This is a genomic window from Actinophytocola sp. NPDC049390 (assembly GCF_044466355.1).
Classification (GTDB): domain Bacteria; phylum Actinomycetota; class Actinomycetes; order Mycobacteriales; family Pseudonocardiaceae; genus Actinophytocola.
Genome location: NZ_JBITMQ010000028.1, coordinates 1 through 56,275 on the forward strand (window position 1 = coordinate 1; position 56,275 = coordinate 56,275).

Annotated in this window: 44 protein-coding genes and 1 pseudogene; 17 read left to right on the forward strand and 28 right to left on the reverse strand. The window is 70.8% G+C overall.

From position 1 onward, the window contains the following. On the reverse strand, window positions 1-191 hold a 191-nt coding region (locus ACIBVP_RS43905; RefSeq protein ID WP_396112504.1), incomplete at its 3' end, for a hypothetical protein. Window positions 192-306: 115 nt separating this feature from the next. Continuing rightward, window positions 307-531, reverse strand: coding sequence for a hypothetical protein (locus ACIBVP_RS43910; protein WP_396112505.1), 225 nt, complete (start codon window positions 529-531; stop codon window positions 307-309). A gap of 184 nt (window positions 532-715) precedes the next feature. Between ACIBVP_RS43910 and ACIBVP_RS43915 the strand changes: the two are divergent. Both ACIBVP_RS43915 and ACIBVP_RS43920 read left to right on the forward strand, forming a co-directional pair. After that, a pseudogene (locus tag ACIBVP_RS43915) lies at window positions 716-1,786 on the forward strand (transcription termination factor Rho, short form); the annotation flags it as partial. Window positions 1,787-2,160: 374 nt separating this feature from the next. Then, window positions 2,161-2,490, forward strand: a complete 330-nt coding sequence (locus ACIBVP_RS43920; RefSeq protein ID WP_396112506.1) for a hypothetical protein — start codon at window positions 2,161-2,163, stop codon at window positions 2,488-2,490. 39 nt (window positions 2,491-2,529) lie between these two features. Here the strand turns inward: ACIBVP_RS43920 and ACIBVP_RS43925 are convergent, their stop codons facing one another. Beyond that, window positions 2,530-2,697 (reverse strand): hypothetical protein, encoded by a 168-nt coding sequence (locus ACIBVP_RS43925; protein ID WP_396112507.1) that lies wholly within the window; start codon window positions 2,695-2,697, stop codon window positions 2,530-2,532. 68 nt (window positions 2,698-2,765) lie between these two features. After that, window positions 2,766-3,581, reverse strand: coding sequence for an SAM-dependent methyltransferase (locus ACIBVP_RS43930; protein ID WP_396112508.1), 816 nt, complete (start codon window positions 3,579-3,581; stop codon window positions 2,766-2,768). A 117-nt stretch (window positions 3,582-3,698) separates the two neighbouring features. Between ACIBVP_RS43930 and ACIBVP_RS43935 the strand changes: the two genes are divergently transcribed. From ACIBVP_RS43935 to ACIBVP_RS43945, 3 genes are read left to right on the forward strand one after another with little or no spacing between them, the layout of a single operon-like run. Next, complete coding sequence (locus ACIBVP_RS43935) at window positions 3,699-5,015, forward strand: cytochrome P450 (RefSeq protein ID WP_396112509.1); 1,317 nt, start codon at window positions 3,699-3,701, stop codon at window positions 5,013-5,015. Between the two features lie 10 nt (window positions 5,016-5,025). Beyond that, window positions 5,026-6,042 carry an alpha/beta hydrolase gene (locus ACIBVP_RS43940; RefSeq protein ID WP_396112510.1) on the forward strand — a complete coding sequence of 339 codons (1,017 nt, stop codon included), beginning with the start codon at window positions 5,026-5,028 and terminating at the stop codon, window positions 6,040-6,042. Next, on the forward strand, window positions 6,039-7,820 hold the full coding sequence (locus ACIBVP_RS43945) for an EAL domain-containing protein (RefSeq protein WP_396112511.1): 1,782 nt from the start codon (window positions 6,039-6,041) through the stop codon (window positions 7,818-7,820). The genes ACIBVP_RS43940 and ACIBVP_RS43945 overlap by 4 nt, the downstream gene beginning before the upstream one ends. A 69-nt stretch (window positions 7,821-7,889) precedes the next feature. Here the strand turns inward: ACIBVP_RS43945 and ACIBVP_RS43950 are convergent, their stop codons facing one another. Genes ACIBVP_RS43950 through ACIBVP_RS43970 form a run of 5 tightly spaced genes read right to left on the reverse strand, consistent with a single transcriptional unit; the run spans window position 7,890 to window position 15,222 of the window. Continuing rightward, window positions 7,890-9,296, reverse strand: coding sequence for an aminotransferase class V-fold PLP-dependent enzyme (locus ACIBVP_RS43950; RefSeq protein WP_396112512.1), 1,407 nt, complete (start codon window positions 9,294-9,296; stop codon window positions 7,890-7,892). Continuing rightward, the gene (locus ACIBVP_RS43955; RefSeq protein WP_396112513.1) at window positions 9,293-10,852 is read right to left on the reverse strand and encodes an ATP-binding cassette domain-containing protein; all 1,560 of its coding nucleotides are present in this window, start codon (window positions 10,850-10,852) and stop codon (window positions 9,293-9,295) included. Before ACIBVP_RS43955 ends, ACIBVP_RS43950 begins: the two co-directional genes overlap by 4 nt. A gap of 40 nt (window positions 10,853-10,892) precedes the next feature. Further along, on the reverse strand, window positions 10,893-11,630 hold the full coding sequence (locus ACIBVP_RS43960; RefSeq protein ID WP_396112514.1) for an SDR family NAD(P)-dependent oxidoreductase: 738 nt from the start codon (window positions 11,628-11,630) through the stop codon (window positions 10,893-10,895). Beyond that, window positions 11,627-13,495: an ABC transporter ATP-binding protein gene (locus tag ACIBVP_RS43965; protein ID WP_396112515.1), complete on the reverse strand. Its 1,869-nt coding sequence runs from the start codon at window positions 13,493-13,495 to the stop codon at window positions 11,627-11,629. Before ACIBVP_RS43965 ends, ACIBVP_RS43960 begins: the two co-directional genes overlap by 4 nt. Continuing rightward, complete coding sequence (locus ACIBVP_RS43970; RefSeq protein ID WP_396112516.1) at window positions 13,492-15,222, reverse strand: ABC transporter ATP-binding protein; 1,731 nt, start codon at window positions 15,220-15,222, stop codon at window positions 13,492-13,494. Before ACIBVP_RS43970 ends, ACIBVP_RS43965 begins: the two co-directional genes overlap by 4 nt. A gap of 91 nt (window positions 15,223-15,313) precedes the next feature. Here ACIBVP_RS43970 and ACIBVP_RS43975 point away from each other — a divergent pair, with 91 nt between their 5' ends. Next, entirely contained in the window at window positions 15,314-15,907 is a 594-nt protein-coding gene (locus tag ACIBVP_RS43975; RefSeq protein WP_396112517.1) for a TetR/AcrR family transcriptional regulator, read from the forward strand. A 62-nt stretch (window positions 15,908-15,969) separates the two neighbouring features. On the opposite strand, the gene ACIBVP_RS43980 is transcribed toward ACIBVP_RS43975, so the two are convergent. From ACIBVP_RS43980 to ACIBVP_RS43990, 3 genes are all read right to left on the reverse strand, one after another. After that, the gene (locus tag ACIBVP_RS43980; protein WP_396112518.1) at window positions 15,970-17,073 is read right to left on the reverse strand and encodes an L-histidine N(alpha)-methyltransferase; all 1,104 of its coding nucleotides are present in this window, start codon (window positions 17,071-17,073) and stop codon (window positions 15,970-15,972) included. A gap of 160 nt (window positions 17,074-17,233) precedes the next feature. Beyond that, window positions 17,234-18,868, reverse strand: a complete 1,635-nt coding sequence (gene mctP / locus ACIBVP_RS43985; protein ID WP_396112519.1) for a monocarboxylate uptake permease MctP — start codon at window positions 18,866-18,868, stop codon at window positions 17,234-17,236. Continuing rightward, entirely contained in the window at window positions 18,868-19,149 is a 282-nt protein-coding gene (locus ACIBVP_RS43990) for a DUF3311 domain-containing protein (RefSeq protein ID WP_396112520.1), read from the reverse strand. Before ACIBVP_RS43990 ends, mctP begins: the two co-directional genes overlap by 1 nt. Before the next feature lie 278 nt (window positions 19,150-19,427). Here ACIBVP_RS43990 and ACIBVP_RS43995 point away from each other — a divergent pair, with 278 nt between their 5' ends. From ACIBVP_RS43995 to ACIBVP_RS44025, 7 genes are all read left to right on the forward strand, one after another. Further along, window positions 19,428-23,018: a hypothetical protein gene (locus ACIBVP_RS43995; protein ID WP_396112521.1), complete on the forward strand. Its 3,591-nt coding sequence runs from the start codon at window positions 19,428-19,430 to the stop codon at window positions 23,016-23,018. 917 nt (window positions 23,019-23,935) lie between these two features. Next, complete coding sequence (locus ACIBVP_RS44000) at window positions 23,936-25,519, forward strand: ATP-binding protein (RefSeq protein WP_396112522.1); 1,584 nt, start codon at window positions 23,936-23,938, stop codon at window positions 25,517-25,519. Continuing rightward, on the forward strand, window positions 25,516-25,911 hold the full coding sequence (locus ACIBVP_RS44005) for a roadblock/LC7 domain-containing protein (RefSeq protein ID WP_396112523.1): 396 nt from the start codon (window positions 25,516-25,518) through the stop codon (window positions 25,909-25,911). Before ACIBVP_RS44000 ends, ACIBVP_RS44005 begins: the two co-directional genes overlap by 4 nt. A 14-nt stretch (window positions 25,912-25,925) precedes the next feature. Then, a complete protein-coding gene (locus tag ACIBVP_RS44010; protein ID WP_396112524.1) occupies window positions 25,926-26,270 on the forward strand; it encodes a DUF742 domain-containing protein in 345 nt (114 codons plus the stop codon). Next, window positions 26,251-26,865, forward strand: coding sequence for a GTP-binding protein (locus ACIBVP_RS44015; RefSeq protein WP_396112525.1), 615 nt, complete (start codon window positions 26,251-26,253; stop codon window positions 26,863-26,865). The genes ACIBVP_RS44010 and ACIBVP_RS44015 overlap by 20 nt, the downstream gene beginning before the upstream one ends. Beyond that, entirely contained in the window at window positions 26,865-28,103 is a 1,239-nt protein-coding gene (locus tag ACIBVP_RS44020; protein WP_396112526.1) for a cytochrome P450, read from the forward strand. Before ACIBVP_RS44015 ends, ACIBVP_RS44020 begins: the two co-directional genes overlap by 1 nt. Before the next feature lie 17 nt (window positions 28,104-28,120). Next, window positions 28,121-29,356 carry a cytochrome P450 gene (locus ACIBVP_RS44025; protein ID WP_396112527.1) on the forward strand — a complete coding sequence of 412 codons (1,236 nt, stop codon included), beginning with the start codon at window positions 28,121-28,123 and terminating at the stop codon, window positions 29,354-29,356. Window positions 29,357-29,407: 51 nt separating this feature from the next. Here ACIBVP_RS44025 and ACIBVP_RS44030 read toward each other — a convergent pair whose 3' ends face one another. Both ACIBVP_RS44030 and ACIBVP_RS44035 read right to left on the reverse strand, forming a co-directional pair. Continuing rightward, on the reverse strand, window positions 29,408-29,983 hold the full coding sequence (locus ACIBVP_RS44030) for a hypothetical protein (RefSeq protein WP_396112528.1): 576 nt from the start codon (window positions 29,981-29,983) through the stop codon (window positions 29,408-29,410). An 8-nt stretch (window positions 29,984-29,991) separates the two neighbouring features. Next, window positions 29,992-30,663: a hypothetical protein gene (locus ACIBVP_RS44035; RefSeq protein WP_396112529.1), complete on the reverse strand. Its 672-nt coding sequence runs from the start codon at window positions 30,661-30,663 to the stop codon at window positions 29,992-29,994. Between the two features lie 184 nt (window positions 30,664-30,847). Here ACIBVP_RS44035 and ACIBVP_RS44040 point away from each other — a divergent pair, with 184 nt between their 5' ends. Beyond that, a complete protein-coding gene (locus ACIBVP_RS44040) occupies window positions 30,848-33,808 on the forward strand; it encodes a BTAD domain-containing putative transcriptional regulator (RefSeq protein WP_396112530.1) in 2,961 nt (986 codons plus the stop codon). 191 nt (window positions 33,809-33,999) lie between these two features. Here the strand turns inward: ACIBVP_RS44040 and ACIBVP_RS44045 are convergent, their stop codons facing one another. The 4 genes from ACIBVP_RS44045 to ACIBVP_RS44060 all read right to left on the reverse strand — a co-directional run bounded on the left by ACIBVP_RS44045 (window position 34,000) and on the right by ACIBVP_RS44060 (window position 42,483). Next, a complete protein-coding gene (locus tag ACIBVP_RS44045; RefSeq protein ID WP_396112531.1) occupies window positions 34,000-36,144 on the reverse strand; it encodes an OmpL47-type beta-barrel domain-containing protein in 2,145 nt (714 codons plus the stop codon). A gap of 65 nt (window positions 36,145-36,209) precedes the next feature. Next, a complete protein-coding gene (locus ACIBVP_RS44050) occupies window positions 36,210-40,208 on the reverse strand; it encodes a ThuA domain-containing protein (protein ID WP_396112532.1) in 3,999 nt (1,332 codons plus the stop codon). A gap of 25 nt (window positions 40,209-40,233) precedes the next feature. Next, window positions 40,234-41,385 (reverse strand): multicopper oxidase domain-containing protein, encoded by a 1,152-nt coding sequence (locus ACIBVP_RS44055; protein WP_396112533.1) that lies wholly within the window; start codon window positions 41,383-41,385, stop codon window positions 40,234-40,236. A gap of 438 nt (window positions 41,386-41,823) precedes the next feature. Then, window positions 41,824-42,483 (reverse strand): TetR/AcrR family transcriptional regulator, encoded by a 660-nt coding sequence (locus tag ACIBVP_RS44060; protein WP_396112534.1) that lies wholly within the window; start codon window positions 42,481-42,483, stop codon window positions 41,824-41,826. Window positions 42,484-42,567: 84 nt separating this feature from the next. Between ACIBVP_RS44060 and ACIBVP_RS44065 the strand changes: the two genes are divergently transcribed. Continuing rightward, complete coding sequence (locus ACIBVP_RS44065) at window positions 42,568-43,422, forward strand: NAD(P)H-binding protein (RefSeq protein ID WP_396112535.1); 855 nt, start codon at window positions 42,568-42,570, stop codon at window positions 43,420-43,422. 503 nt (window positions 43,423-43,925) lie between these two features. Here the strand turns inward: ACIBVP_RS44065 and ptsP are convergent. Genes ptsP through ACIBVP_RS44100 form a run of 7 tightly spaced genes read right to left on the reverse strand, consistent with a single transcriptional unit; the run spans window position 43,926 to window position 50,487 of the window. Next, a complete protein-coding gene (gene ptsP / locus ACIBVP_RS44070; RefSeq protein ID WP_396112536.1) occupies window positions 43,926-45,548 on the reverse strand; it encodes a phosphoenolpyruvate--protein phosphotransferase in 1,623 nt (540 codons plus the stop codon). Next, window positions 45,541-45,807 carry an HPr family phosphocarrier protein gene (locus ACIBVP_RS44075; RefSeq protein WP_396112537.1) on the reverse strand — a complete coding sequence of 89 codons (267 nt, stop codon included), beginning with the start codon at window positions 45,805-45,807 and terminating at the stop codon, window positions 45,541-45,543. The genes ptsP and ACIBVP_RS44075 overlap by 8 nt, the downstream gene beginning before the upstream one ends. 31 nt (window positions 45,808-45,838) lie before the next feature. Further along, window positions 45,839-46,879: a zinc-dependent dehydrogenase gene (locus ACIBVP_RS44080; protein ID WP_396112538.1), complete on the reverse strand. Its 1,041-nt coding sequence runs from the start codon at window positions 46,877-46,879 to the stop codon at window positions 45,839-45,841. Window positions 46,880-46,882: 3 nt separating this feature from the next. After that, on the reverse strand, window positions 46,883-47,329 hold the full coding sequence (locus ACIBVP_RS44085) for a PTS sugar transporter subunit IIA (protein WP_396112539.1): 447 nt from the start codon (window positions 47,327-47,329) through the stop codon (window positions 46,883-46,885). Then, window positions 47,322-48,788: a PTS mannitol transporter subunit IICB gene (locus ACIBVP_RS44090; protein ID WP_396112540.1), complete on the reverse strand. Its 1,467-nt coding sequence runs from the start codon at window positions 48,786-48,788 to the stop codon at window positions 47,322-47,324. Before ACIBVP_RS44090 ends, ACIBVP_RS44085 begins: the two co-directional genes overlap by 8 nt. After that, entirely contained in the window at window positions 48,785-49,729 is a 945-nt protein-coding gene (pfkB, locus tag ACIBVP_RS44095) for a 1-phosphofructokinase (protein ID WP_396112541.1), read from the reverse strand. Before pfkB ends, ACIBVP_RS44090 begins: the two co-directional genes overlap by 4 nt. Then, the gene (locus tag ACIBVP_RS44100) at window positions 49,726-50,487 is read right to left on the reverse strand and encodes a DeoR/GlpR family DNA-binding transcription regulator (RefSeq protein WP_396112542.1); all 762 of its coding nucleotides are present in this window, start codon (window positions 50,485-50,487) and stop codon (window positions 49,726-49,728) included. Before ACIBVP_RS44100 ends, pfkB begins: the two co-directional genes overlap by 4 nt. A 264-nt stretch (window positions 50,488-50,751) precedes the next feature. Here ACIBVP_RS44100 and ACIBVP_RS44105 point away from each other — a divergent pair, with 264 nt between their 5' ends. Beyond that, window positions 50,752-51,309 carry a DUF742 domain-containing protein gene (locus tag ACIBVP_RS44105; protein WP_396112543.1) on the forward strand — a complete coding sequence of 186 codons (558 nt, stop codon included), beginning with the start codon at window positions 50,752-50,754 and terminating at the stop codon, window positions 51,307-51,309. Window positions 51,310-51,463: 154 nt separating this feature from the next. Here ACIBVP_RS44105 and ACIBVP_RS44110 read toward each other — a convergent pair whose 3' ends face one another. The 3 genes from ACIBVP_RS44110 to ACIBVP_RS44120 all read right to left on the reverse strand — a co-directional run bounded on the left by ACIBVP_RS44110 (window position 51,464) and on the right by ACIBVP_RS44120 (window position 54,434). Beyond that, complete coding sequence (locus ACIBVP_RS44110) at window positions 51,464-52,234, reverse strand: Fpg/Nei family DNA glycosylase (protein WP_396112544.1); 771 nt, start codon at window positions 52,232-52,234, stop codon at window positions 51,464-51,466. A gap of 42 nt (window positions 52,235-52,276) precedes the next feature. Further along, complete coding sequence (locus tag ACIBVP_RS44115) at window positions 52,277-53,398, reverse strand: Bcr/CflA family efflux MFS transporter (RefSeq protein ID WP_396112545.1); 1,122 nt, start codon at window positions 53,396-53,398, stop codon at window positions 52,277-52,279. A 178-nt stretch (window positions 53,399-53,576) separates the two neighbouring features. Then, a complete protein-coding gene (locus ACIBVP_RS44120) occupies window positions 53,577-54,434 on the reverse strand; it encodes a helix-turn-helix transcriptional regulator (RefSeq protein ID WP_396112546.1) in 858 nt (285 codons plus the stop codon). A gap of 106 nt (window positions 54,435-54,540) precedes the next feature. On the opposite strand from ACIBVP_RS44120, the gene ACIBVP_RS44125 reads away from it, so the two are divergent. After that, window positions 54,541-55,569 (forward strand): aldo/keto reductase, encoded by a 1,029-nt coding sequence (locus tag ACIBVP_RS44125; protein ID WP_396112547.1) that lies wholly within the window; start codon window positions 54,541-54,543, stop codon window positions 55,567-55,569. Window positions 55,570-56,275: the final 706 nt, after the last annotated feature.

The window sequence follows — 56,275 nt, forward strand, 5'->3', positions numbered from 1 at the left end:
ACGCCGCCGGTCATGAAGAACACGAACGAGGTGACGAGGTAGAGGACGCCGATCAGCTTGGGGTCGGTGGTCCGGAAGATCCCGAGGAGCGCAGCGCCTTTCCGGCCCCGCGCGGCGGCGCCGGCGCGGACGCGGATCGGGGCCGGCTGTACCTGGGGGTCACGACCTCCAGAAGGTTTCACCGCGGTCATGGCTGGGCTCCCACCGCTGGACTCGCCCTCGCCCGTCCCATGGTTCTCGCGTTGCCCGGGATCGGCAACTCCGCGGCGGGTGACCGGGAACAAACCGGTCACCCGCCGCGTTCGGTCACTTGGAGAGGGTCTCCAGTTCGGCCAGCGCGGCGGCCAGCCGGAAGTACTTGCTGTTCGCCAGGTCGCGCACGGTCTTGATGTTGAACGCGGCGGCCAGCTTCTCGGCGTCGCCCTCGCTGACACCCGAGATGGCGGCGACGGGCGAGTCCAGGATCTCGGTGACGCCGAGGTCCTCGTACGCCTTGTCGAGCTGCTTCGCGAGGTCTACGGAAACGGCCACTGTTTCGTGCTCCTTCGTCGGTGGGGACTGACGGGGGGAACCTTAGACGGTTGCGTCCCGGCCGGGCGTGGCGGTAGCCTCGGTGCACCGCTCGTGGTTGCGGACTCTTCCCCCACTGAGCCTCTTCTTTCCTTCTTCTTCCCACAGTCCTCGCGCGACTGTGCATTCACCTAAAGGATTTCCCATGTCTGTCAACGGAATACTCGACATCGTCGGGGACCGCGCGTTCGTGCGTGCCGACGGCTACCTGTCCGGTCCGGGGGACACGTCCGTCCCCATGGGACTGGTGCGCGCCAACGACCTGCGGCGCGGCGACACGGTCACCGGTGAGGTCCGGTCCGGCAAGCTCGCCACGGTCGAGAGCGTGAACGGGCAGCGACCGCGGTACGCACGTCCCGCGTTCGCCGACCTGACTCCCTTGTACCCCAACGAAAGACTCCGGTTGGAGACGGAGCCGCACGCGCTCACCGCGCGGGTGAGCGACCTCGTCATGCCGGTCGGCAAGGGGCAGCGCGCGTTGATCGTCGCGCCGCCGAAGGCGGGCAAGACCACGGTGCTGCAGGCGATCGCGCACGGCATCGCCAAGAACCACCCGGAATGCCACCTGATGATGGTGCTCGTCGGCGAACGTCCGGAGGAGGTCACCGACCTCGCCCGCGGCGTACCCGCGGAGGTGGCGGCGGCGACGTTCGACCTGCCGCCGCGCGAGCACACCGCACTGGCCGAACTCGCCATCGAACGAGCGAAACGGCTCGTCGAACACGGCCGCGACGTGGTCGTGCTGCTGGACTCCCTCACCCGGCTCGGCCGCGCGTACAACCTGGCGGCCCCCGCGACCGGCCGCATCCTGTCCGGCGGCATCGACGCCACCGCACTGACCCCGCCGAAGCGCTTCCTGGGCGCGGGCCGCAACATCGAGGGCGGCGGCTCCCTGACGATCTTCGCGACGGCCCTGGTCGAGACCGGTTCGGCGGGCGACTCGCTGATCTTCGAGGAGTTCAAGGGCACGAGCAACGCCGAACTGCGCCTGGACCGCCGCATCGCGGAACGCCGCGTGTTCCCCGCCGTCGACGTGCGCCAGTCCGGCACCCGCAAGGAGGAGCTGCTCCTCAGCCCATCCGAACTGGCCGCGACCCGCACACTCCGCCATGCCCTGAACACCCGCGACCCCGCCCAGGCCATAGACCTAATCCTGGACAACCTCCGCAAAACCCCAACAAACCCCCACTTCCTAACCACCCTCCCCCGCCGCTAACCCCGCGAGTCACGCGCAGGAACACCGCGAGTCGCGCGCCCAGACACCGCGAGTCGCGCGCCAAAACACCGCGAGTCGCGCGCTCGGGCATACCGAGTTCCCGGTTTCGTGCAGATCCTGGCCCGCATCAGGTCGCCGGAGGTGCACGAAACCGACAACTCACCCTGCGCGAGAGCGCGACTCGCCGTGTTCCTGCGCGCGACTCGCGGTGTTCCTGAGCGCGACTCGCTGTGTTCCTGAGCACGACTCGCGGTGTTCGCGCGCGCGACTCGCTGTGTTCCTGCGCGTGACTCGCGGTGAACCAGGGTGGGGTGGGGTTCGTTTATGTGGGTATGGCGCGGTTGTGGGTTGGGGTGGTTGCTGGTCTCGGGTTCTTGGTGGGGTGTGCTCAGGCGGAGCCGCCGCCTGAGCGGGTTTACACCGTCGAGGAGCTTGCCGAGACGATCGGGTGTGAGCCTCGGTTCCAGGGGAAGACCAGCGACTTCCGGCAGGCGGCGTGTTCGACCGACGCGACCCGGTACATGCTGCTCGACTTCACCACCGAGGAGAAGAAGCAGGCCTGGCTCGACATGGCGCTGCTGTACGGCGCCACGTACCTCGTCGGCGAGAAATGGGCCCTCACCAGCATCGAGGTCGCCGACATGGAGCGGCTGCGCGGGGAGATCGGGGGGACGCTCCAGGGCGACCCCACCATGCGCCACTAGCACGGCGCGCCCGGACAGCCCGGGCGCGCCGCGACTGCCCTACTGCGTTACGACCAGCACGGCCGCGGGGCGGCCCATGCCCTCGTCGTCGTCACCATCGTCGTCGTCCTCCTCGCTGTCGTTGCACGCGGCCAGCAGCGGCAGCGCGGCCAGCGCGCCGATGACCGCCAGCATGCGGAGCGAACGGCGAGTGGGGTCGTGCGCCATCGGGAAAATCCCTTCGGTTGGCGGTATGTCCGGTTCCCGTTGTACCGCACATCGCATGGGCCTGCTTGTCACGACTTCCGGGCGACGCCCGCGAAGGACAGCTCGTTCATCTCCGGGTCGTCGGAGATGTCGCCCGCACCGCCGGGGCGCCACGTGCCCGTCGGCACGAGGCCCGGTTCCACCAGCGCGAAGTCACCGAACAACGTCGAGATCTCCGTGCGGGTGCGGGGGAACACCTGCCCGGCGCCCCGGCTCTCCCGCACGACACCGGCCACGGCGTGGATCTTGTCGCCCTGGATGTCGTCGGTCATGTGCGTGAGCGCGAGGTAGCTGCCGGGCGCCAGCGCCGACCGGTACCGCGAGACCAGCGTCGCCGGGTCGGCGTCGTCCGGGATCCAGTGCAGTACCAGCAGGAACAGCAGGCCGACGGGCTGGTCGAAGTCGATCAGCGAACGGGTGACCGGGTGGGTCAGGATGCCCTCCGGTTCGCGCATGTCCGCCTCGACCATGCCGGCACGGTCGTTGCCCGTCAGCATCAACTCGCTGTGCGCGACGGCGATCGGGTCCTTGTCGACGTACACGACACGGCAGTCGGGGTGTTCCTGCTGCGCGATCTCGTGCACGTTGCCGACCGTCGGGATGCCGGAACCGATGTCGAGGAACTGGCGGATGCCCTCGCCGATCATGAACCGGACCGCGCGGGCGAGGAACGCGCGGTTGAGCCTGGCGGCGGCCCTGATGCCGGGCACGGCGCGTTCGACCTGGTCGGCCATGGCGCGGTCGGCCTCGAAGTTGTGGCTGCCGCCGAGCAGGTAGTCGTAGGTCCGGGCCCCACTCGGCGCGGACGTGTCGATGATCCCCGGAACCCAGTCCTGCTGTGTCACGCCACACCTCGTTTTCGAGAAAGTCCACGAAATCCTCGGATCCCACCCGTTCGGGTGCTGTCCGAGACCGTTGGGGGCCCCTTACTGTAATCCGTCTCGCGAGGCGAGGAGATGCGGATGTCCGTTCCGGTGGCACCCGGGCGCTGGCCTGTGCTCGGCCACACTCCCGCCCTGCTGCGTCGCAGATTCGGCTTCACAGAAGGTCTTCACACCTATGGGGACGTCGTGCGCGTGCACCTCGGCACGCTCCCGATGTACTTCGTGACCACCCCGGAGCTGACGCACCGCGTGCTCGTCACCGACTCGGCGAGTTTCGGAAAAGGTGCCATGTTCGACAAGTTCCGGCCATTCGTCGGTGACGGCCTCGTGAATTCCGGTGGCGCCTTTCACCTGCGACAACGCAGATTGGTTCAGCCCGCGTTCCACCACGAGCGCATCGCGCGTTACACCGGGAAAATGGAAACCGCCGTTGCCCGGCTGAGCGGGTCGTGGCGGCCGGGGGAACGGCGCGAGATCAACGAGGACATGCAGGCGCTCGCCGTGACCATCGTCGGCGAGGCGCTGTTCGGCACCGAGTTCGGCCGCACCGCCATCGAGGAGGCCCGCCGCTCCATCCCGGTCGTGATCCGGCACGGCATGGTCCGTGCCCTGTCCCCCGCGTTCGTCGGCCCGCTGCTGGTCCGCGGCAACCGCCAGTTCGACCGCGCGGTGCGCCGCATGCGCGCGGTGGTCGGCACGGTCATCGCCGACTGGCGCGCCACCGGTGTCGACCGGGGCGACCTGCTGTCCATGCTGCTCGCGGCCCGCGACTCCGACGGCGAGCCGATGACCGACCAGCAGGTCTACGACGAGGTCGTCACGCTCCTGTCCGCGGGCATCGAGACCAGCGCGCTGGCGCTGGCCTGGCTGTTCCACGAGATCTCCCGGCACGCGGACGTCGAGCGGCGTGTGCACGAGGAGATCGACCAGGTGCTGTCCGGCCGCCCGGTCACCGCCGACGACGTGCCCAAACTGACCTACCTCCAGCAGGTGATCAACGAGACCCTGCGGATGTACCCCATCTGGATCCTGATGCGCCGCACGCTGCGGCCGGTGCGGCTCGGCGGCGTCGGCCTCCCCGCGGGCACCGAGGTCACCATCAGCCCGCACGCGCTGCACCACGACCCCCACACGTTCCGGGACCCGCACCGCTTCGACCCGGACCGGTGGGCGCCGGAACGGGTCAAGGACATCCCGCGCGGCGCGTTCATCCCGTTCGGCGCAGGCAACCGCATGTGTGTGGGCAACGCCTTCGCCATGACCGAGATGGCCGTGACGGTGGCGACGATCGCGAGCCGCTGGCGGCTCGCACCCGTCCCCGACCGGCCCCTGCGGGTCAAGTACACCTCCACCGCCTATCCCGCACGGCTGTCGATGACGGTCGTCCCTCGCTGAAAGGTCCCCGTTGTTCGCCCGACCCCCACGGCGGTTCGCCATGGCGCTCGCCGCCGCCGCTTCCGCGCTCGTCCTGTCCGCCCCCACGGCGCAGGCGGCCCAGCCGACCTGCACCGACGAGCGGTACCCGGTCACGATCGCCGGCCTCGCACAGACCATGGCCGCCACGCTCTGCGTCCCGGCCGGTGGCGCGTCCGCCGTGCAGGTGCTCGTCCCGGGCGGGTTCTACAACCGCGGCTACTGGGACATCCCCGTCGACCCGGCACGGCACTCGTTCCGCCGCGCCATGAACGACGCGGGCTACGCGACGCTGGCCGTCGACCGGCTCGGGACCGGCGACAGCTCGGTGCCGAGCAGCGCCCTGCTGACCGCGATCACGCAGGCGGCGGCCGTGCACCAGGTGGTCGGGGAGCTGCGGGAACGGTTCGGCACGGTGTTCCTCGGCGGCCACTCGCTCGGCTCGGCCATCTCGATCATCGAGGCGGCCACGTACCGTGACGTGGACGGGGTGCTGGTCACCGGAATGGGTCACCACCTCAACACGCTCGGCCTCGCGCCGATCGCCGCCACGTTCGTGCCCGCGGTGCTGGACCCCGCGTTCGCCGACCGCACGCTCGACCTCGGCTACCTCACCACCATGCCCGGCACGCGCTGGCGGTCGCTGCACGCGCCGGGCCCCTACGACGCGGCGATCGACGCGCTCGACGAGGCGACCAAGGACGTCGTCGCGCCGACCGAACTGGTCGACGCCGCCCTGCTCGGCACCGTCACCCCGTTCACCGCGCGGGTCGACGTCCCCGTCCTGACCGTCATGGCGGGCAGCGACCCGACCTTCTGCGGACTGCTCGCCACCGACTGCTCGTCGTCGGCGGCGCTGCTGCGGGCGGAGGCCCCGTTCTACGGCCCCGCCGCGCAGCTGCGGGCCTACGTCCTACCGGGCTACGGCCACGCGCTCAACTACGCCCCGAACGCTCCGGACCTGCATGATGTGGTGGTGCGATGGGCCGATCGGATGATCCCCCGATGACGACGCCCCTGCCGAACGGCCCGGGCGACCCGGTACCGAGATCGCCTGCGGACCGGGAGAAGGCGCGCGTCAAGGTCGCCAGGAAGTGGGCGTACCTGATCAGCACGACGGCGTACGTGCCCCTGAAGCACACCGACATCGAGGCGCCGCTGTTGGAGATGGTCCACGACCTGTTCACGGCGCTGGCCGCCGAGCCGCTCGGTCTCGAGGAGGCGGAGCGGGTCGGTGCCCGCCTGGTGGCGCTGAACTGCGTCGACAAGTCGAGCCTGCAGTGCACGGTGGACGTCCTGGCGGGGCCGCTGCTGTCCGACGAGGACGTGCGGCACCTGCCGCCGGAGCGGGTGGTCCGGCTGATCGGCGCGGTGTCCGCGGGCTTCACCGAGGCCGTCCGGCGCCGCACGACCGACCAACAGGAGGCGATGTGCCGCGCGCTGATGGAGGTCGCCACGAAGGCGATGCGCGCGGCGGAGAAACGGCAGACGGACTTCGGCGACACGTCGACCGAGCTGACGCTGCTGCGGCGCCAGCTGAGCCACCAGCTGCTGCACGACGCGCTGACGGGCCTGCCGAACCGGCAGTTCTTCGGCACCCGGCTGGAGGAGGTGCTCGGTTCCGGCGGCCCGACCACGCTGTACCGCGTCGAGCTGAACGGGTTCTCCGTGTTCAACGAGGGTCTGGGCAGCCCGAACACGGACACGCTGATGACGGCGATCGCGGTGCGGCTGCGGAACGCGCTGTCCGGCGAGGGCCTGATGGTGGCCCGGTTCGACCGGGCCGGTTTCATGGTCCTGCAGGAGCACGGCGAGGGGAGCGCGCGGCCGGCCGACGTGGTCGCGACGATCATGGCCGCCATCACGGAGACCACGCGGGTCGCGGGGGTCGGGCTCGCGACGACCGCCAGCGTCGGCGTGGTGCAGAGCCCGCCGCACCGGGCCGACCCGGTGGAGTTCATGCAGGCCGCGGACATCGCGCTGCGGCACGCGAAGGAGGAAGGCCCCGGCCGGTGGCGGCTGCTCACCCCGGACGAGGACGCGCACGACCGCAGGCTGCTGCGGTTCGCGGCGACCCTGCCGGGCGCGCTGGAGAGCGGGCAGCTCGCGGTCGGGTACCGGCTGCGGGTGGCGCTCGCCGACCGGCAGCCCGTGGCCGTCGACGCGTTCCCGCGCTGGCAGGAAGCCGGGTTGTCCGAGCAGCGGTGCGTCGAGCTGGTGGAGGCGACGGGACTCAGCCCGAAGCTCGGTCAGTGGGTGCTGCGGGACGCGTGCGACCGGCTCGCGGGCGCGGCGCTGCCGCTGTCGGTGCACCTGTCCGGCAACCAGTCGGCCGCGCCGGACCTCGTCGACTCGGTGCTCGGCGTCCTCGACGAGTCCGCGATGCCCGCCGACCGGCTGCGGGTGGCGATGCCCGCGCAGGAGGTGTTCGACGGGCGGGCACGGAGCATGGACAACCTGTCGTCGCTCGCTGCGGCCGGGGTCGGCATGGCGGTCCACGACTTCAGCGGTGCCGCGTCGGACGTCGTGCGGCTGGCCGGGTTGCCGCTGCGTGCGGTGGCGCTGACGGCACGGCTGGTGTCGCAGGCGCGGGGCGCGCCGAAGAAGTCGTTGGTGGCCAAGGCCTTGACCGGTCTCGCGACGATGGTGCACGAGGCGGGCGCCGAGGTCGCGGTCGACGACATCCGCAGCAAGCAGGAGGCGGACTGGTGGCGCGGCGTGGGCGCCGACACGGCGACGGGCCCGCTGTTCCCGGACCCCGACCCGAAGGCCCTGTTCCCGGACTGACCTGGAAGACGTTTTCAGTGCCGGTTGGCGGATCCAGGGTCAACGTCCCGAAAGCGTCTTTCAGGGCACTCAGCAGCGGTCGCGGGGGCGGAGGCCCTCGGTCGTGGTGACGCGGTCGCGGTAGGTGCGGATGGCGAACTCGGCGAACCTGGACACGTCCGTGGCCGTCGACACCAGGCCGAACGACACGCGGACCGCGCCCGCCGACGGCAGGCCGATCAGGTCGAGGTACTCGTCGAGTGAGTCGGTCCGCGCGTGTCGCAGCGGCTTCAGCGTGCTCACGTCCAGCCCGAACGCGTCCTCGCCGACGCCCGGGTTGCAGAAGCAGCCGGTGCGCAACGAGATCCCCGCCGCGGCCGACTCCGCGGCGACGAGACGTTCGTCGACCACCTTGCCCGTCGCGTCGAGGAAGTTGAACGCGACCGTGCCGCCGCGGGAGTCGAGCGTGGTCGGCCCGTACACGCGGGTCATCGGGCTGCCGTCGCTGTGCGTGAGCCGGGCCAGGCACGACAGGCACCAGCCCGTCAGGCACGCCACCCTGGTGCCGACCAGCGGCACCCCGATGTCCGCCAACCAGTCCAGTCCGAAGTGGACGTCCGGGATGGACAGGAAGTTGAGGGTGCCGTCCTCGAACGCGCTCTCGTCGGATGCCATGGTGTGCCACGGCATCCCGACGCTGACCGCCTGGATCGTGCCGCCGGAGAACCACGGCCGCCGCAGCCGCGCGAGCGCGTCCCGCCTGGCGACCAGGCAGCCGACGCCGGTCGGGTACCCGAACAGCTTGTACCAGCTCACGAGCACGAACTCCGGCCGCACCGCCGACAGGTCCAGGACCCCCGTCGGCAGGTAGGCGGCCGCGTCGAGCAGCACGTCGTAGCCCCGGTCCTGCGCGAGGTGGATCCAGGAGAGCGGGTGGCGGACGCCGCTGAAGTTGCTCTGCGCCGGGTAGGCGAACAGGCCGCGTCCCGTGCCGAGCGCCGTGGTCAGCACGTCGGTGTCCACGCGCAGCTCGGGCGCCCTCGTCGGTACGTACACGGTGCGGGCGTGGCCGTGCCGGGCGAACTCGCGCAGCCCGTTGACCGAGTTGTGGTTGTCGACCGTGAGCACCAGCCGGGTGCGACGGCCGAACGGGTACGCCTCCCCGACCAGCCGCGCCGCCCCGGTCGCGTTCGGCGTGAACACCGCGGCGTACTCGTCGGGCGAGGCGTTGAAGTGCGCCAGCACTCTGGCCCTCGCCTGCTCGACCAGTACCGTGGCGGCCTCGCTGGTCGGGTTCACCGAGTGCGGGTTGCCGAACAGCCGGTGCGCAAGGCGGTCCGCATGCGCGCGGTGCTGCGCGCGGGCGGCCAGCCCGGCGCCGGTGTAGTCGAGGTACACGTGCCCCTGCTCGTCGAGGTAGCCGTACTCGGTGCGGCGGAGCTCGTCGAGGCGGGTCGTCGTGGCGTACTCCGGGTACTCGGCGAGGATCGCGGTCATCGCGCTCGCCCCGCCTTGCGCCGCAGCACGAGCAACGTGAGCGCGGCGAACAGCACCGCGAACCCGGCCAGCAGCGACCAGTGTGTCCACAGTGGATGATCGAAGCTGTCCTCGTAGGACGCGAGCAGCGGACGGCCGAGCGGGGACGCGCCGTCCCGCCAGAGCTCCGGCAGCCCCGCGGTGTGACCGAGTGCCTCGAACGCCCACCGGTTGCTCATCGCGTAGCTGAACCACCGCCCGACGTCGGCCATCACCGGCACCGGCAGGAACGCGCCGACGAACAGCACCTGCGGGAAGCACAGCATCGGCAACGTCAGCGCGGCCTGCGACGGGTTGTGCACCGCCGACGCGGCCAGCAGGCCCAGGGTGAGCGCGGCGAGCGAGGCCAGCGCGACCGTGCCGAACAACGCCAGGTGCCCCGACCACGCGAGGTCGGGCAGGCGGTCGGTGACCGCGAGCAACCCGAGCAGCAACGCGTCCACCAGGCACAGCAACGGGAGCAGTGCGGCCACTTTGGACAGCAGGTACGGACTCAGCCGCAGCCCGGCACGGCGTTCGCGGCGCAGGATCGCGAACTCGTCGCAGATCTGCGACAGGCCGTAGGTGAGACCGAAGAAGAACCCGCCGAACGCGATCCAGAACAGGATCATCACGGTCGTGTTCGGCGACGGTGCCGAGGCGTCGAACGCGCCGGGCCGGAACAGCATGAGGAACATCAACGCGATCATGATCGGCGAGCCGACGAGGATGGCGAGCGTGATCCGGTTGCGTGCCAACAGCTCCACGGCCCGCGCGGTCAGCAGCGCCCACTGCCGGACCGCCGGGACGCGTCGCCTCGGCGGCGCCGCGGCGGGCGGCTCGAACACGACCGGCGACGGCGACCACTCGACGTCGCCGGTCATCAGCCGGTGGTAGATCTGCTCGGCGGTGCCCTCGCCGACCGGTGGGCCCGCGTAGGTGACCTTTCCGTCCGCCAGCACGATGACCTGGTCGGTCAACGCGATGTCGGGCGGGCTGTGGGTGGTGTAGACGACCGTGCGGCCCGCGTCGGCCAGCAGCCGCAGGTGGCGGACCAGGTCCTTGGCGGTCATCGGGTCGAGGCCGCTGGTTGGCTCGTCGAGGAACAGCACGTCCGGCCGACCGAGCAGTTCGACGGCGATGCTCGCCCGCTTGCGCTCGCCGCCGCTGAGCGTGGCGACCGTCGCGTCCTCGCGGCCGGTCAGCCCGAGCGTCGCCAGCACCGGCGCGACGTCCGGCGCCTCGCCACGCAACCGGGCCGCGTACGACAGCGTGCGCCGCAGCGGGAGATGCGTGTGCACGATGTCGTCCTGCGGCACGTACCCGACCTCGGCGGGGTGCGTGACCTGCCCGGACGACGGCGCCCGCACGCCGGCCAGCAGTTCCAGCAGCGTGGTCTTGCCCGCGCCGCTCGCCCCGATGATCGCGACGAGCCTGCCCGCGCCGACCTCCACGGTGACGGGTTCGAGTGCGAAACTCCCCGCGGTCCACGACGCCGCCAGCGCCTGGACGCAGGGCACGGTCCGTGTGACAGCCATGCCGCCTCCCCAGCGATCACTTCCCAGTGTGCCGCAAGGATCAGCGCAACGCGATGCTGTGGCCTCCGTTGACCTGGATGGTCTGGCCCGTCAGGAAAGCCGCGTCCGCCGAGGCGAGGAACGCCACCGTGCCGGCCACGTCCGTCGGCGCGCCGAGCCTGCGCAGCGGCACGTCCCCGGTGTACTCGGCCAGTTCGGCCGGGGTCGCGTCCGTGTGCCGCTCCACCGGCACCCACCCGGGCGCGACCACGTTCACGGTGATGCCGAACGGCCCCAGCTCCCGTGCCCACACCCGGGTGAGCGCGCCCAGCGCGGCCTTCGCCGCCGTGTACGCCGACCACCCCGGCAGCGCCCGGTCGACCATGTCCGAACCGATGTGCACGATCCGGCCGCCGCCCGCCTTCTTCATGCCCGGCACCACGGCCTGCGCGAGCAGCGTGGGGCTCTTGACGAAGAACTCCAGCTGGTCCAGGTGTGTCCGCCAGTCCAGGTCCGCGAACTCCACGACCGGCTGCGGCCCGGTCGCGTTCGCCACCAGGCAGCCGACCGGGCCGAGTTGCTCGGTCACCTCGCTGACGAGCCGGGTGACGTCGGCCTCGTCGGTGACGTCACCCGGTGCGGCGACCGCTTTCCCGCCCGCGGCACGGATGCCGGCCACCACGTCGTCGGGCGGGCGCAGGTCGTTGACGGCCACCGCCCAGCCGCGCGCGGCGAGGGTGCGGGCGATCGCCGCACCCAGGCCGCGCCCGGCACCGGTGACCAGGGCGGTACCGGTCATTCCTCGACCGGCGCCGCGAACTGCGCCGAGTACAGGCGGTGGTAGGCGCCGCGCTGTTCCAGCAGCTGCTCGTGGTTGCCCTGCTCGACGATCCGGCCGTGCTCCATCACGAGGATGAGGTCGGCGTCGCGGATCGTGGACAGCCGGTGGGCGATCACGAAGCTGGTCCGCGACGACCGCAGCGCCGCCATCGCGTGCTGCACCAACGACTCCGTGCGGGTGTCGACGGAGCTGGTCGCCTCGTCGAGGATCAGCAGCGACGGGCTCGCGAGGAACGCACGCGCGATCGTCAGCAGCTGCTTCTCACCGGCGGAGACGTTCGAGGCCTCCTCGTCGATCACCGTGTCGTAGCCGTCCGGCAGGGTGCGCACGAACCGGTCGACGTAGGTCGCCTGCGCGGCCGCGATGACCTCCTCCTCGGTCGCGCCCGGCTTGCCGTAGGCGATGTTGTCGCGGATCGTGCCGCCGAACAGCCACGTGTCCTGCAGCACCATGCCGATCTGCGAACGCAGGTCCTCCCGCTTCAACGCCGTGATGTCCACGCCGTCGAGCGTGATCCGCCCGGCGTCCAGCTCGTAGAACCGCAGGACCAGGTTCACCAGCGTGGTCTTGCCCGCGCCGGTCGGCCCCACGATCGCCACCGTCTGACCGGGTTCCGCCACCAGCGACAGGTTCTCGATCAGCGGCTGCTCGGCCCGGTAGGAGAACGACACGTCCTCGAACTCGACGCGGCCACGCCGCTGCGCGGGCAGGGACGCGTCCTGGGGATCGGGCTCCTGCTCCTGCGCGTCCAGCAGCTCGAACACCCGCTCCGCGGACGCGACCCCGGACTGCATGAGGTTCGCCATCGACGCCACCTGCGTCAGCGGCTGCGTGAACTGCCGCGAGTACTGGATGAACGCGGTGACCTCGCCGAGCGTCATGGTCCCGGACGTGATCCGCAGACCGCCGACGACCGCGATGACGACGTAGGACAGGTTCGACAGGAACATCATCGACGGCATGATCAGGCCGGACACGAACTGCGCGCCTGAGGAGGCCTCGTACAGGTCCTGGTTGCGCTTGCGGAAGTCCGCCTCCGACTCCTTCTGCCTGCCGAAGACCTTCACCAGCTGGTGGCCGGTGAACGACTCCTCGATGTGCGCGTTGAGCGCGCCGGTGTGCTTCCACTGCGCGACGAACAGCTTCTGCGCCCGCTTGCCGATCCGCCCGGTGATCACGACCGACACCGGGATGACCGCGAGCGCGATCAGCGCCAGCAGCGGCGAGATCGTGAACATCATGACGAGCACGCCGACGACCGTCAGCAGGGACGTGAGCAGTTGGCTCAGCGTCTGCTGCAGCGTGGTCGAGATGTTGTCGATGTCGTTGGTGACGCGGGAGAGCAGCTCGCCGCGGGGCTGGCCGTCGAAGTACCGCAGCGGCAGCCGGTGCAGCTTCGCCTCGACCTCCTCGCGCAGGTCGTAGACCACCCGCTGCACCACCGAGTTCAACAGCCTGCCCTGCAGCCAGCCGAAGATCGACGACGTCAGGTACAGGCCGAGCACCCACTGCAGCACGGTCGCGAGCGCGGAGAAGTCGATCCCCGCGCCGGGCACGCCCCGGTACCGCGCGAGGACGCCGTCGAAGATGATGTCCGTGGCGTGGCCGAGGATCTTGGGGCCCGCGACCGCGAACCCGACGCTGATCACGCCGAGCACCACGACGAGCACGAGGTTGGTGCGTTCCGGCCGCATGCGGGCGACGAGCCGTCTCGCGGAGGTCTTGAAGTCGTCGGCCTTGCTGACGGGGCCCTGCATGCCGGGGAAGCCCCCGCCGCCGGGACGTCCCGCCACCGGCCTGCGGGTTGCGGTCGGGGTGCTCATGCGGCCTGCTCCGGGGTCAGCTGGGACTCGACGATTTCCAGGTAGGTCGGGCAGTCCGCCATCAGCTCGCGGTGCGTGCCGACGCCGACGACCGCACCGTTCTCGAGCACGACGATCTGGTCGGCGTCGAGGATGGTGGACACCCGCTGCGCGACCACGATGACCGCGGACCGCTCGGTGTGCGGCCGCAGCGCGGCACGCAAGGCGGCGTCGGTGGACAGGTCGAGCGCGGAGAACGCGTCGTCGAACAGGTAGATCTCCGGTCGGCGCACCAGCGCGCGGGCGATCGAGAGGCGCTGCCGCTGCCCGCCGGACACGTTGGTGCCGCCCTGCGCGATGGCCGACTCGAGGCCGCCCATCTCCTCGACGAAGTCGCGGGCCTGCGCGATGTCGAGGGCCTGCCACAGCTCGTCGTCGGTGGCGTCGGACTTGCCGTACCGCAGGTTGGACGCGACGGTGCCGGTGAACAGGTAGGCCTGTTGCGGCACGAGCCCGATGCGGCCGCGCAGCACGTCCGGGTCGAGGTCGCGGACGTCGACGCCGTTGACGAACAGCGTCCCGCCGGTGACGTCGATCAGCCGCGGGACGAGCGACAGCAGCGTGGTCTTGCCCGAGCCGGTGCTGCCGATGATGGCGGTGGTCCTGCCCGCTTCGGCGCGGATGGAGATGTCGCGCAGGACGGGGTCCGCCGCACCGGGGTACCGGAACTCGACGTCCCGGAACTCGACCTCGGCCCGTGCGGGCAGCTCGGTCACGGGCGCGTCGGGGGCCGTGACGGACGACTCCGTGCCCAGCACCTCCTGGATCCGCTCGGCGCAGACGGCCGCGCGGGGGATCATCATCGAGATGAAGGTGGCCATCATGACCGACATCAGGATCATCAGCAGGTAGGACAGGAACGCGGTCAGCGCGCCGACCTGCATCTCGCCGTCGTCGACGCGGTGCGCGCCGAACCACAGCACGGCCACGCTGGAGACGTTGAGGATCAGCATCACGGTCGGGAAGATCATCGCCTGGAGCCGCCCGACCCGCAGGGCGGTGTCGGTCAGCTGCCGGTTGGCGTCGCCGAAGCGCTCGGTCTCGGCCTTCTCCCGCACGAACGCGCGTACCACGCGGATGCCGGACAGCTGTTCGCGCAGCACCCGGTTGACCTGGTCGATCCGGTCCTGCATCAGGCGGAACTGCGGCACCATCCGCGACACGATCAGCCCGACGGAGATCGCGAGGGCGGGCACGCACACCAGCAGCAGCCACGACAGCCCGACGTCCTCCTGCAACGCCATGATCACCCCGGCCACGCACATGATCGGCGCGGCGACGAACATCGTGCAGAACATGACCACGAGCAGCTGGACCTGCTGGACGTCGTTGGTGGTCCGGGTGATCAGCGACGGCGCCCCGAACGTGGCCACCTCGCGCGCCGAGAAGGCGCCGACCCGGTGGAAGATGCCCGACCGGACGTCCCGCCCGAACGCCATGGCGACCCGCGCCCCGTACCAGACGGCCCCGATGGAGCAGAGGATCTGCACCAGCGTGACGGCGAGCATCCACCCGCCGGTCTCGACGATGTAGCCGGTGTCCCCGAGCGCGACACCGAAGTCGATGATGTCGGCGTTCAGGCTGGGCAGGTAGAGCGAGGCGACCGTGCCGATCAGCTGCAGTACGAGGACGGCGGTGAGCTCGCGGCGATAGGGCCGCAGGTAGGTCACCAACAATCGGTTCAGCAAGGCTTCCCCCCTGGGAAGAAACGGGGCGTGTCTAACATGACGGAAGGTAGACCAGAGCAGTAGGAAACGCAACGTATCTTAAGGCGGTCGGGTGACCGAGACCAGGACACGCAGGCGAGGCGAACGGCTCGAACAGGCCATCCTCGATGCGGCGTGGGCGGAGCTGGCCGAGGTGGGCTACACGGCTCTCACGATAGAGGCGGTGGCAAAACGGGCAGGTACCAGCAAACCCGTCATTTATCGCAGATGGCCGAGCCGCGCGCACCTCGTTATCGCCGCATGGGCCCGACAACAACCGATTCGTCCGGTCATCCCCGACACGGGTTCGCTACGGGCTGATCTGGTCTGGCTCTTCACCCGCGTCGCCGATCGCACGGCGGGCATGATGACGGAGACCATCGCCGGCGTGATGGCGGAGGCGTTCAAGCAACCCGAGGTGCAGACGCTGTTGAAGGAACGCATGGACTCGACGCCGTTGACGAGCGGGATCCGGACGATCGTCGACAACGCCGTCCAGCGGGGCGAGCTGCGTCCGGTGACGGTGCCGAAGATGGCGGCCAGGCTGCCGCTGGACATGATCCGCAGCGAGGCGATCGTCTGCGGCACCCCGGTCTCGGACGACACCATCGCCGCGATGGTGGACGACGTGTACCTACCGCTGCTGAAGGGCTTGGCGGACGACTGACCCCCGAGCGTGCCACCCGGCGCGATCCAGGCTGGCGGCCACCACCGACAGTCAGCCGCCGGTTATCCACAGGCCGCCAACATCAGCAGCGCCAACCCGAACGGCCCGCCGGTCCCGGTGCAGACGTCCGCCATGACCGTCAACCCGGCCGCCGCCAGCATCGCGGACAGGCCCTCCGCCGAGTACTTCCGCGACAGCGCGACCCGAATGGTGTCGTCCGGCGCGAACCGGACCGACGACCGGTTCGCGAGCCCGATCAGCACGTCCCGGCCGGTCCGGTTCCGGTAGGCCGCCTTCACCACCAGCGCACGCCCGTCCTCGACGTCCCCCAGCAGCTCCACCGAATCCTGGTCCACGACGAGATCGGTGTGCGCCCGCAGCCCGGCGGCGACGAACTCCCCGAAAGCGGCGCTGTGCTCGTACTCCCCGACGGCGTCGACGACCAGGCCGGCGTCGAGGCTCGTCGTCGCCTCGACCTCGAGCAGCAGCCGGTCCCCGGGCCGCAGCAAGGACGCGAACCGTCGCAGCAACGCCGTGTCGTCGTCGACGTGCGCGAGCGTGTTGCCCAGCAACGAGAACAGCACCGGCGTCGACCCGAACAGCTCGTCGAGCAGCCTGCGCAGCGCGGCCGCGTTCTCCGCCAGCGAGAAGTCCCACGGCAACGACAGCACGCGGTCCGTCGGCAGGTCCAGCCGACCGATCAGCCCGCGGACCGCGAGGTGCAGCAGCTCCTCGCCCGCGTCGACCGGCAGGTAGCACAGGTCGGGGTTGGCCAGCGAGAGGTCCTCGAGCAGCACCCCGTCCTTGCGCCCGTCGCCCGGCCCGAAGCTGACGAGGTGGCAAGCCTGTGCGGGCATCCCCGTGCGCACCGCCTGCCACCGCCTCGGGAACGACTCGATGCTCTGCCTCGGCGCCCCGCACAGAGGATCGCGGCACACCATCGTCCACGCCACGGCCGGGTCGACACCCGTGTACGCGTGTCCGCAGCCGATGCGCTTGCCGTTGCCCGCGTCGTCGTAGCCCCGGCTCAGGTCGCTGACCAGGCGCATGAACCGCGCCGTGCGGTCGTCCGGTCCCAGTTCCAGCCACGCGGGCCCGTCCGGTTCCACTCTCGTTCTCAGGACCGGCGGCGGTATCGCGGCGCGCGCGATCGACTCAACTGCCATCGCAGGACTCCCCTTCCGCGGATGGTCTTCGCACTTCAGAAGGGTTCTGATTCTGCATCTGCACGTGCAGATGCACAAGGCAAACAAGTTGCGAGAACAACACGAAAGGCGCTTTCGAAACAGCTCGCTGTTTCGAAAGCGCCTTTCCGGTCAGAAATGATCAGTGCACGGCGATGGGGCGCAGATTCTCGTCGTGTTCGTCGACGTGGTAGTCCTCGCCGGTCGTGTCGTCACTGCCGTTGGACGTGTTCGTGCGACGGATGACCAGCGTGACGATGACCGCGACCAGCAGGTTCGCGATCAGCGCGACGAACCCGACGTAGATCTGGAGCATCGAGCCCTCGAACGGCTGCCACCCGAAGATGTTCAGCTTGTCCAGGGCCAGCGCCGACCCACCGAAGTGCAGACGGCCGCTCGCCGGGTTCGGGATCTGGTACAGCAGCACCATTCCCCAGATCATGCCGACCGCCCAGCCCGCGATGAGCGCCCAGCGGTGCAACCACTTCGTGTACAGGGCGATCGCGACCGCGGGCAGTGTCTGCAGGATGATCACGCCACCGATCAGCTGGAGGTCGATCGCGTACTGCGGGTCGATCACCACGATGAACAGGATGGCGCCGAACTTGACCACCAGCGACGCGAGCTTCGCCTGCTTGGCCTCGTCCTTCGGGGTCGCGCCCTTGCGGATGTACTCCTTGTAGACGTTGCGGGTCCACAGGTTCGCCGCCGCGATGGACATGATCGCGGCGGGCACCAGCGCGCCGATGCCGATCGCGGCGAACGCGATGCCCGCGAACCACGACGGGAACTGCGTGTTGAACAGCTCGGGGATGATCGTGTTGCTGTCCGGGCGGCCGGTCGCGTTGTTGGTGATCGGCGTGACACCCGCCGCGATCGCGACGAACCCGAGCAGCGCCAGCAGACCGAGCAGCAGCGAGTACGCGGGCAGTGCGGACATGTTGCGCTTCAGCACGTCCCGCCCACGCGACGCGAGGACACCGGTCACCGAGTGCGGGTACAGGAACAGCGCCATGGCCGAGCCGAGCGCGAGCGTCGCGTACTGCAGCTGGTTGTTGCCGTTCAGCAGCACACCGTCGGCGGGCGCCGGTGTCTCGCTGAACTTCTGGTCGGCCGCCGAGAAGATCGAGTCCCAGCCGCCGAGCTTGGACGGCAGGTAGATGACCGCCACCAGGATGACGACGTAGATCAGGATGTCCTTGACGAACGCGATCAGCGCGGGCGCCCGCAGGCCGGACTGGTAGGTGTAGAGCGCCAGGATGACGAACGCGATCAGCAGCGGCAGGTGCCCGAGGAACCCGGCGCCGTTGAAGCCCATCGACCGCAGCACGGCCTCCAGGCCGACGAGCTGCAGCGCGATGTAGGGCATGGTGGCGACGATGCCGGTGATCGCGACGATCAGCGCCAGCAGCGACGAGCCGTAGCGGCCGCGCACGAAGTCCGCCGGGGTGACGTACCCGCGTGCCCGCGACACCGACCACAGCCGCAGCACCGGCAGGAACACCAGCGGGTAGGCGATGATCGTGTACGGGAGGGCGAAGAAGCCCATCGCGCCCGCGCCGAACAGCAGCGCGGGGACGGCGACGAACGTGTACGCCGTGTAGAGGTCACCGCCGACGAGGAACCAGGTGATCCACGACCCGAACTTGCGGCCGCCGAGGCCCCACTCGTCGAGGTGGTCCAGCGTCGCCGCCGCGCGCCACCGGGACGCGACGAACCCGAGGACGGTGACGAGCCCGAACAACAGGACGAAGATGATCAGCTCTGTCCACTGCATTACTCGGCGCTCCCCTCGTCGAGCCGGTCGACGTCCGCGGGCTCACCGGGGGCCGGGCGAACGGGTGTCTTCCTCGTCATCCGGTACACGACGATCGTGGCCAGCACACCGACGAGGATCACCGCGAACTGGAACCAGTAGAAGAACGGCATCCCGAACAGTTCCGGCGACGTGCGGTTGTAGATCGGGGTGAAGAGGACGATGAAGGGGAGCAGCAGCAACAGGTTCCACGGGTTGAACACCAACCCCGTGGTCCGGCCGCCTGGCTTGTCGGACGACATAAGGCCCTACCTCGTTGTTTGGCGTGACCGACGACAGTGCGGCATACGATAGATCCGATGATCACGACGGGCCAGCATGCGTGTCCGCAGTGTTATACGAGGTGGTCGGGGCTGACGGCGTCCTGCCCGCCCCCAAGCCGGGCAGGACGCCGCCCCTCCCCTTCGGCCGCGCACTTCGCGCCCTGGCCCGGATTTGTAGAGCATCCGGGTTGTTCAGTGTCCTGACGTTGGACTTTGAACAACGCACTCTGAACAATGGGCACGCTTGGGGGTGAGTGGTGCCACGACGCGAGAACCCGCTGGGGCCGGCAGAAGACGAGCTCATCCGGTTCGCCGCCGATCTCCGGGTGCTCCGGGAGGAGGCGGGCACACCGACGTACCGCCAGCTCAGCGCGCGGGCACACTACTCGGCCGCCGCCTTGTCCGAGGCCGCGAGCGGGCGCAAGCTGCCGAGCCTGCCGGTCACGCTGGCCTACGTCCGCGCCTGTGACGGTGACCCGGCGGAGTGGGAGCGGCGCTGGCGGGAACTGGCCGCCACCCACGCGAAACCGCCGGCCGAACCCCTGGCCCGGCCGGACGAGACGGCACCGTACGCCGGGTTCGCCCCGATCACCGACCCGGAGCTGTTCGCCGGGCGCGGCGACCTGGTGGGTGAGCTGGTCGCGAAGGTGCGCGAGCAGCGGCTCACCCTGGTCGTCGGCGCGTCGGGCAGCGGGAAGACGTCCCTGCTCAGCGCCGGTCTGCTGCCCGCGCTGGGCGGTGACCACGTGGTGATGACGCCCGGGCGGCGGCCCATGGAGGAGTGCGCGGTCCGGCTGGCCGACGTGGTCGGTATGGCGCCCTGCGACCTCTACCGCGAGCTGGCCGCCGCGCCCGAGAACCTCCACCTGCGGCTCCGGCAGGCCCGCGCGAACCAGGCCGACGACCTGGTGTTCGTGGTCGACCAGGTCGAGGAGGCGCTCGACGAACCGGAAGGGGACGCGTTCGTCACGGCCGTCGTGCACGCGGCGACCGCGGCCACCAGCCGGGTCCGGGTGGTGCTCGCCGTGCGTGCCGACCGCGCCGACGACCTGCCCCCGGTGGTGCGGGACGGGCAGGTGCACGTCGGCCCGATGTCCGCCGACGGCCTGCGCGAGGCGATCACCGACCCCGCGGCCGTCGCGGGCTGCCGGGTCGAGACCGCGCTCCTCGTCCGGCTCATCGCCGACGCGGACGGGCCCGGCACGCTGCCGTTCCTCCAGCAGGCGCTGCTCGACGTGTGGCGGCGCCGCCGCGGCACCACGCTGACCGTCGCGAGCTACGACACCACCGGCGAGGTCCCCCAGCTCATCGCCGACGCCGCCGAGCGCGCGTTCACCTCGCTCGACCGCGACGGGCAACGGCTCGCGCGGCACCTGCTGCCCCGGCTCGCCACCGGCAGGCACGGGGTGCGCCGCGACGACCTCGACGCCGACGCGGCGGCCGTGCTCGACGAGCTGGTGCGGGCGCGGGTCGTGGTCGCCGACCAGGACGGCGTCGCGCTCGCCGGCCGGTCACTGCGCGAACGGTGGCCGCGGTTGCGCGCCTGGCTCGCCGAGGACGGCGACCGCCCGCGCGTGCACCGCGAGCTGGCCGAGGCCGCCGCCACCTGGGACGCGCTCGGCCGCGACCCCGGTGCGCTGTACCGGGGCGTCCGGCTCGACGCCGCGCGGTCGCGGCTCCACGACGCCGTGGTCACCGCGCGGGAACGCGACTTCCTCCAGGCCAGCCTGGCCGCGCACACCGGGGAGCGGCGGCGCGTCCGCGGCCTGCGTGCCGGGCTCGCACTGCTGTCGGTGCTGCTCGTGCTGGCCACCGGGGCCCTGGCGTACGCCGTGCGGGCGGGCCTGTCCGCGGAGGAGCAGCGGACCGCGGCACTCGCGCAGAGCGCGCTGCGGGAGGCGGCCGCGCTGCTGGACACCGACCCGGCGCTCGCCACGCAGCTGACGGTCGCCGCGCACCGGCTCGTGCCGACCGCGGCGAGCCGTGCCGCCGTGCTCACGTTGTTCGCGGACCCGTACGCGGCCCGGCTCACCGGGCACGCGGGGGTCGTGCACGCGCTCGCCGTCAGCCCGGACGGCGACGTGCTGGCGACCGCGGCCGACGACACGACCCTGCTGTGGGACATCAGCGACCCGTACCACCCGCGCCGCCTGTCCGAGCTGCCCATCGACGCGACGTCGGTGGTCTTCTCGGCCGCCGGCCGGCTCGCGGTGACCGGCAACGAGCGGGGCGCGGTGCTCTGGGACGTCACCGACCCGGCGCGGCCGCGCCGGTCCTCGCTCGCGGGCCGCGACCCGCGCGGTGAGACACCGACCGACGTCGCGCTCAGCCCGGACGGCAGGACGCTCGCGCTGACGAGGGCGAACGAGGTGCGGCTCTACGACGTGGCGGTCGGCGACCGGCCGCACGGGATCCGCACGCTGATCGGGCACACGGGCACCGTGACGTCGGTGTCGATCAGCCCGGACGGCACCGTGATCGCGACGGCGAGCGAGGACCACACGGTCCGGCTGTGGCCGGCGGCCGGTGGCGCGCCGATAGTGCTCGCCGGTGTCGAGGCACCGGTGACGGCACCTGTGCTCGCCGTGGAGTTCAGCCCGGACGGCTCGGTCGTCGCGACGGCGGGCGCGGACGGGTCGGCCCGGCTGTGGCGCGTCGCGGACGGCAAACAGCTGGCGAGCCTGGTCGTGCGCGCGGGCCCGGTGCGGACGGTGGCGCTCGGCGACGGCCTGCTGGCCGCGGCGGGCGACGACCGCTCAACCGTCGTGTGGGACGTGACCGACCTGGGGCGGCCGCGCGAACTGGTCGCGCTGACCGGGCACACGGACGCGGTCACCGGCGTGCGGTTCACGCCCGACGGGCGGCACCTGGTCACGTCGAGCCGCGACCGGACCGTGCGGGTCGTGAGCATCGCGGAGGCGGTGACCGGACGCGTGGCGGGCGGGTCGCTGGCGTGGGGCCGGAACGGGACGGTGCTGGCGAGCGGTGGTGCGGGCACGGTGCTGCTGTCGGACGTGCGGAACCGGTACGCACCGCACCCGGTCGGGACCGTGCCGGGACGGGCCCCGTCGTTCGCGGGCGGGCTGCTGGCCACCGGCGACCGGCTGTGGGACGTGACGGACCCGGCCCGGCCCGTCGCCCGCGCCTACGTGGGGAACACGACAGGCGGCGCACTGAGCCGTGACGGCCGGCTTCTGGTCACCACGTACAAGGACGCCTATCCACGCCTGTGGGACGTCAACGACCCGGACCATCCGCGTGCGCTGGCGGACCTGCCCGCGGCGGGCGCCCGTGTCGCGGTGCTCGGCGGCCACGTCGTGGCGACGCTGGGCGGGGACGTCACGGTGTGGGACGTGCGCGATCCGGCCAACCCGTCGGCGCGGACGTTGCTGACGCGGAACTGGACGGGACTGGCGCTGCGCCCGGACGGGAAGGTGCTGGCGGCGATCGCCGCCGACGGTACGGGGTGGCTGGTCGACACGCGGAAGATGGCGGTGCTGGCGCGGTTCCCGGCGGGACCGACGACCGCGCTCGCGTTCTCGCCCGACGGGAAGGCGCTCGTGACGGCGACGGGCCCGGCGCCGAGGCTGTGGGACGTGACGAACCCGCGGCGTCCCGCGGAGGTGGCGACGCTGCACAGCGACAACGGCAGGACGATCACCGCGGTCGCGTTCAGCCCGGAGGGCGGTTCGTTCGCGACGACCAGCGCGGACGGCGCCGTGCACGTCTGGGACGCGACGGTGGGGCAGGTGGAGCGGCGCGTGTGCGCGGTCGCCCACCCGCGCATCACGGTCGAACAGTGGGAGTGGTACCTGCCGGGCGTGCCCTTCCGCCCACCGTGCTCCTGAACCGCCCGACCGGCTCCGCCGGCACTGCCCTGAAAGTCGCTTTCGGAACGTTGGCCCTGGATCCACCGGTGGTCAACCTGGTTGTTCCGGACCTGTGGCAAGCGCGGCCTGGTCAGACCCGCTTCGCACCGCCGGGCGCGCATCCGCCGGGTGCCGCGAAGGGCGCTTTCGCAGCATTGAACGCCGGTAGTGCGCCTTTCGCAGCACCGCCCGGGCGCTGCGGGCCCTGGCCCGTGCAGCGGGCCGCCTTGCGCAACGGCCGACCTTGATCACCGGTCGATCCGGGACGTTGAGTGTCCCGAAAGCGTCCCTCAGGACGTTGAGTGTCCCGAAAGGCCCCTTCGGGGAATCCCCCGGCCGGGCGCGCAGCGCCCGAGGCCCGCGAAGCGGGCAAGGCCCCCAAGCAGGCCGGGCGCAAGCCCACGAAGACGACCTGCCTGCCCTCCCGTCGACCTGGCAAAGCCCGATCACACCGGGTCAAGGGGCCCTGCCCGAAACACGCCCTCCATAAGCCCGGCCCCTTGACGCGGTGTGATAGCCCGGAGGGAGGTCGACGGGAGGGCAGGCCACCCATCCAAGCCAATCTCAACAAGCCCGAACCGAAATGCCCCCTCCCCGAGATCAGCCCGTCCGGCGAGGACCCCCCGGGAGGAAACCCCGCACACAACCGAACATGATCACCGGTGGATCCGGGACACTCAACGCCCCCGAAAGACGCTTTCAGGACAGTGCTTTGCAGGGCCACGAATCAACCGATCCAGTGAATGTCCCTCCTTGACCCTTGGGATAGCCTCGTGTCTCGCTGCTTACGGTGCGGTGCTGAGGGTGAGCTTCACGGCGGAGGGCGGATCCGCGGCGCGCCGGCGGCCGACCCGGGGCAGCGCGGTCCCCCCGAATCTCGACCCCATAAGGTGATCATGACAGTCTCATCGCCCGTGCCGTCATCGCCGCGGCACGCGGGCCCGTGGACCTGCATCGCCGGTGTCGCAGGCTACGTGGCCGTCTCGCCACTGATCTTCCGTGAGCTGGGTTCCCCGATCTGGATCGTGGTGTGGCTCGCCGTCGGTGCGATCGCGATCGGTGTGGTGGCCGCCGGGGCACTGCGGACGGCACGCGCGGGCCGCGAGCACGTCGACGAGCTGCACCGGCTCGACGACGAGAACCACAACCTCGCGGCGCTGGCGGAAACCCGCCTCGTGGCGCTCGAAACCCTGGTGGAGCAGCAGTTGCCCGCCGTCATCAACGGTGTGGGGGCGCCGCCGCTCCCCGACCTGTCGGGCGACGACGTGTCCGCGCACATGCTCGCGCAGGCGGCGGTCCACGTCGGGCGGCTGCGGGACGACCAGCTCGCCAGGCAGGACGCCGTGGCCGCGGCGGTCGTCGCGCTGGGCAGGAAGGTGCAGTCCTCCGCGCACCGCATCCAGGAGGAAGCGGCGCGGATGGTGCAGGCGCACCCGGCCGACCCGGACGTCCTCCACACCAGCATGCGTGTCGACCACGCCGCCGCCCAGCAGGCACGCAACGCGCAGACCCTCGCCGCGCTGTGCGGTGAGTGGCCGGGTCAGCAGTGGCACGAGGCGCTGCCGGTCGCCGACGTCGTCCGTGGGGCCGCGGGCCGCATCACCGCCTACCAGCGCGTCGAGGTGTCCGGCGACCCGGCCGTCGCCGTGTCGGCGCGTGTCGTCGAGCCGCTGATCCACGTGGTGGCCGAGCTGCTGGCCAACGCCACCCAGTCCTCCCCGCCCACCACGCAGGTCCTGGTCACGCTGCGGCAGGTGCAGCGCGGCGCGGTCATCGAGATCGACGACGGCGGTGTCGGCCTCGACGACAAGCGGCTCGAGCAGGCCCGTGAGATCGCGTCCGGCCGCCGCCCGGTGGGGCTCGCGGACCTCGGCGAGATCCCGCAGACCGGTCTGCCGGTGGTCGGCGCGTACGTGCGGCGCCACGGTTTCCGCGTCGACGTCACCGAGTCCGTCTACGGCGGCCTGCGCGCGATCGTGCTGGTCCCGACCGAGCTGACCGAGGCCGTCGCCCCGTCCGGCATGGTCGCCACGCACGCGCTGGCCCGCCGTCGGGAACGCCACGCGCTCGCCCCCGCGCCCGCGCCGCGTGAACCGGAGCCCGACGACGACTGGGCACCGGTGCGCCAGAGCGGCGAGGTCGAGCTGCCGCCCGAGCCGGAACCGTTGCCGCCGCTGGTGCCCACCGGCGAGGACAGCACGGCCGGTGACCTGCCGGTGCTGCCCCGCCGCCGGTCCCGCCGCGGCCACGCGGTCCCGCAGCCGCCCCAGGTCGACTGGCCCGCCGAGCGGGACGTCGACGAGCCCCCCGAGCAGGCGGGCCAGTGGATGAACGCGTTCCTGTCCGGTGCCGCCGCGGCGAACGGCGACCTGAACGACGACCTGAACGGCGACCTGGACGGCGACCTGAACGACGAGAAGCCCGACGACACACCCGATTACACCGATTACTCAGAGAAGACCTCGGAGGACCATCGATGACGACCCAGCCCGTCGACAACAGCTGGATGCTGGAGTTGATCAGGACGGTGCGGGGCGTACGGCATGTCGTCGTGCTCACCTCCGACGGCCTGCTCAAGGTCCGCACCGACCACACACCGGCCGACGTCGCGGACAAGCTCGCCGCCGCGTGCGCCGGGCTCACCGCGCTCGGGCAGGGCATCAGCAAGGAGTTCGGCACCGGCGCCGGGCCGCGCCAGGTGATGGTGGAGTTCGACGGCGGCTACCTGTTCGTCCGCGGCGCGGGCGACGGGTCGCGGCTCGCGGTGGTGACGGAGCCGGTCATCGACCCGGCCCTGGTCGCACAGCAGATGCAGGCGCAGGTGCTCCTGATCGGCGAGCGGACGCTGTCGACGCCGACCCGCGCCGGCTGAGCCCCGGGACGGTCATGGACGACTACCGCGACAGCCCTGTTCGGCCGTACATCCTGACGTCCGGCCGGGCACACCCGTCCCGCAACACGATCAGACCCGAGACGCTGCTGGTGGTCGACGCGGACACGCCACCACCCGTCTCGGCGTCCCGGGAGCACCGGGCCCTGCTCGACATGTGCCAGGGCATGCTCTCGCTCGCCGAGGCCGCGGCACATCTGCGGCTGCCCGTGAGCCTCGTGGTCGTGATCGCGTCGGACCTCGTCGACTCCGGGCACCTGTCGGTCCGCTCCGCGCCGCGCCACTCCCCGCCCTCAGCTGAACTCCTGGAGAAGGTGCTAGATGGTCTCCGCAAACTCTGACTGGCCGCAGGAGCGCTACGTCGCGCCCACCGTGGCGCAGTCGGTGAAGATCCTCGTCGTCGGCGCGTTCGGGGTCGGCAAGACGACGCTGATCGGCTCGGTCTCCGAGATCGCGCCGCTGCGCACCGAGGAGACGATGACGTCCGCGAGCGTCGGCGTCGACTCGCTCGCCGGTCTCGACGACAAGTCGACCACCACGGTCGCCATGGACTTCGGCCGCATCACGGTGAGCCCGGAGGTGGTGCTGTACCTGTTCGGCACGCCAGGCCAGCGGCGGTTCTGGGACCTGTGGGAAGGCCTGGCCGAGGGCGCGGTCGGCGCGCTCGTGCTCATCGACACCCGCCGCATCGAGGACAGCTTCGAGGTGTTCGACCAGCTCGAGACGCGGACGGGCATGCCGTTCGCGGTGGCCGTCAACGAGTTCCCGGACGCGCCGAAGTACAGCACCGACCAGCTGCGCGAGGCGCTGGACCTCCTGCCGGACACACCGATCGTCGGATGCGACGCCCGCAACAAGGAGTCGTCCGCCAACGCGCTGATCACCCTCGTCGAACACGCCCTCCACTTCCCCGCTTCCGAGAAGGCCCTCACCTGATGCCGACAACGCACCGCCGACGACTCGCGGACATGACCGGCCTGATGCCGCTCATCGAGACCACCGACACGCGTGACCCGCAGGCGGCCTACCGCGAGTTGCAGGGACACTACGGCGCCGTCGCGCCGGTCGAGCTGGAGCCGGGCATCCCCGCGTGGCTCGTGATGGGGCACCACGAGATCTGCCAGGTGGTCCGCAACGAGCAGCTGTTCTCCCGCGACCCCAACCACTGGCGGCTGTTCGCCGAGGGCGTCGTGGCGCCGGACTCGGGCCTGGGCCCGATGATGTTCCCGCGCGACAACGCCTACTTCGCCGACGGCGAGAAGCACCGCAGGCTCCGCGGCCCCATCGACGACGGCCTGGAGAGCCTCGACGAGCACCGCATGGCCCGGTTCATCCGCGCCACCTGCACCGACCTCATCCACGACTTCGAGCACCTCGGCAGAGCGGACCTCGTGTCCGACTACGCGGCCATCGTGCCGATGCTGACCGTGGCCGGGTTCTTCGGCATCGGCCGCGAGCAGGGCCACGAGCTGCGGGCCGCGCTCATCGCGCTGTTCTCCTCCGCGGAGGACTCGCAGCCGGCCGCGCAGCGGCTGGAGCAGATCCTCAGCGCCACGATGCAGTCCCGCCGCTCCGTGCCCACCGACGACCTGACCACCGCGTTCCTGCGGCATCCCAACCTGCACAACGACTTCGAGATCCAGCAGTCGATCGTGCTGATGATCTCCGCCGGCTACGAGACGACCACGTCGTGGATCGCGCAGACGCTGCGGCTGATGCTCACCGACCAACGGTTCGCGGGCCGCATGCGCGGTGGCCGTCTCGGCATCGACGACGCGCTCGACGAGGTGCTGTGGCGCGACCCGCCGATGTCGAACATGCCCGCCCGCTACGCGCTCGTGGACTGCGAGCTCGCGGGTGCGCACATCCAGCGCGGTGACGCCCTCATCCTCGGGTTGTCCTCTGCCAACAACGATCCGCGCGTGCACACGGACGACTCGTGGCTCGAGGTGGGCAACCGTTCCCACCTCGCGTGGAGCGCGGGCCCCCACGCCTGCCCCGCCCAGCGACCGGGGCGGATGATCACACGGATAGCGGTCGACACCGCACTGCACCACCTCCATGATGTCTCGTTGGCGATTCCGGCCGACGAGGTGATGCTGCTGCCGTCACCGTGGACGCGGTGTCCTGCCAGCCTGCCGGTCCGGTTCACCCCGCCAGTCCGCAACTCCTAGGCGCAGGAGGCATTCCGATGACCGACTCGGTCACCGCCGAAGTCCCGACCATCCACCTCGATCCCCTCGGTACCGACCACCACGGGGAAGCGGCGCGGATGCGGGAGCTCGGTCCGGTCGTACGAGTCATCCTTCCCGGCGACGTGACGGTGTGGGCCGTCACCACCCACGAGCTGGTCGCACAGCTCGTCACCAACCCGTTGGTCAGCAAGGACTGGCGCAACTGGAGCAAGATCCAGTCCGGTGAGATCACCGACGAGTGGCCGCTCGTCGGGATGATCAAGGTCACGAACATGGTGACCTCGGACGGCGACACGCACCAGCGGCTGCGCCGTCCCGTGACCCGCACGTTCACCCGCGGCCGGGTGGAGGACCTCCGCCCCCGCCTCGAGGCGAACGTGACGGAACTGCTGGACGCCCTGCCCTCGCACGCCGTGGACGGCGTCGTGGACCTGCGGCCGCACTTCGCGTACCCGGTGCCGATGAACATGATCTGCGAGCTGTTCGCGGTGCCCGTCGAGTGGCGCAGGCGGTTGCGGGAGCTGGTGGAGAGCATCTTCCTCACCAACGTGACCCCCGAGGAGGTCGTCGCCACCCAGCGGGAACGGCACGAGCTGCTCAACCGCCTCGTCGACCTGCGGCGCGCGGAGCGCGGTGACGACCTCACGTCCGCGCTGATCGAACTGGGCGAGCAGGGCGAGGAGACTCTGACGCAGGAGGAGCTGATCGACACGATCTGGCTGTTCCTGACGGCGGGCCACGAAACCACGCTGAGCCTGATCGTGAACGGTGTGCGTGCGTTGCTGACACACCCGGAGCAGCTGGAGCTCGCGATGAACGGCGACGCCGCCACGTGGCACGCCGTCGTCGAGGAGACGCTGCGCTGGGACGCGCCGATCGGCAACTTCCCGGCCCGGTACCCGTTGGCGGACATCGAGATCGCGGGGGTGCCGATCGCCAAGGGCGAGGCGATCCTCGCGCCCTACAGCGGTGTCGGGCGGGATCCGGAACACCACGGTGACGGGGCCGCCGAGTTCGACATCACCCGGCCGCCGAGCAAGCACCTCGCGTTCGGCGGCGGGCCGCACGTCTGCCTCGGCGCGCACCTCGCGCGGCTGGAGGCCAACGTCGCGTTGCCGATGCTGTTCGCGCGGTACCCGAACCTGTCGCTGGCCGCGCCGGTCGACGAGTTGCCGCCGGTGCCGTCGTTCTTCTCCAACTCGGCCGCGTCGTTGCCGGTCCGCCTGGGCTGACCCGGTTCCCTCGTCGGCCCCGCACCCCTCGGGACGGGGCCGACGAGGAAGTCAGCTGGGCGTCCGGCGAACCAGCAGGCGGCCCAGCAGGCCGCCCGCCGCGCACCCGAACGCCATCGCGCCGAACAGGAGCAGAGGCCAGTAGCCGAGCACGTGCCCGACGACGGCGAGCACCGCGCCGCCGACGAGCGCACCACCGTTGACCCACAGGGCACCCACCGCGGGCGGCAGGCGCTTCGAGACCACCCCGGCCACGAACAACCCCGCGCCGGAGAGCGCGAGCAGGCCGACCCCGATGTCGCGCCACAGCAGGTCGGTGACGGCGATGCCGTACACCAGCGCGGCGAACCCGCCGACGAACACGACACCGAACGGCGCGACCTTCGGGCCACCCATGACGTAGAGGCCGCCGACGGCACCGATGAGCAACGCCAACCCGATGGGCACCAGCATGGCGGTGAGGGACACCGCCGTCGTGTACTCGTACGGGAAGACCTCGGCGGAGCCGAGCACGATGGCGACCAGCGCCAACACCACACCCGCGATGATGAGCCCCACGGCCCACCTGGTCGCGGTCTTCTCGAACCTGTCGAGCTGTGCCCGGCGCTCCGCCTTGGTGGCGTTCACCGCCAGGTCTACTTCCAGGTGATCGGTTCGGCGGCGTAGTCGGCCTTCGCGCCGGCGGGGGCCGCGTCGTCGTAGGTGTCGATGTCGTAGGCCACCCCGGTCACCTCGGTGCCCTCCGGCGCGAGGGCGAGCGAGCAGGTCTCGTAGGTCGTACCCGCCGTGACGAAGTCGTCCCCGGCGCTGCCCTTGCCGCACGGCGTGAACGAGCTGGGCACCGAGTAGACGCCGCCCGCGTCGGAGCCGTCGGCGAGCAGGCCGTCCAACGTGACGATCGACGAGCCGGCGAAGTCGGTGCCGGACTCGTTGGACACGGTGATCCGGATGTAGTACGGCGTGTACCCGTCGGCCCGCGCACCGAGCTTGAGCGGGGCGAGGTCGGCAGGGGCACCCTTGTCGATCTTGGTGATCGTGACGCCGACCAGACCCTTCTCGCCGCTGGCGTGGAACGGCACGACGGCCTTCTCGCCCATCGCCAGCGCGGTTCCCTGCGGGGTCAGCTCGGCCGCACCCGCGGACGCGGACTCCGACGGAGCGGCGCTCTCCTCGGTCGTGGTCTCGGCGGTCGCCGAAGTCTCGGTGGCCTCCGTGGTCGCGGGAGCGGTCGACTCCGCGTCACCTCCGCAGGCGGACAGGACGAGCGCTCCCGCGACGGCAGCGGCGGGCAGGATCCAGCGAAACATCAAGACTCCCCGAAGTGAGATGCGACGGCCCGACGAGCCGCCTGCCTGTGGTGCGGGGATTGTGCGTGAGCCCGGCTACCCGTCGGCTACTCCCGGACAACTCCCCGCCGAGCAGCCTGGCCCCTACCGCCAAACGGAGCAACTCGAACGGCTACTCTCGACGTGATCGAGACGGAGGTGGACCGTGGCCGTTGCGTTCCGCGTTCTCGGTCCGCTCGAGGTCAGAGCGGTCGGCACGGACGCACCGATCGCGGTCGCGGGCGGCCACGCCCGCCAGCTGCTCGGCGTCCTGCTGCTGCACGAAGGCCGTCTCGTCGGCATCGACACCCTCACCGAGGTGCTCTGGGACGAGGACCCGCCGCCCTCCTGCCGCAAGCTCATCCAGGCCAGGATCTCCCGGCTGCGCGGCCTGCTCGGCCCCTCGGTCGAGCTGGCGGGCTCCCGCGATGGCTACCGGCTGACGATCCGCGCGGGCAGCCTCGACCTGCGGGAGCACCGCGAGCTGGTCGCGGAGACCGCGGGCGCGGCGGCGGCCGACACGGAGGTGCTGCTCGACCGGGCGCTGTCGCTGTGGCACGGGCCCGCGCTCGCGGAGCTGGGGGGCACGGCACGCGGCACGCGGATCGTCGCCGACCTCACCGAGGAGTACCTGGCCACCGTCGAGGCGCACGCGGACGCCGCGCTCGCGTCCGGCCGCAGCCCCGCGCTCGCCGCCCGCCTCGCCCCGGTGGTGGACGAGCACCCGCTGCGCGAACGGCTCCGGGCCCAGCTGATGCGCGCGCTGCACCGGGCGGGCAGGCAGGCCGAGGCGCTGGCCGTGTACGACCGCGGCCGTCGGCTGCTCGCCGAGGAGCTGGGTGTCGACCCCGGGCAGGAGCTGCGGGCCGCGCACGCCGAGATCCTGGCCGGAGAAGAGCCGGTCCCGCGGGCGGCGCCCGTCACGCCGGTGCCGCGCCAGCTGCCACCGGTGCTCGGCGACTTCACCGGACAGCGGGCCGAGCTGGCGGAGATCGAGGCGGTGCTCCGCGCGGACCGCGCCGACGACGAGCCCGCCGCGGTGGTGACGATCTCGGGTCTGGGCGGCATCGGCAAGACCGCGCTGGCCGTGCACGCCGGGCACCGCCTCAAGGCGCGGTACGCCGACGGGCAGTTGTTCGCGGTGCTGGGTGGTGCGCGTGCCCAGCCCGTCGACCCGGCGATCGTGCTGGGTCGGTTCCTGCGGGCGTTGGGGGTGCCCGCCACGGCGGTGCCGGACGATCCGGAGGAACGCGCCGAGCTGTACCGGAGCCTGCTCGCGGAACGCCAGGTCCTGGTGGTGCTCGACGACGTGCTCGACGAGGCGCAGCTCGCGCCGCTGGTGCCCGCGAGCGGGACCTGTGGCGTGCTCGTGACCGGCCGGGTCCGGCTGGGTGGTCTCGGCGGCGCGCGGCGGGTCGTCCTGGGCGAGATGTCCGAAGCCGACAGCGTGTCCCTGCTGCGCAACAGCACCGACGGCAGGCTGGCCTCGGCGGCCGACGCGGAGCTGGCTGCGCTGGTCGGGTTGTGTGCGCGGCTGCCGCTCGCGTTGCGGATCGTCGGGTCGCTGCTGGCGTCCCGGCCGCACTGGCGGCTCGCGGACCTGGTGTCGCGGCTGGCGGACGAACAGCACCGGCTGGACGCGCTGCGCTACCGCGACCTGGAGGTGCGGGCCAGCTTCGGGTTGAGCTACACGGGACTGCGGCCCGAGACGCGCAGGCTGTTCCGGCTCCTCGGGTTGCTGGAGGCGCCCGACTTCCCGCTGTGGGCGGCGGCCGCGGTCCTGGACACCGGGCTGGGCGCCGCGCAGGACCTCGTCGACGAGCTGGTCGACGTGCACCTGCTCGACGTCACCGGCGCGCCGCACGGACAGGCGCGGTACGGCTTCCACGACCTGACCCGCGCCTACGCCAGGGAACGCGCCGAGGCGGAGGAGCCCGCGCCGACCCGGCACGCGGCGGTCGTCCGCGCGCTCGGCGCTCTGCTCGCGCTCACCGACATCGCCGACCGCGACCACATGGGACAGAACATGTTCCAGCGGGACGCGCAGCGCTGGCGGCCGGACGTGGTGGCGGCGAGCCTGCCGCCGGACGTGCCGCCGATGGTGGTGCTGGACAACGAGCGGGCCGCGCTGGTGGCCGGTGTGCGGCAGGCCGCCGACCTCGGCCGCGACGAGCTGTGCTGCGAGCTGGCCGTCGGCGGGCAGGCGTTGTTCGAGACGGAGCGGTACTTCGACGACTGGCAGAACTGCTACGACACCGCGATGGGCCTGGCGAAGGCCGCGGGGAACCAGCGCGGACACGCCAGGTTGCTGATCTCGAAGGCGGGGCTGCTCTACCTCCGCCGCCGGTACGGGCCGACGGAGGAGGCCAACACCGAGGCCATGCACCTGTTCGAGCGGATCGGCGACCAGCGGGGCTACCTGGAGGCGCTGAGCAACGCGCCGTTCTTCCTCGTCCCCAACGGACGGTTGACCAAGGCGATCACGGCGGGCAGCGAGGCCTACGAGCGGCTCACCGCGAACGGGCAGCCCGCGGCCGCGCTGCACGCCTACTCCCAGGTCGGCCTCGCGCACCTGCAGGCGGACAGGCCGGCGGTCGCCGTGGAGGTCCTCACGGAGATCGTGGCGAGCGCGCGGGAACACGGCATCCGCATTCTGGTCGCCCGCGACACCTACTGGCTCGGCCAGGCCGAACTCGCGCTCGGCCACGACGCCGAGGCAGAGAAGGCCTTCACCGAACTGACCGAGCACGTGAGCGACATCGGCGCGTCCGGCGTGTTCTACGCCGCCCACGCGTGGGGTTGCCTGCACCTGGCCCGCGGCGAACACACCGACGCCCGCGACCGGCTCCGCGCCGCCCTGGAGATCGCGCGCGACCTCCACGACCCGCTGTTCGAGACCCGCGCACTGGCCGACCTGCTCGACCCCGTGCTGTACGACCGGCACGAACTGCCCGCCGCGATCGGCCAGGGCGAGCACGCGGTCGCCGTGGCCCGCGGCATCGACTACCCGTACCTGCTCGCCGGTGTGCTGGACAAGCTCGCCCGCCTGCACGCCGCCGCGGGCGACCACGGCGCCGCCGACCGCGTGACCCGCGAGACGGCGGCGGTGCGCGCCAGGATCCGCTGAGAACCGAATCGCCTGTGCGGGCAGACGACGACACGACCGGTCCGTTGTGATTGGTTCGGCGTCCTCCCCGGAGGGGCGATCTCGGGGAGGGGCCCGCTTCTCGGGCCGGGAAAGCGCCTTTCGCGCCACTGGCAACAGAAAAGCCTCCCCGGGCGGGCGGTGACCGCCCGGGGAGGCTCCGTCCGCACGCGTCAGGCGCGTGCGGCCGTCGGCATGCCCACGGTCGAGTTGACGGCCGCGGTCACGATGCGGTCGCGCATCGCGGTCGTGATGACGCCGTTCTGCACGAGTTCCTTCGTCACCGCTTTCACGTGGCGGACGAACTGGTTGTGGTTGGACCAGTCGCCGTCCTCGTCGATGACGTCGTTGATCGTGCAGCCGTTGCCGATGTCGACGTTCGCCACCTGGCTGTCGATGTCACCGATGATCACGGTGTCGCGGACGTCCGAGTCCGGGCACACGTCGGGACCCGGCGCGGGGCCGGACTCCACGACCGTGAACGAACCCGACAGCTCGGCCGACATGTTCCCCGCCAGGTCCGTGGCCCGGTAGTAGAACGTGTGCGTGCCCGCGGTGTTCACGACCACCGGCTCCGTGTACCCGGTCCAGGCGCCACTGTCCAGTTTGTACTCGACAGAGTCGACGCCGGAACCCGTGTCCAGCGCGGAGATGGTGATGTTCGCCGCGTCGAGGTACTGCCAGCTGGAGTTCTGGGTACCGCTCACCACGGCGGACACGGACGGCGGGGTCTCGTCGACCTCACCGGCCACCACCGTGAACGTCACCGAACCCTCCGGCGAGGTGTTCCCGGCCTGGTCCGTGGCACGGAACAGCACGGTGTGGGCGCCCGGGTCGGACACCTGCACGGACTCCGTGTACGCGGTCCACGCGCCGCCGTCCAGCTGGTACTCGACCGACGCCACGCCGGAACCGCCGTCGTTGTCGGTGGCGGTGACCGTCACCATGGCGGAACCGATGTAGGCGCCGTTCTCGTCCTGCTGGCCGACGACCCGGCCCGACACGGTCGGGGCCGTCGAGTCCTGCTGGACCACGGTGAAGTGGGCCATGCCCTCCGGCGAGACGTTGCCCGCCACGTCGGTGGCGCGGTAGCTCACCATGTGCATGCCGGGTGTGTTCACCGCGACCGGCGTGCTGTACGCGGTCCAGGCACCCTCGTCCACCTTGTACTCCACGGACGCGACACCGGACTCGGCGTCGGTCGCGGAGAGGGAGACGGTGGCGACGTCGACGTAGTTGCCGTCGGCGTCCTGCGTGCCGGAGACCTCGGCGTCGACCGTCGGCGGCGTCGTGTCGGTCTGGTCGGCCACCACGGTGAACTGCTTCGAGCCCTCCGTGGAGACGTTGCCCGCCCCGTCCGTCGCCCGGTACAGCACGGTGTGCTGCCCCAGCACGGACACCAGCACCGGCTGGGTGTACGGCGCCCACGCGGCGTCGTCCAGCTTGTACTCGGTGGTGGCCACGCCGGAACCGCCCTGGTTGTCCGTGGCGGTGACGGTGACCGTGGCGGACTCGACGTAGTTGCCGTCGGCGTCCTGCGTGCCGGTCACCGTGGCGTCGACCGTGGGCGGGGTGGTGTCCTCGCCGCCGCCACCGTCGACGACGGTGAACGGCTTCGAGCCTTCCTGCGACACGTTGCCCGCCACGTCCGTGGCGCGGTAGGCGACGGTGTGCGCGCCGACCGCGGACACCGTCACCGGTGCGGTGTACGGGGTCCAGGCGCCGGTGTCCAGTTTGTACTCGGTGGACGCGACACCGGAACCGCCGGTGTTGTCGGTGGCGGCCAGGTTGACGGTCGCCTGGTCGACGTAGTTGCCGTCCGCGTCCTGCGTGCCGGTGATCGTGGCGGTCACCGTCGGCGGTGTGGTGTCACCCGTGCCGCCCTCCACGGTGAACTCGCCGACCATCGTGCTGTGGCCGGGAATCGTGCAGAAGTAGCGGTACTTGCCCGGTGTCAGGTTCACGGTCGCCTCGTGGCGGCCGCCGTTGGAGTCGAACGGGTTGGCCAGGATGTTCACCGGCACGTCGTGGTTGTAGCCCGGCGTGGACGTGTCGAACGTCAGCGTGTGCGACATGCCGGTGGTGTTGCCCGTCGCCTCGCTGTTCTCGAAGACGATCGTGGTCTCCCCGGCGACCGCGGTGGTCGGCGCGGACGTGTACGCCGACACGCTGTCGCCCGCGGTCCAGGTGAGTGTCTGTGCTGCTGCGGCCGCGGTGACCGGCGGTGGTTCCGCTGCCGGGGTGGCGGACGCCGGTAGCGCCACCAACCCGAGAACGGCCACCGCCGCGCCTACCGCGGCGATGAAACGTCTGGACATGTCAGGAAAAGTCCTCCAAGGGGGAGGGCCGGGCGGTGCCGCGTGGCACCGCCCGGCCACCCGGTTTACAGCGGCCGCACCCGGATGTTGCGGAACTCGACGAGGTCGTTGTTGCCGTGGTTCTGAAGGCCGATGAAGCCCTCCGCGAACTGGCGCAGCGTCGTGTTCGGGTCACCGGCGCGGGACGACTCCTGCCCCGGTGCGTTCTCGAACTCGTTGATCACCACGCCGTTGCGGATGATCGTGTAGTGCTGGCCGACAACCCTGATCTCGTAGTCGTTCCACTGGTTCTTCGGGGTGGCACCGGCGTTGGCGAGGTTGTTCGGGTCGAAGTTGTAGATCGACCCGGTCTTCTGCGGCTCGCCGGACTCGCCGTCGTAGATCTGGATCTCGTGTCCACAGTAGATCGCGACCCACGCCTGCGACGTCCGCGCGGCGCCGACCGTGCCACAGCTGCCCGCGGGCCGCTCGGCCAGTGGTGTGCGCGGATCCGGGAAGCGGACGAACAGACCGCTGTTGGCCCGGTAGCCCTCCGGTGCGATGTCCTTGAACTGCAGCTTCACCGAGAAGTCCCGGTAGGGGTTCTTGGCGTACCACAGCATTCCGAGGCCACCGCTGGGCCGCAGGGACCCGTCCGGCCGGATCGAGAACTCACCCGAGGGCGCCATCGCCCAGTTGCTGAACGAGGCTTCCGTGCCGTCGAAGATCGCGTCGTAGCCGTACTGACCGGGGTTGCCGATCACCGACGTCTTCGCCGCGCGGTTCAGCGTGTCCTGCTGCTTGCGGTTGATGATGCCGAGCTGCGAGAGGTTCTTCGCGACCACCTCGACGTGGTTGACGAACCCGGCGTGCGAGGACCACGTGATCTCGTCGTCGATCAGGTCGTCGATCTTGCAGCCGCCACCGGCGTTCTTGTTGTCCACCCTGGTGTCGACGGCGTCCTCACCGGGACCGAACTTGACGGTGGCCGTCGGGTCGGACACCGAGCAGCCCACGTTCACCGCGGTCCGCGAGACCACCACTTCGCCGTCGGCGTAGGTCGTGGTCAGCTTGGCGGTGTACGGGCCGGTGCGGGTGTAGGTGTGCTTCGGGTTGGGCTCCGTGGAGATGGTGCCGTCGCCGAACTCCCACTTCCAGGACACGCCGCCGGACTTCGCCCCGTAGAACTGGTGGGTCAGCGCCCGGTTCTGCACCGCGACGTTCGACGCCGCCGGCTTCGGGGTCGCCTCGCCGCCGATGTAGCTGATCTTGATCAGCTTCTGGTTCGGGGCGACGGTGAAGAAGCCGCTGCCGTAGTCCAGCATGTACAGCGCGCCGTCCGGACCGAACTTGGCGTCCATCCAGCTGTTCAGGCGGTTGTCACCGCCACCCGGCGGGATGATCGGCCGGATCGTCTCGGCGAACACCGGCGGCTGCGCCGTCGGCACACCGGCCGGGTCGACCGTCACGGCGATCCGGTTCGCCGAGTTCGACTGGTCACCGATGAACCACTTGTCGTCCCAGTACTCCGGCCACGCGACACCGCTGTTGGTGTTGACGCGGTCGTAGTGGTACGTCGGGCCGGACATGACCGCCTGGCCGCCACCACGCAGGTACGGCTGGGTGTAGGTCGCGTCCGCGGCGACGTACGTCGGGATGTTGCTGTTCGGGCGGTTCGGGAAGATGGGCCCGCCACCGTCCGGCGAGTACCAGATCATGTTCTTCTTCACCGGCGGCAGGTTGACCAGACCGGTGTTGCGCGGCGAGGTGTTGACCGGGTTGTCACAGTCGTACCAGCCCGTGAGGACGGCCGCGTCGGTGTTGCTGCGGTCGCGGTACGGCTGCTTGTTGCCCATGCAGTACGGCCAACCGTGGTTACCGGGCTCGGTGATGATCGTCGCGGTCTCGTACTTCGCCGGGCCGAGCTCCGGGCTCGGCGACGACGCGTCCGGTCCGACCCACGCGGTGGTCACCCAGTTGTGCTCGGGGTCGACCTGCAGGCGTGCCGGGTTGCGGACGCCCATGACGTAGATCTCGGGACGGGTCTTGTCCTGCGTGTCGTTCGCCTCGGGGAACAGGTTCCCCTCGGGGATCGTCGCGGTGCCGTCGGCCTCCGGGTGGATCCGCAGGATCTTGCCGTTGAGGTCGTTGGTGTTGCCCGAGGTGCGGCGAGCGTCCTGGAAGGACACGCCCTTGTACTCCTGCGTCCAGTTGTTGCCGGAGTACCCGTTCGAGCCCTGCGACGAGTTGCTGTCGCCGGTGGAGACGAACAGGTTGCCGTCCTTGTCGAACGCCATGCCACCGCCGACGTGGCAGCAGCTGTGGATCTGCGTGTCCCACGACAGCAGGTCCTTGCGCGTCGCCTGGTCGATCGTGCCCGCGGCCTTGTCGAACGTGAAGCGCGAGATGGTGCGCTTGCCGATCCGGGTGTCACGGTTGATCGACTCGTGCGGCATCCAGTAGACGTAGACCCAGCCGTTGTCCGAGAAGGCCGGGTCCAGCGTGATGCCGACCAGTCCCTCCTCGTTCTTGACCAGTTCGCCGCCGCTGCCGCGGTTGCCCATCACCACGAGGGTGGTGGCGAGCTTCGCCTTCTTCGTGGCCGGGTCCCACACGTGGATCGTGCCGCAGCCCTTGCCGATGTCGGGGTTGGTCCAGTCGTTCGGCTGGGGCACCACGTTGTTCGCGCACGCGCCGCGGCCGATGTAGAAGACCTTGCCGTCCGGGGCGATGGTGAGGCCGTGCGGCTCACCGATCTGGTCGAGCTGGCCGGACGCGTTGTTCGCGTTGAGCTTCTCGATCTTGTAGTTCGACGCGATGGTCGCCTTGCAGTCGGCACGCACCAGGCCGGTGGTCCACTTCAGCGCGCCGAGGAGGTGGTTGCGGAACCCTTCCTCGCCGTAGCTCGCCTCGGTGCGGCCCATGCCGGTGTAGAAGGAGCGGCCACCCTCGTAGTCACGGCACCACGAGATCGGGTGGAACGCGCCGTTCGCACCGGTGCCCGGCGAGTAGGTGTTCTCCCGGACCTGGGCGACCGTGTGCACCTGGCCGACCGGGTTCTGCTCCCAGTTGAGGAAGCGGTCGGTGCGCTTCCACGTCATGCCGAGGCCCTCGTTGGCCGGGTGGTTCCGGTCGAGGACGTCGATCGTCGCCTCCTGCACCGCGGGCTCCGGCGGCGGCGGGAGCTGCGAGTCGTCGGCCACCAGGTCCCAGTCCGCGAGCTGCACCAGCGGTTCACCGGCGTTCGCGGTGATGTTCAGCCGGTAGTAGCCGTACTCGGTGGTGTTGGTGAACGTGAACTCGCGCTTCTGGAACCGCTGCGGGAAGTCCTGGTCGACGCGGGTGTCCAGGTCGACCCAGGTCGAGCCGTCGTTGGAGCCCTGCAGCGTCCAGTTCTTCGGGTCGCGGCCGTCGAAGTCGTTCGCCGAGGTCAGCGAGTAGCTGTTCACCGCGAACGGGGCGGCGAGCTTGTAGGTGACCCAACCCGTCGGGTTGAACGCCAGCCACTTCGTGGACGGGTCACCGTCGATCAGCTTTTCCTTGGTCTCGTTCGGCGGGTTCTCGGCGCTCGCCGTGACCTCCGAGACGAGCCGGGCCCCCACCGGGCGGGCGCCGATGAGACCGGTGAACCAGGTCGAGTTCTGCTGGGCGCGGGCCGCGTCGGAGATGCCGAGGAAGCCGCCACCGGACTTCATGTAGCTCTGCAGCGCGGCTTCCTGCGTCGGGTTCAGGGTGATGCCCTGCGCCGACAGGTAGACCACACCGCGGTACTTCGCCAGGCTCGCCGGGTTGAACACGGCCGGGTCGGACGACGCCGTGACCCCGATGCCGTTCGCCGACGCCAGGCTGGTGATCGCGTCCGTCGCACGGACCACCGGGTCCTTCTGCTCGGCGGCCGCACCGCGGAAGACGAGGATGTTGACCGGAGCGGTCGCCGCCGGTGCCGCCGGTGCCGCCGCGGCAGGTGCCGGTACTGCCGCGACTGTGCTGATCAGAGAAGCACCGAGAGCGAGCGCTGCGCCGAGCGCTGTGTATCTGCGGGCTCGTCGCTTTCGCGACCAGCCGAAAGAGCCTCTTCGCCCCATGGTCGGGCTGTCCTTTCTCTAACGGTTACCTGTGGCCGCCGTGCGGCGTCGTGGTGGCGGGCTTGTCGGTCTTGACCTTCTTCGCGGAGGGGTTGTCCGGCGCGATCGGCGCGATGCCGTCGTGCGGACCCGTGGGCGCCGGGGCGATACCCATGGCCTGCATGTCCATCGAGCCCATCTCGTGACCGTGGAAGCGGTCGATGGACTCCTGCGCGCCGGGCGGCATGCTGCCGTCGGGGTTGCGGACCAGGAAGACACCGGACATGCCTGCGTCGGAGTGGCCCTGGACGTGGCAGTGGTACATCCACGCGCCCGGACCGACGCCCTCACCCGCGATCACCTGGAAGCCGAACGAGCTGCCGGGGTCGAGGTTCTTGTTGTCGATCACGGGCGAGTTGTCGCTCGCGCCGGCGAGCATGCCGGTGCGGGTGTCCGCCCAGCGGTGCGCGTGCAGGTGGAAGGTGTGCAGCAGGTTCCCGTGCCCGATGCAGATCCACTCGACGCGCTCACCCTGGTTCGCCACGAACATGGGCGTGTCCGGGGCGATCTTGTTGTTGATGGTCTGTTCGTTGAAGACGACCGTGTACTGCCGGTCGGGCAGCAGGTCGCCGCGCTTGCGGACGATCAGGCCGCCGTACAGGCCGCGCAGGAGCCCGATTGTCCCGTGGTCGCCCCTCATCGCGTGGTCGTGGTAGTGCCAGTAACCCGCGCTGCCCGGCATGTACACGCCGTCACGCTGGTACGTGGTGCGGGTGCGCCAGGTGTAGACGCGGGTCTCGCGGGGGTTGTTGAACGATCCGTTGAACGGCGCGCCGTCCGAGTTGGTGTCGTAGTTGACGCCGTGCGGGTGGATCGACAACCGCTCGTCGGTGTTGTTGACCAGCTCGATCTCGAGCGTGTCACCCTCGTAGATCTCCAGCAGGGGGCCCGGGATCGTCGGCTTGCCGGGTTCAAGGGCGTAGCCGACGAGGTTGGTTCCTGGGATCTGCTCGGCGTACAGGGTGATCTGGCGGGTCTGGCCCGCCGCGCCTGCTGAGGCAGACGCGGGCTCGGCACCGGCCGCCGCGGAGAAGGCGGCAACGCCGCTGGCCGCTACGGCGGGGGCGAGCACGCCCGCTGCCGCGGCACCGGCGAGCATCGATCGACGCGAGAGCGCCGGTCGGCCGTCTCTGTCCATTGTGGAACTCCGTTCATGGGCACGGGAATGAGCGGTCGCACGGACCGCTCGCGTTGTTGCTGGGAGCAGGAGACGCGGCGCGACGAACAGATGGCACGTGGGTGACGTCCGTTGTCACGCTGCCTCGCCTTTCGACCCGGGGTGGCTGCCCGGGCGTCCCTCTGGTGGCGTGGACATAGCCGCTTCCGACTAAACGACTCGAACTTATGTCGATCGCCGACGAAAGTTAAGGCCCAAATGGCCTAACGGACCGGACAGTCTCTGACAGCGACTTCACCCCGAGGACGGCCAACGGGGTGGTTAGTACAACGGGTGACCGAATTTGCCCCACGTGTCCGAACCAGCGCAACCCCCAGGGACCCCGTCACCAGTTCCGGCGTTCCGAAGGACCTCTTCATCACGCCCAGCGCACCGAAGGACCCCTTCAGCGCGTTGGCGCTAGCCCCCCGCCGCCCGGTTCAGCCACTCGGACAGCATGGCGCGCTCCGTGTCGGTGAGGCGTGGCAGGTCGGGCACCACCGTGCGGAACGCGACCGCGGCCGCGACCGGGCCGTCCTCCGCGAGCGCGGGTGCATCGGTCAGGATCGTCCGGGTCACCGCCTCGTACATGGCGTCCGCCAGGCCGGGGTCCGGGTCGGGCGCGGTCAGCAGGGTCAGGACCACCCCGGTGTTGGCGGCGTGGATCAGCTCCACGGCCCGCTGCTCGGACACCCGGAGCCTGCCGATCTCCGCGACCCGGCGGACCTTGGCCCGCAGCTTCTCGATGCCCGCGACCGTGGCCGGCGACGGCGGACGCCCGACCAGGAGGACGTACAGCGCGGGGTTCGCCATGCCGAAGCCGATGTGCGTGTCCCACCCGGCGCGCAGGTCGGCCAGCGGGTCGTCGCTGTCGGGGGTGCGGGACTTCTCGGCGACGTAGGTGGCGAACACGTGCTCGGCGACCGCGTCCAGGAGGCCGTCCTTGTCGCCGAACATGCGGTAGATGGCCGGGGCCTGCATGCCCGCGGCATGGGCGACCCCTCGGGTGGTCACCGCGGCCGGGCCCTGTTCACGCAGCAGCCTGGCCGCCACCTCGACGAGGTTCGTCCGCACGTCCATGCTTCCAACGATAACAGCTCCTTGCTATCGATGTATTTCCGATGTTAGCGTCGAAGTGATTCCATCGATATCACGAGGTGAAGCATGATCGTCGTCAGCGGGGCAACGGGGAAGCTCGGGGCACTGGTCGTCGAGGGGTTACTCGAGCACGTGCCCGCGGAGCAGGTCGGGGTGAGCGTGCGCGCGCCCGAGAAGGCGGCGCACCTGGCCGCGCGCGGGGTGCGGGTGCGGCGGGGCGACTTCGCCGAACCGGCCACACTGGCCGACGCGTTCGAGGACGCCGCGCAGGTGCTGCTCGTGTCGGTCAACGCGATCGGCCCGGAGAAGGTCGTGCAGCACCGTGCCGCGGTCGACGCCGCCTACGCGGCCGGGGCCAAGCGGGTCCTCTACACGAGCCACCAGGGCTCGGGTGCGGACTCGCTGTTCGCGCCCATGGTCGACCACGCCGCCACCGAGACCTACCTGACCGGGCTCGGCACACCGTTCACCGCGCTGCGCAACGGCTACTACGCCGACACCATCCCGCTCCTCTTCGGCCAGGCGCTCGAGACCGGCGAGCTGGTCGCCCCGGCCGACGGACCCGTGTCGTGGACCGCGCACGCCGACCTCGCCGAGGCGGCCGTCCGCGTCCTCACCGACGAGGGCCGGTTCGACGGACCGACCCCGCCGCTGACCGCGCCCGAGGTGTTCGACCTCGAACAGGCCGCGGCGATCCTCGGCGAACTCGGCGGCCGCACGATCCGCCGGGTCGTCGTCGACGACGAGGAGTGGCGGGCGGGCCTGGTCGCGCAGGGCTCACCGGAGGCCAGGGTGACCATGCTGCTCGGCATGTTCCAGGCGTCCCGGCGCGGCGAGTTCGCCGTCACCGGCCCCGCGCTGGAGGAACTGCTGGGCCGTCCGGCCACGCCACTCCGCGCCGTCCTCGCGGCAAGGCTCTGAGGTGTCGTGCCCCGAAAGACGCATTCGAGACGTCGAGCCTGGAGCCACCGGTGGTCAACCTGGTTGTTCCGGACCTGCGGCAGAGCGCGGCCTGGTCAGGCCCGCTTCGCAGAGCCGGGCAGGCATCCGCCGGGCGCGCAGCGCCCGAGGCCCGCGCAGCGGGCCAGCCCCGTGCACAAGCCGGGCGCCAGCCCACAAAGACGGCCTGCCTGCCCTCCCGTCGACCTGGCGAAGCCCGATCACACCGGGTCAAGGGGGCCAGCCCGAACCAGCCCCGATGCCAACGCAATGGCCCCCTTGACGCGGTGTGATAGCCCGGAGGGAGGTCGACGGGAGGGCAGGCCACCCGTCCATGCCAAACCACAACACGCCAAAATCGTGAGGCCCCCTCCCCGAGATCAGCCCGTCCGGCGAGGACCCCCCGGAGGGAAACCTCCCCATACACAACCGAGCATGATCATCGGCGGCTTCGGGCTGAGTGCCCCAAAGCGTCGTTCCGGGCATCAGGCCGTGGCCACCGCCGAGCGGGCGGCCGCCGCCGTCGGGGCGGACAGGGCCAGTTCGGCCAGGCGTTCGCAGTCGTCCGCCGTGCGGGTCGCCAGCGCGGCTCGCACGGCGGGCACGGACGGCGCCGACATCGACAGCGTCGTGATCCCCATGCCCACGAACACGCACGCCAGCAGCGGGTCGCTCGCGGCCTCGCCGCAGACGCCGACCGGCTTGCCCAGTTCCCGCCCGGCCGACGCCACCAGGGCGACCAGCTCCAGCACCGCGGGCTGCCACGGGTCCAGCAGGTCCGCCAGCTCGCCGTTCATGCGGTCGGCGGCCATCGTGTACTGGGACAGGTCGTTGGTGCCGATCGACACGAAGTCCACGGCGGCGAGGATCTGCCTGGCCTTCAGCGCCGCGGCGGGGACCTCGATCATCACCCCGGCGGTCCGCAGGCCCGCCTTGTGGACGGCCGACGCGAACTCCGCGGCCTCCTCGGCGGTCGCGACCATGGGCGCCATCACCCACACGTCGGCCGTCGTGGCGGTCGCCGCCCGGGACACCGCCTCCAGTTGCTCGGCCAGCACCGACGGGTCCACCCGGGACGTGCGCAGGCCACGCACGCCCAGCGCCGGGTTGTCCTCCTCCGCCAGTCCCAGGAACGGCAACGGCTTGTCCGCGCCCGCGTCCAGCGTCCGCAGCACGACCTTGTTGTCACCCGCGGCCGCGAACAGCTCCCGGTAGGCCGACTCCTGCTCGGCCACCGGCGGCGCCGACGTCCGGCCCAGGAACAGGAACTCCGTGCGGAACAGCCCGACGCCCTCGCCGTCCGGCGCGAGGTCGGCCGCGCCGCCGACGTTCTGCAGCAGCGGCACGGGGACACCGTCGGCCGTGCGACCGGGGCCGGTCAGCGCCTCGTTCCGTGCGCGTTCCGCCTGCCCGGCGGCGACGATCTCCTCCGCCGCCGACGCCGTCACGAGGCCGACCGCGCCCGTCGTGCCGTTGACCGACACGGTCGTCCCGTCGGCCACGTCGAGGATGCCCACGCAGCCGACCACCGCGGGCAGGCCCCTGGCACGCGCCAGGATCGCGGTGTGACTGGTCGGGCCACCGCGGCGGGTGACGATCGCGCGGACCGAGTCGTCCAGCAGCGCCGTGTCCGCCGGTGACAGGTCGTCGGCCACCAGCACGTACGGCACGCCCGGCCGGGGCAGGCCCGGCATCGGCACGTCGAGCAGCCACGCCACCGCGCGGTCCCGCAGGTCCGCGAGGTCGGCGGCGCGCTCGGCGAAGTAGCCGCCCAGCTCGGTGAACGTGGCCTGCTGGTCGGCGATCGCGTCGGTGATCGCCCACGCCGCCGGCCTGCCCGCGGCGACCTTCGCGGCGACCGCGTCGGCGAGGGTCATGTCGGCGGCCATCATGGCCTGCGTGGCGAGGACCTCCGCGGCCGGACCGGTCACCCGCGCGGCCAGCTCGTCGAGTGACGTGGCCACGAACTGGAGCGCCTTCGCCGCCCGCTCGGCCTCGTCGGGTCCCGGTGCCGGCACGTCCGAAGGCAGGACCGGCGGGGCACCCATCGCGTGGACGGGGCCCGCCGTGCGTCCCGGGCTGACACCCAAGCCGTGCAGATCAGGCATCGAGATCCCGCTCCAGGATCTCGGCCATCGCCGCCAGCGCGGCGTCGGCGCCCTCGCCGTCCGCGGAGATCGTGACCGTGTCACCGCCGTGCGCGCCGAGCGACAGCACCGCGATGATGCTGCGCGCGTCGACCGGTGGCTTCGCGGCCGTGCCGATCCGCACGGTCACCGACTGGGCCTGCGCGGTCTCCACGACGATCTTCGCGGGCCTGCCGTGCAGCCCGATCCGCGACCCGACAACAACGTCCCTCGTGGGCATGCGTCCTCCTCGACGTGGCCCTGCAACGAAACTACGACTGGATGGTCACCTTGATCGCCGAACCGGACGACACCAGCTTGATGGCGTCGTGCAGTTCGGACAACCGCAGGCGGTGGGTGATCAGGTCGGCGACCGGCACCTGGCCGGACGCGATCAGCTCGAGGGCCTTCTTGTTGTGCGCGGGGCTGGAACCGTTGGCGCCCACGATGGTCAGCTCGCGGTAGTGCACCAGGTTGGAGTCCAGCGTGATCGTCGGCTTATCCTTCGGCAGGCCGCCGAAGAAGCTGATCCGGCCGCTGCGCGCGGCCATGTGCTGCGCGTCCTCCTGCGCGGCGCCGGCCGCGGCCGCGGTGATCACCACGTCCACACCGCGCCCGTCGGTCAGCTTCTTCACCTCGTCGACCGCGTCGACCTCGGCCGAGCAGATCGCCGCGTCCGGCTTCACCTTCGCCGCCGACATGTCCAGCCGGGACCGGTTCAGCTCCACCAGGAACACCCGGTTCGCGCCGCGTGCCCGCGCGAGCCGCACGTGCAGGCAGCCGATCGGCCCAGCGCCGACCACGACCACGTCGTCGCCGGGGCCGACCTTCGCCAGCTCCTGCCCGTTGAGCACGCACGCGAGCGGTTCTGCGACCGACGCCTCCGCGAAGTCCACGCCGTCGGGGATCCGGTTGAGCCCGTCGACCGCGAGCACCTGCCGCGGCACGATCAGGTACTCGGCGAACCCGCCGTCGTAGTGGTAGCCGACCGAGGTCTGGTTGGGGCAGACCTGCATGCGGCCGTCCTGGCACTCGGCGCACTCCCCGCACGGCACGGCCGCGATGACCTGCACCCGGTCGCCCGGCGCCCAGCCGGACACGTCCGACCCGACCTCGACGACCTCGCCGGCGATCTCGTGGCCGATCACGCGCGGCGGCACCAGGTGGTGGTGACCGTGGTTGAAGATCTTGACGTCGGTGCCGCAGGTCGAGCACTGCTTCACCGCGATCTTCACCTCGTCCGGGCCGGGGTTCGGCTCGGGCGCCTCCTCGAGGCGGATGTCACCGGGGGCGTAGAAACGCGCCACCTTCATGGGTTACAGGTCCTTCCCTATCGATTCCAGCAGGTCGTACACCGCGTCGACGCTGGCTGACGTGCGCAGGCGCTCGGCCTGCGCGGGGTCCATGAGGATCTGCGCGAGCGCGGACAGCACGGTCACGTGCTCGTCGCCCTTCGCCGCGATGGCCACGCAGATGTTGACGGTCTGGCCGTCCCAGTCCACGCCGTCGGGGAACTGCAGCACGCCGAGCGTGGTGCGGCGCACCAGCGCGCGGCTCTCGTCGGTGCCGTGCGGGATCGCGACGCCCTCGCCGATGAACGTGGACACCGTCTTCTCGCGTTCCAGCATGGCGTCCGGGTAGCCGTCGTCGACCGCGCCCAAGTCGGTGAGCACGGCGCCGCACTGGCGGATCGCGTCCCACTTGTCGGCCGCCGTCAGCCCGAGGCGGATGCCCTCCTTCGGGAGGACCGATGACTCAGCCACGGATCTCATCGCCTTCCTTGATCGCCTTCTCCAGCCGGTCGAACGCCGGGTCGCCCAGGAACATCCGGAACTCCACGACCACCGCGTGCGGCACGGTCGACCGGGCCCGCTCGGCGAGGTCGGTGTGCGTGAGCACGAGCCGCGCCCCGGCCGGGATGTCGTTGACCGCGACGTGTTCCACGGTCACGCCGTACGGCTTGAGCCGCGTGCGCATCTGGGACGCCAGCATCACGCTCGAACCCATGCCCGCGTCGCAGGCGACGACGATGCTCTTCACGTCGCGGCCGGAGATGACGGGACGGGTGGTCGTGGTGGTGCCGTTGGAGGTTGGGGCGCCGACGGCCGGGGCGGCGGCCGTCGGCGGCTCTGGGGCCGCGTCCGCGGCGGGGGTCTCGTCACCGGCGTCGGCGCCGTGGCCGAACTTCATCAGCGCGGCGGCGACGATGAACGACACGGCGGTCGCGACGGCGATGCAGAGCAGGACGCTCAGGTGGCCGCCGCGTGGCGTGACCGCCATGTAGGCGAAGATGCTGCCCGGTGCGGGCGGCGCGACCAGCCCGGAGTTGGTGACCAGGGCGGTGCCGACACCGGCCATGCCACCGGCGATCGCGGCCAGGATCAGCTTCGGCTTCATCAGCAGGTACGGGAAGTAGATCTCGTGGATGCCGCCGAAGAAGTGGATGATGATCGCGCCGGGGGCGCTCGGCCGGGTCTTGCGCGGGCCGAAGAACCAGAACGCGAGCAGCACGCCGAGGCCAGGTCCGGGGTTGGTCTCGATCATGAACAGGATCGACTGGCCCGCTTCCCGCGCCTGTTCCAGGCCGAGCGGGCCGAACACGCCGTGGTTGATGGCGTTGTTGAGGAACAGCGCCTTCGCGGGCTCGACGATGATCGACACGAGCGGCAGCAGGCTGTTGTCGACGAGGAAGTCGACGACGTTGCTGGCCCCGTTGGTGAGCGCCTCGACGACCGGGCCGATGCCGATCAGGCCCAGCAGCGCCATCGCACCGCCGAGGATGCCGGCCGAGAAGTTGTTGACCAGCATCTCGAAACCGGACCTGACCTTGCCCTCGATCAGCCGGTCGAACCACTTCATCAGCAGCGCCGCGAGCGGGCCGATGATCATGGCCCCGAGGAACATCGGCACGTCCGCGCCGACGATCACACCCATGGTGGCGATCGCACCGACCACGGCACCGCGCTGGCCATGCACCATCCGGCCACCGGTGTAGCCGATCAGCAGTGGCAGCAGGAACTTGATCGTGGGGTCGACCAGCTGGGCGAGGGTCTCGTTCGGCAGCCAGCCGGTCGGGATGAACATCGCCGTGATCAGGCCCCACGCGATGAACGCGCCGATGTTGGGCATGATCATGCCGGCGAGGTTGCCGCCGAACCGCTGGACCCGGGCGCGGATCCCGTTGCCCTGTAAGTTCTTCAGCTGGGAGACGTCAGTCGTCATTGAATCCGCTCCAGTTTCTCCGAAAGGTCGATCGAGGTGTGGACCAGCACGGAGTCCCGGTCCACATCCCCGGGGCCCGGCATCCGGCTGCCCGGTAACCGAACCGCGGCCGCACCCCACGACAGCGCCTCGACGAGGGCATCCCTGCCGGTCACCCCACCGGCCAGATACCCGGCGAGCATCGCGTCGCCCGCACCGACCGCACTGCGGCCGCGGTCGACGGGCGACTCGCCGTAACGCACCCCTTGCTCGTCGACCAGCACCGCGCCGTCGGCGCCCAGGCTGGCGAGCACCGTCCGTGCCCCCTTGTCACGCAGGACCTGCGCGGCCCGCACCGCGTCGCCCAGCGTGGCGATCTCGAAGCCGACCGACTCGGCCAGCTCCTCCCGGTTCGGCTTGACCAACGCCGGTGCGGCGGCCAGCGCCTCGGTGAGCGCGGGCCCGGACGTGTCCACGACGAACCGGACGCCGCGCTCGGTCAGCCGGGCGCCCAGGTCGCGGTAGAACGTGTCCGGGACACCGGGCGGGAGGCTGCCGCTCGCGACCACCCAGTCGGCGGTGACCGCGGTGTCCAGCACCGCCTTGACGATGCGTTCCAGGTCGTCCTGGCCCAGCTCGCCGCCCGGTTCGTTGATCTTGGTGACCGCACCGTCCGGTTCGACGAGGCTCACGTTGGACCGCGTGTGCCCGGTGACCGGCACCGCGCACACGTCGATGCCCTCCTCGGTGAGGAGTTCGCACAGCTGCCTGCCCTCGGGCCCGCCACGGGGCACGACCGCGCAGGTCGGCAGCTGGTGCGCGGCGAGGGCACGGGCGACGTTGACGCCCTTGCCACCCGGGTCGAGACGGGTCCCGCTCGCCCGGACCAGCGCACCGCGAACCAGCTCCGGGACCTCGATGGTGCGGTCCAGGCTGGGGTTCAACGTGAGCGTGAGGATCATGCCCGGATCACCCTCGGTCCCTGCCCTTCGATCTCCGCGGCCAGCTGGGGGTCCATCCCGCTGTCGGTGATGAACAGGTCGATGTCCGACAGCTCCGCGAACCGCGAGAGGTGGTCGGAGGACAGCTTCGTGTGGTCGGCGAGCAGCACCGTGCGGCGCGCGGCGGCGACCATGGCCTTCTTCACGGCGGCTTCCGCCTGGTCGGGGGTGGTGAGGCCGCGCTGCACGGACATGCCGTTGGTGGCGATGAACGCGACGTCCACATAGGACTGAGCGAGGGCTTCGAGCGCCCACGGGTCGACACAGGCGAGCGTGCGCGAGCGGACCCGGCCACCGATGAACAGGACGTTGAAGTTCGTGCGGCCCGCGAGCGAGAGCGCGATGGGCAGCGCGTTGGTGAGGATCGTGAGCTGCCGGTCGACGGGCAGGATCTCGGCGAGCCGGGCGGTGGTGGTGCCCGCGTCGAGGAGGATCGAGCCCTCCTCGGGGACCTCGGCGAGCGCGGCCTTCGCAATCCGGTCCTTCTCCGCACCCAGGACGGCGTCGCGGGCGGCGAGGGCGGGTTCGAAGCCGAGCCGCTCGACAGGGATGGCGCCGCCGTGCACGCGGCGGAGCAGCCCGTGGCGCTCGAGCACGGAGAGGTCGCGCCGGATCGTCTCGCCGGTGACGGCCAGCTCAGCGGCCAGGTCGGCGACGTCGACCCGCCCTTCCCGGCGGGCCCGGTCCACGATGTGCTGCTGACGCTCTTCTGCGTACATGTGGATTTACCACCGTTTCATCTGCGTATCGTTGTGTTTACCTGGTTTAGCCGCAGCAAGTCAACACCTGGTTTACCGCAGAGACCGCCCGACCGGCCTCTTGCCGCGCGATGTGAAATCGACGTAATATCCGCCCCGACCTAGGCCGACCAGTGGTGGTGAGCGGGCTTGTACTACGGCGGCTGGGGCAGTTACCAGGACTGGGAAGCGAACGACTTCCGCCCGAAACCCCCCAACTCTCCCGAGCCCGAGACCGACGGTTCCGTGAGCGGGACACTGGCGCCGCCCACCCCCACGTCGCTGCCGATCGGCCCCCGGTCCGTCGTCCCGGCGGGCCGCAAGTCGCTCGGACGGCGCGACAAGAAGCCGAAGGACCTGCTCCCCCTCGCACCACCGCCGACCCCCGCGCCCGCGTTCGTGTCCCCGCTCGCCGACACCGGCCCGTGGGCGAACCCGAAGGAGCCGCCCGCGCTGTCGACGGAGGCGAGCAGCCCGCGGCAGCTGGTGCGCCCGTACACCAGGACCGGCGGCCGCACCCACGTCGGCTACCGGCTGGAGCTGGAGACACTGCTGTCGACGGCACTGTCCCACGAACGCGAACGCGCCGCCCTGCGCGACGACCTCCGCGCCATCTGCGACCTGTGCCTGACCCCGCACTCGACCGCGGAGGTGTCCGCCCACCTGAGCCTGCCGCTGGGCGCGGCCCGCGTGCTGATCGCCGACGTCGTCGACCTGGGCCTGCTGCACGTCCACGAGTCGACCGACGACAAGCCGTCGATGGACCTCCTCTATCGGGTCGCGGCGGGTCTGAAGAACCTCTGAACGTGAAGGACGTCGTTCGCCGCGGCCCTGTCGTCGGCCGGTCACCGCGTGACCGTGGACTTCAGCGAGGTGCGGGTCGAGCGCGCGCGTGGGTTGGGTCCCGGCCGCGGAGTTCGCGTGCGCGGACGCGACGGCGGGGCCGTGCTGTTCCGCGCTAGGACGGGCCCTGCTGGCAGCGGGGACAGTGGTACGTGACGCGGTCGCCCGGGGTGTGGACGACCGGGCCGCCGCAGCGGAGGCATCCCTGCCTGCGCCGCCCGTAGACCCACAGTGACCGGCCCCGGCGCGGATCGCCGGTCGTGTTGCGGGCGGGGTTCAAGGCGTTGCGCAGCAGGAGTTTCCGCGCCCACCGCACCACCTTGTCGGCGTCCACTTCGGACACCGGGGTCCACGGCGTGACGCGGAGCAGGAAGCACAGCTCGACCTTGTAGACGTTGCCGACCCCGGCCATGACCGTCTGGTCCAGCAACGCCTCGCCGAGCGCCCGCGACGGATCGGCGGTGAGGCGACGTACGGCCTCGGCGTGGTGCTCGTCGGTCCAGTCCGGGTCGAGCAGGTCGGGCCCGAGGTGGTCGACCAGCTCGTGCTCGTCCGAAGTGGACAGCAACGCCATCTCCAGCAGCAGGTTCCCGACCGCGGTCTTCCCGGGCACGCCGAGCACCGCACGCGTCTGGTGCGTGATCGGCGGACGGCCGGTGTAGACGCGCCAGGACCCGTCCATGCCGAGGTGGCAGTGCAGGCTCAGCTCACCGCCGAACCGCAGGAAGAGGTGCTTGCCGACGGACACCGCCCGGTCGAACACCCGCCCGGTGAGATCCACAGTGGACAACCGGGGGTGCCGCAGGTCGGCGCGGGTGAGGGTGACACCGCCCAGCGCCTCGGTCAACCGATGCGCCGTGGCGTAGACGGTGTCACCCTCGGGCATACGCCCAGCTTATCCAGCCGTACGGCCGGACAGCGGGTTCGGCTAGGCGACCGCGAGGGCCCGCTGCCGGACCATGGTCGCGGCCAGCGCGAGCCACGCGATCAGCACGCCGCCGGTCATGGTCAGTGCCATGGCCGGGCCGTCGTTGCCCAGCACGCCGACGACCGGGGCGATCAACGCGCCCAGGCCGAACTGCGCCGCGCCCAGCAGTGCGGCCGCGGTGCCCGCCGCCTCCCCGTGCCGGGACAGGGCCAGCGCCGGCGCGTTCGGCAGCACGAAGCCGACCGCGCCGAGCAGGAGCAGCAGCGGCGCCAGGAATCCGGGCAGACCGCCGAAACCGGACGCCGCGAAGACGACCAGCACGGCACCGAAGGCGAGTGCGGCCGCCAGCGCGCCGAACACGATCTGCTGCGCCGACCAGCGGTTCAGCAGCACCACGTTCAGCTGCGAGGCACCGATCAACGCGACCGCGCCGATCGCGAACACGATGCCGAACTCCTGCTGGGACAGCCCGAAGGTGTCCTGCAGCACGAACGACGAGCCGGACACGTACGAGAACAACGCGGACATGCCGAGCGCCGCGACCAGCGCGAGCACGACGAACTGCTTGTCGGTGACCAGCATCCGGTACGTCGACAGCACGGGCCGCAGCGAGCCGGTGCGCCTGCGTTCCGGCGGCAGCGTCTCCTTCAGCAGGAAGATCGCGACCAGCAGCAGCGCCACCCCGAGCGCCGCCAGCACGGCGAACACGCCGCGCCACGAACCGGACAGCAGGATCCCGGCGCCGATCGACGGTGCGAGGATCGGGGCCGCGCCCATCACGAGCATCAGCCGGGACAGGATGGTCGCCGCCGCACGCCCCGTGAACAGGTCACGGACGACGGCCATGGCGACCACCATCGCCGCCGCGGCGCCGACACCCTGGAGCGTCCGCAGCAGGCCGAGGATGAGCACGTTCGGTGCGACCAGCACGAGCAGTGACGACACGATGTGCACGACCGTGCCCGCGATGAGCGGCCTGCGCCTGCCGATCGCGTCGGACAGCGGGCCGATCACCAGCTGACCGAGCCCGAGGCCGACGAGCGTGCCGGTGAGTGTGAGCTGCACCGCCGACTCCGACGCCATGAGGTCGGCACCGAGCGCGGGCAGTGCGGGAAGGTACATGTCGATGGTCAGGGGACCGAGAGCGATGAGCGCGCCGAGAACGAGGATGATCTTCAGTCTCGCGGCTCCAGTGGGCGACTCTGCCAACTGCTCCGAACGGTCCAACGTAGACGGACTGTGCAGAGTTGCCTGTTCCATGGTCAGCTGCAACTCCGCCGGTGCCGACTTTGTTCCCGGGTCAGGTCAGAACGGCGGTTTTCGTTGCCAGCTCACGAAGTTTGCGCTCTGTTTCCGAACCCTTCTGCGCCGTGTAGGTACACAGCCGCTGGTCCGGCGTATTGGGGACGGCGAACGCCTCGAACGTGACGACCAGCTCCCCGACCTCGGGGTTGACGATCCGCTTGACACCGTGGTCGCGGTCGAGCACGTCCTGCGCGTCCCAGAACCTGCGGAAGTCGGCGCTGGCGTCCCGCAGCTCGCACATCACCTGGTGCGGTCGGCCGTGGTCGGGGAAGTGACCGACCTCGGCACGCAGCGCGGACACCGTCTCGCCCGCGATCTCCTCCCAGTCCGGGTAGAACTCGCGTGACTCCGGCCGCAGGAACACCAGCCGCGCCGCGTTCAGGTCGGCCGCGGGCAGCGTCTCGTAGTCGAACGCGAGCCGGTTGGCGAGCCGGTTCCACGCCAGGATGTCCATGCCCGGCCCGTAGACCATCGCGGGCACGGTGTCGTCCATCGCCTGGAGCAGCTCCAGGATCTGCGGCCGCACGGCCGGCCGGTCGGCGTTCGCGCACGCGCCCCCGGCGTTGCGGTGGCTGGGCAGCGTGATGTTGCGCAGGTAGGTGTGCTCGGCGGGCGTGAGCCGCAGCGCACGGGCGACGGCGTCGAGGACGGCGTCGGAGATCGCGGGCGCACGGCCCTGCTCGATGCGCGTGTAGTAGTCGACGCTGATGCCCGCGAGTTGCGCGACCTCCTCACGCCGCAGGCCCCGCACCCTCCTGCGCGCGACCCCGTTCGGCAGCCCGAGCGCGGCCGGGTCGAGCGCCGCGCGGCGCGCCTTCAGGAAGGGCGTGATCTGGTCCTCAACCTGTCCCATGCCCCCATTGTCCCGCAGGGTGGTTCTGCCAGGCCCAGGTTGAAGGGTGCCTGGCGGCCCTGTCCCCGCGGCCGGAGGGTGGAGGTCGGAGAACAGGAGGAGTTTCATGAAGCGCAGGACCCTCGGGGGCACGGGCATCTCGGTGAGCCAGTACGCCCTCGGCGCGATGATGTTCGGCAGGATCGGCAACCCCGACCACGACGAGAGCGTCCGGATCATCCACCGCGCGCTCGACGCGGGCATCAACTTCGTCGACACCGCCGACATCTACTCGGACGGCGAGTCGGAGGAGATCGTCGGCAAGGCACTGAAGGGCCGCCGCGACGACGTCGTGCTGGCCACGAAGGTGCACGGGTCCATGGGGCCGGACGCCAACCACAGCGGCAACTCGCGACGCTGGATCGTCCGCGAGGTGGAGAACAGCCTGCGGCGGCTCGGCACCGACCACATCGACCTGTACCAGATCCACCGCCCGGACCCGGCGACCGACGTCGACGAGACCCTCGCCACGCTGACCGACCTGGTGCGTGCGGGCAAGGTGCTGGCGGTGGGCAGCTCCACGTTCCCGGCCGAGCAGATCGTCGAGGCGCAGTGGGTGTCGGAGAAGCGCGGGCACGTGCGGTTCCGCACCGAACAGCCGCCGTACTCGATCCTCGCGCGGAGCGTCGAGGCGGCGGTCCTCCCGACGGCACAGAAGTACGGCATGGGCGTCCTGACCTGGGGCCCGCTGTCGGCGGGCTGGCTGTCGGGCCGCTACACACAGGCCACGGACGTGACGACGAGCGACAGCAGCCGTGTGGCGATCGAGTCCCACAAGTTCGACCCAGATCGCCCGGAAAACGCGGCGAAGCTGGCAGCGGTCGGCGAACTGTCGAAACTGGCCGCGGACGCGGGGCTGACGCTGCCGCACCTGGCAGTCGGCTTCGTGCTGTCGCACCCGGCGGTGACCTCGGTGATCATCGGCCCGCGAACGATGGACCAGCTGGAGTCACTGCTGGCGGGCGCGGACACGGTACTGCCCGCGGACGTGCTGGACCGCATCGACGAGATCGTGCCACCGGGCACCGACCTCAACCGCGCGGACAGCTACTACGTCCCACCCGCACTGGCGGACGCAACACTGCGGCGGAGGTAGCCCCACTGCCCTGAAAGACGCTTTGAGGGCATCGCCCCAGCCGAACCACAAGGTGGCCGGACCATGATCATCACATTGGGAACATCCCGCCCGGATATGAGCAAGGATCTCCCTTTTCGGTGATCAGACCCGCTTCGCGAAGCGGACCCCAGCCCCGTGCACAAGCCGGGCGCAGCCCACAAAGACGGCCTGCCTGCCCTCCCGTCGACCTGGCGAAGCCCGATCACACCGGGTCAAGGGGCCAACCCGAAACACCCCGTGCACAAACACCGGAGGGAGGTCGACGGGAGGGCAGGCCACCCGTCCATGCCAAAGAACCCCGAGACCAACTCGGAAGCCCCTCCCCGAGATCAGCCCGTCCGGCGAGGACACCACCCCACGCAGAGGCCACCAAAACCCCCGCTGACCAGCGAAAACAAGCCCCCCAGTACGTAACCTCAACCCCCACCCGATCCCGGGGACCACCCGCCATGCCAGCCTACCGGCACCCACCGACAGAACCAGGGCGCAAGCGGCCGCCTGTGGACAACCACCCCACCTGTGGACAACTAACCGGCCACGACCCTCACCCAGCCCACCGGAAAGGACTGTCCGACAAGGCCGGTCATGGACTAGACCCAATGCCGTTCAGTTAGGGCGGTGGGTGGGTTGTCAAGGCGGCTGAGATAGGCAACGGGGTTCCTGCTAGAACAGCGTCGACCAAGAT

What these genes read in the sequence shown, in the direction of transcription:
- mctP (WP_396112519.1), bottom strand. Translation starts at nt 18,868, where the DNA reads ATGCAGTGGACAGAGCTGATCATCTTCGTCCTGTTGTTCGGGCTCGTC.
- ACIBVP_RS44055 (WP_396112533.1), bottom strand. Translation starts at nt 41,385, where the DNA reads ATGGACAGAGACGGCCGACCGGCGCTCTCGCGTCGATCGATGCTCGCC.
- ACIBVP_RS43935 (WP_396112509.1), top strand. Translation starts at nt 3,699, where the DNA reads ATGTCCGTTCCGGTGGCACCCGGGCGCTGGCCTGTGCTCGGCCACACT.
- ACIBVP_RS44075 (WP_396112537.1), bottom strand. Translation starts at nt 45,807, where the DNA reads ATGCCCACGAGGGACGTTGTTGTCGGGTCGCGGATCGGGCTGCACGGC.
- ACIBVP_RS44035 (WP_396112529.1), bottom strand. Translation starts at nt 30,663, where the DNA reads ATGTTTCGCTGGATCCTGCCCGCCGCTGCCGTCGCGGGAGCGCTCGTC.
- ACIBVP_RS44010 (WP_396112524.1), top strand. Translation starts at nt 25,926, where the DNA reads ATGGACGACTACCGCGACAGCCCTGTTCGGCCGTACATCCTGACGTCC.
- ACIBVP_RS43950 (WP_396112512.1), bottom strand. Translation starts at nt 9,296, where the DNA reads ATGACCGCGATCCTCGCCGAGTACCCGGAGTACGCCACGACGACCCGC.
- ACIBVP_RS44120 (WP_396112546.1), bottom strand. Translation starts at nt 54,434, where the DNA reads ATGGGACAGGTTGAGGACCAGATCACGCCCTTCCTGAAGGCGCGCCGC.
- ACIBVP_RS44045 (WP_396112531.1), bottom strand. Translation starts at nt 36,144, where the DNA reads ATGTCCAGACGTTTCATCGCCGCGGTAGGCGCGGCGGTGGCCGTTCTC.
- ACIBVP_RS44065 (WP_396112535.1), top strand. Translation starts at nt 42,568, where the DNA reads ATGATCGTCGTCAGCGGGGCAACGGGGAAGCTCGGGGCACTGGTCGTC.
- ACIBVP_RS43925 (WP_396112507.1), bottom strand. Translation starts at nt 2,697, where the DNA reads ATGGCGCACGACCCCACTCGCCGTTCGCTCCGCATGCTGGCGGTCATC.
- ACIBVP_RS43955 (WP_396112513.1), bottom strand. Translation starts at nt 10,852, where the DNA reads ATGGCTGTCACACGGACCGTGCCCTGCGTCCAGGCGCTGGCGGCGTCG.
- ACIBVP_RS43960 (WP_396112514.1), bottom strand. Translation starts at nt 11,630, where the DNA reads ATGACCGGTACCGCCCTGGTCACCGGTGCCGGGCGCGGCCTGGGTGCG.
- ACIBVP_RS44060 (WP_396112534.1), bottom strand. Translation starts at nt 42,483, where the DNA reads ATGGACGTGCGGACGAACCTCGTCGAGGTGGCGGCCAGGCTGCTGCGT.
- pfkB (WP_396112541.1), bottom strand. Translation starts at nt 49,729, where the DNA reads ATGATCCTCACGCTCACGTTGAACCCCAGCCTGGACCGCACCATCGAG.
- ACIBVP_RS44015 (WP_396112525.1), top strand. Translation starts at nt 26,251, where the DNA reads ATGGTCTCCGCAAACTCTGACTGGCCGCAGGAGCGCTACGTCGCGCCC.
- ACIBVP_RS44025 (WP_396112527.1), top strand. Translation starts at nt 28,121, where the DNA reads ATGACCGACTCGGTCACCGCCGAAGTCCCGACCATCCACCTCGATCCC.
- ACIBVP_RS44080 (WP_396112538.1), bottom strand. Translation starts at nt 46,879, where the DNA reads ATGAAGGTGGCGCGTTTCTACGCCCCCGGTGACATCCGCCTCGAGGAG.
- ptsP (WP_396112536.1), bottom strand. Translation starts at nt 45,548, where the DNA reads ATGCCTGATCTGCACGGCTTGGGTGTCAGCCCGGGACGCACGGCGGGC.
- ACIBVP_RS44115 (WP_396112545.1), bottom strand. Translation starts at nt 53,398, where the DNA reads ATGTACCTTCCCGCACTGCCCGCGCTCGGTGCCGACCTCATGGCGTCG.
- ACIBVP_RS44000 (WP_396112522.1), top strand. Translation starts at nt 23,936, where the DNA reads ATGACAGTCTCATCGCCCGTGCCGTCATCGCCGCGGCACGCGGGCCCG.
- ACIBVP_RS43980 (WP_396112518.1), bottom strand. Translation starts at nt 17,073, where the DNA reads ATGGCAGTTGAGTCGATCGCGCGCGCCGCGATACCGCCGCCGGTCCTG.
- ACIBVP_RS44020 (WP_396112526.1), top strand. Translation starts at nt 26,865, where the DNA reads ATGCCGACAACGCACCGCCGACGACTCGCGGACATGACCGGCCTGATG.
- ACIBVP_RS44125 (WP_396112547.1), top strand. Translation starts at nt 54,541, where the DNA reads ATGAAGCGCAGGACCCTCGGGGGCACGGGCATCTCGGTGAGCCAGTAC.
- ACIBVP_RS44090 (WP_396112540.1), bottom strand. Translation starts at nt 48,788, where the DNA reads ATGACGACTGACGTCTCCCAGCTGAAGAACTTACAGGGCAACGGGATC.
- ACIBVP_RS43965 (WP_396112515.1), bottom strand. Translation starts at nt 13,495, where the DNA reads ATGAGCACCCCGACCGCAACCCGCAGGCCGGTGGCGGGACGTCCCGGC.
- ACIBVP_RS44100 (WP_396112542.1), bottom strand. Translation starts at nt 50,487, where the DNA reads ATGTACGCAGAAGAGCGTCAGCAGCACATCGTGGACCGGGCCCGCCGG.
- ACIBVP_RS44110 (WP_396112544.1), bottom strand. Translation starts at nt 52,234, where the DNA reads ATGCCCGAGGGTGACACCGTCTACGCCACGGCGCATCGGTTGACCGAG.
- ACIBVP_RS43945 (WP_396112511.1), top strand. Translation starts at nt 6,039, where the DNA reads ATGACGACGCCCCTGCCGAACGGCCCGGGCGACCCGGTACCGAGATCG.
- ACIBVP_RS44050 (WP_396112532.1), bottom strand. Translation starts at nt 40,208, where the DNA reads ATGGGGCGAAGAGGCTCTTTCGGCTGGTCGCGAAAGCGACGAGCCCGC.
- ACIBVP_RS43990 (WP_396112520.1), bottom strand. Translation starts at nt 19,149, where the DNA reads ATGTCGTCCGACAAGCCAGGCGGCCGGACCACGGGGTTGGTGTTCAAC.
- ACIBVP_RS44005 (WP_396112523.1), top strand. Translation starts at nt 25,516, where the DNA reads ATGACGACCCAGCCCGTCGACAACAGCTGGATGCTGGAGTTGATCAGG.